General features: G+C 62.2%; 50 protein-coding genes and 1 riboswitch (2 of these 51 running past the window's edge). Of the genes, 35 read left to right on the forward strand and 15 right to left on the reverse strand.

The annotated features are described in order from the left end of the window. From ACIPQ1_RS18585 to hldE, 7 genes are all read left to right on the forward strand, one after another. A protein-coding gene (locus ACIPQ1_RS18585; protein WP_446534583.1) for a capsular polysaccharide export protein, LipB/KpsS family crosses the window boundary here: on the forward strand, positions 1-160 show its end. The gene continues 947 nt to the left of window position 1, outside the view; the window shows 160 of its 1,107 coding nt (coding positions 948-1,107); its start codon lies beyond the left edge, outside the window; its stop codon occupies positions 158-160. Continuing rightward, entirely contained in the window at positions 161-1,357 is a 1,197-nt protein-coding gene (locus tag ACIPQ1_RS18590; RefSeq protein ID WP_446534584.1) for an O-antigen ligase family protein, read from the forward strand. It abuts the gene before it with no gap. A 133-nt stretch (positions 1,358-1,490) separates the two neighbouring features. Further along, complete coding sequence (gene msbA, locus ACIPQ1_RS18595; RefSeq protein ID WP_411386322.1) at positions 1,491-3,281, forward strand: lipid A export permease/ATP-binding protein MsbA; 1,791 nt, start codon at positions 1,491-1,493, stop codon at positions 3,279-3,281. Continuing rightward, positions 3,281-4,177 (forward strand): GNAT family N-acetyltransferase, encoded by an 897-nt coding sequence (locus ACIPQ1_RS18600; protein ID WP_411387455.1) that lies wholly within the window; start codon positions 3,281-3,283, stop codon positions 4,175-4,177. The genes msbA and ACIPQ1_RS18600 overlap by 1 nt, the downstream gene beginning before the upstream one ends. Positions 4,178-4,214: 37 nt before the next feature. Further along, positions 4,215-5,648, forward strand: a complete 1,434-nt coding sequence (locus tag ACIPQ1_RS18605) for a PIG-L deacetylase family protein (protein WP_446534585.1) — start codon at positions 4,215-4,217, stop codon at positions 5,646-5,648. 80 nt (positions 5,649-5,728) lie between these two features. Then, positions 5,729-6,331, forward strand: coding sequence for an adenylyl-sulfate kinase (gene cysC / locus ACIPQ1_RS18610; RefSeq protein ID WP_446534599.1), 603 nt, complete (start codon positions 5,729-5,731; stop codon positions 6,329-6,331). Between the two features lie 94 nt (positions 6,332-6,425). Beyond that, positions 6,426-7,847, forward strand: a complete 1,422-nt coding sequence (hldE, locus tag ACIPQ1_RS18615; RefSeq protein WP_446534586.1) for a bifunctional D-glycero-beta-D-manno-heptose-7-phosphate kinase/D-glycero-beta-D-manno-heptose 1-phosphate adenylyltransferase HldE — start codon at positions 6,426-6,428, stop codon at positions 7,845-7,847. A 148-nt stretch (positions 7,848-7,995) separates the two neighbouring features. On the opposite strand, the gene ACIPQ1_RS18620 is transcribed toward hldE, so the two are convergent. The 4 genes from ACIPQ1_RS18620 to ACIPQ1_RS18635 form a co-directional block, all read right to left on the reverse strand. Then, positions 7,996-8,961 (reverse strand): hypothetical protein, encoded by a 966-nt coding sequence (locus tag ACIPQ1_RS18620; RefSeq protein WP_053117832.1) that lies wholly within the window; start codon positions 8,959-8,961, stop codon positions 7,996-7,998. 34 nt (positions 8,962-8,995) lie between these two features. After that, entirely contained in the window at positions 8,996-9,808 is an 813-nt protein-coding gene (locus ACIPQ1_RS18625; RefSeq protein WP_250962809.1) for an aldo/keto reductase, read from the reverse strand. Then, positions 9,805-10,980 carry an NAD(P)/FAD-dependent oxidoreductase gene (locus ACIPQ1_RS18630; protein WP_446534587.1) on the reverse strand — a complete coding sequence of 392 codons (1,176 nt, stop codon included), beginning with the start codon at positions 10,978-10,980 and terminating at the stop codon, positions 9,805-9,807. The genes ACIPQ1_RS18625 and ACIPQ1_RS18630 overlap by 4 nt, the downstream gene beginning before the upstream one ends. Before the next feature lie 241 nt (positions 10,981-11,221). After that, positions 11,222-11,554 (reverse strand): DMT family transporter, encoded by a 333-nt coding sequence (locus ACIPQ1_RS18635; RefSeq protein WP_003197153.1) that lies wholly within the window; start codon positions 11,552-11,554, stop codon positions 11,222-11,224. 103 nt (positions 11,555-11,657) lie between these two features. Between ACIPQ1_RS18635 and ACIPQ1_RS18640 the strand changes: the two genes are divergently transcribed. Both ACIPQ1_RS18640 and waaA read left to right on the forward strand, forming a co-directional pair. Then, positions 11,658-12,548, forward strand: coding sequence for a LysR family transcriptional regulator (locus ACIPQ1_RS18640; protein ID WP_186708041.1), 891 nt, complete (start codon positions 11,658-11,660; stop codon positions 12,546-12,548). Positions 12,549-12,570: 22 nt separating this feature from the next. Then, a complete protein-coding gene (waaA, locus tag ACIPQ1_RS18645; protein WP_446534588.1) occupies positions 12,571-13,845 on the forward strand; it encodes a lipid IV(A) 3-deoxy-D-manno-octulosonic acid transferase in 1,275 nt (424 codons plus the stop codon). 188 nt (positions 13,846-14,033) lie between these two features. Here waaA and ACIPQ1_RS18650 read toward each other — a convergent pair whose 3' ends face one another. After that, the gene (locus ACIPQ1_RS18650; protein WP_186708037.1) at positions 14,034-15,473 is read right to left on the reverse strand and encodes a TolC family outer membrane protein; all 1,440 of its coding nucleotides are present in this window, start codon (positions 15,471-15,473) and stop codon (positions 14,034-14,036) included. Between the two features lie 156 nt (positions 15,474-15,629). After that, a riboswitch (TPP riboswitch) is annotated at positions 15,630-15,735 on the forward strand. 161 nt (positions 15,736-15,896) lie between these two features. Here ACIPQ1_RS18650 and thiC point away from each other — a divergent pair. Both thiC and cytX read left to right on the forward strand, forming a co-directional pair. Further along, the gene (gene thiC, locus ACIPQ1_RS18655) at positions 15,897-17,786 is read left to right on the forward strand and encodes a phosphomethylpyrimidine synthase ThiC (RefSeq protein WP_446534589.1); all 1,890 of its coding nucleotides are present in this window, start codon (positions 15,897-15,899) and stop codon (positions 17,784-17,786) included. A 197-nt stretch (positions 17,787-17,983) separates the two neighbouring features. Beyond that, positions 17,984-19,276: a putative hydroxymethylpyrimidine transporter CytX gene (cytX, locus tag ACIPQ1_RS18660; protein ID WP_446534590.1), complete on the forward strand. Its 1,293-nt coding sequence runs from the start codon at positions 17,984-17,986 to the stop codon at positions 19,274-19,276. Here cytX and ACIPQ1_RS18665 read toward each other — a convergent pair. Further along, positions 19,245-19,991: a DUF3298 domain-containing protein gene (locus ACIPQ1_RS18665; RefSeq protein ID WP_446534591.1), complete on the reverse strand. Its 747-nt coding sequence runs from the start codon at positions 19,989-19,991 to the stop codon at positions 19,245-19,247. The genes cytX and ACIPQ1_RS18665 overlap by 32 nt on opposite strands. A 214-nt stretch (positions 19,992-20,205) precedes the next feature. On the opposite strand from ACIPQ1_RS18665, the gene ACIPQ1_RS18670 reads away from it, so the two are divergent. The 10 genes from ACIPQ1_RS18670 (at position 20,206) to ACIPQ1_RS18715 (ending at position 30,947) form a co-directional block, all read left to right on the forward strand. Next, positions 20,206-20,823, forward strand: a complete 618-nt coding sequence (locus ACIPQ1_RS18670) for an NUDIX domain-containing protein (protein WP_250962814.1) — start codon at positions 20,206-20,208, stop codon at positions 20,821-20,823. Then, a complete protein-coding gene (locus ACIPQ1_RS18675) occupies positions 20,814-21,266 on the forward strand; it encodes a DUF1249 domain-containing protein (RefSeq protein WP_092205313.1) in 453 nt (150 codons plus the stop codon). The genes ACIPQ1_RS18670 and ACIPQ1_RS18675 overlap by 10 nt, the downstream gene beginning before the upstream one ends. Before the next feature lie 99 nt (positions 21,267-21,365). Then, positions 21,366-22,181 (forward strand): 3',5'-cyclic-AMP phosphodiesterase, encoded by an 816-nt coding sequence (gene cpdA / locus ACIPQ1_RS18680; RefSeq protein ID WP_250962815.1) that lies wholly within the window; start codon positions 21,366-21,368, stop codon positions 22,179-22,181. 970 nt (positions 22,182-23,151) lie between these two features. After that, a complete protein-coding gene (locus ACIPQ1_RS18685; RefSeq protein ID WP_411386331.1) occupies positions 23,152-23,484 on the forward strand; it encodes a DUF6124 family protein in 333 nt (110 codons plus the stop codon). A gap of 242 nt (positions 23,485-23,726) precedes the next feature. After that, on the forward strand, positions 23,727-24,335 hold the full coding sequence (locus ACIPQ1_RS18690) for a YqiA/YcfP family alpha/beta fold hydrolase (protein ID WP_446534592.1): 609 nt from the start codon (positions 23,727-23,729) through the stop codon (positions 24,333-24,335). 41 nt (positions 24,336-24,376) lie between these two features. Continuing rightward, positions 24,377-26,281 carry a DNA topoisomerase IV subunit B gene (gene parE / locus ACIPQ1_RS18695; RefSeq protein ID WP_122567328.1) on the forward strand — a complete coding sequence of 635 codons (1,905 nt, stop codon included), beginning with the start codon at positions 24,377-24,379 and terminating at the stop codon, positions 26,279-26,281. Further along, on the forward strand, positions 26,281-27,267 hold the full coding sequence (locus tag ACIPQ1_RS18700; protein ID WP_250962819.1) for an esterase-like activity of phytase family protein: 987 nt from the start codon (positions 26,281-26,283) through the stop codon (positions 27,265-27,267). The genes parE and ACIPQ1_RS18700 overlap by 1 nt, the downstream gene beginning before the upstream one ends. Then, a complete protein-coding gene (locus ACIPQ1_RS18705) occupies positions 27,264-27,785 on the forward strand; it encodes a retropepsin-like aspartic protease family protein (RefSeq protein ID WP_446534593.1) in 522 nt (173 codons plus the stop codon). Before ACIPQ1_RS18700 ends, ACIPQ1_RS18705 begins: the two co-directional genes overlap by 4 nt. A 10-nt stretch (positions 27,786-27,795) precedes the next feature. Next, the gene (parC, locus tag ACIPQ1_RS18710; RefSeq protein ID WP_411386333.1) at positions 27,796-30,060 is read left to right on the forward strand and encodes a DNA topoisomerase IV subunit A; all 2,265 of its coding nucleotides are present in this window, start codon (positions 27,796-27,798) and stop codon (positions 30,058-30,060) included. 179 nt (positions 30,061-30,239) lie between these two features. After that, the gene (locus ACIPQ1_RS18715) at positions 30,240-30,947 is read left to right on the forward strand and encodes a PqiC family protein (protein WP_186708017.1); all 708 of its coding nucleotides are present in this window, start codon (positions 30,240-30,242) and stop codon (positions 30,945-30,947) included. Between the two features lie 404 nt (positions 30,948-31,351). On the opposite strand, the gene ACIPQ1_RS18720 is transcribed toward ACIPQ1_RS18715, so the two are convergent. After that, positions 31,352-32,869 (reverse strand): AhpA/YtjB family protein, encoded by a 1,518-nt coding sequence (locus tag ACIPQ1_RS18720; RefSeq protein WP_446534594.1) that lies wholly within the window; start codon positions 32,867-32,869, stop codon positions 31,352-31,354. 133 nt (positions 32,870-33,002) lie between these two features. Here ACIPQ1_RS18720 and serB point away from each other — a divergent pair, with 133 nt between their 5' ends. Beyond that, entirely contained in the window at positions 33,003-34,217 is a 1,215-nt protein-coding gene (gene serB / locus ACIPQ1_RS18725) for a phosphoserine phosphatase SerB (protein WP_053117868.1), read from the forward strand. Between the two features lie 170 nt (positions 34,218-34,387). On the opposite strand, the gene ACIPQ1_RS18730 is transcribed toward serB, so the two are convergent. The 6 genes from ACIPQ1_RS18730 to ACIPQ1_RS18755 form a co-directional block, all read right to left on the reverse strand. Continuing rightward, the gene (locus ACIPQ1_RS18730; RefSeq protein ID WP_446534595.1) at positions 34,388-36,148 is read right to left on the reverse strand and encodes a molecular chaperone; all 1,761 of its coding nucleotides are present in this window, start codon (positions 36,146-36,148) and stop codon (positions 34,388-34,390) included. Between the two features lie 93 nt (positions 36,149-36,241). Further along, positions 36,242-36,820: a serine acetyltransferase gene (locus ACIPQ1_RS18735; RefSeq protein WP_250962825.1), complete on the reverse strand. Its 579-nt coding sequence runs from the start codon at positions 36,818-36,820 to the stop codon at positions 36,242-36,244. Then, positions 36,810-38,030: an O-antigen ligase family protein gene (locus ACIPQ1_RS18740; protein ID WP_250962826.1), complete on the reverse strand. Its 1,221-nt coding sequence runs from the start codon at positions 38,028-38,030 to the stop codon at positions 36,810-36,812. The genes ACIPQ1_RS18735 and ACIPQ1_RS18740 overlap by 11 nt, the downstream gene beginning before the upstream one ends. A gap of 104 nt (positions 38,031-38,134) precedes the next feature. Beyond that, the gene (gene asd / locus ACIPQ1_RS18745; protein ID WP_250962827.1) at positions 38,135-38,998 is read right to left on the reverse strand and encodes an archaetidylserine decarboxylase; all 864 of its coding nucleotides are present in this window, start codon (positions 38,996-38,998) and stop codon (positions 38,135-38,137) included. Between the two features lie 19 nt (positions 38,999-39,017). Beyond that, positions 39,018-39,833, reverse strand: coding sequence for a rhodanese-like domain-containing protein (locus ACIPQ1_RS18750; RefSeq protein ID WP_411386337.1), 816 nt, complete (start codon positions 39,831-39,833; stop codon positions 39,018-39,020). A 42-nt stretch (positions 39,834-39,875) separates the two neighbouring features. Continuing rightward, the gene (locus ACIPQ1_RS18755; protein WP_411386338.1) at positions 39,876-41,414 is read right to left on the reverse strand and encodes an HDOD domain-containing protein; all 1,539 of its coding nucleotides are present in this window, start codon (positions 41,412-41,414) and stop codon (positions 39,876-39,878) included. Between the two features lie 166 nt (positions 41,415-41,580). Between ACIPQ1_RS18755 and motA the strand changes: the two genes are divergently transcribed. Then, on the forward strand, positions 41,581-42,432 hold the full coding sequence (gene motA / locus ACIPQ1_RS18760) for a flagellar motor stator protein MotA (protein ID WP_207965194.1): 852 nt from the start codon (positions 41,581-41,583) through the stop codon (positions 42,430-42,432). A gap of 164 nt (positions 42,433-42,596) precedes the next feature. Continuing rightward, a complete protein-coding gene (gene motB, locus ACIPQ1_RS18765) occupies positions 42,597-43,643 on the forward strand; it encodes a flagellar motor protein MotB (protein ID WP_411386339.1) in 1,047 nt (348 codons plus the stop codon). 221 nt (positions 43,644-43,864) lie between these two features. Here motB and rsgA read toward each other — a convergent pair whose 3' ends face one another. Continuing rightward, the gene (gene rsgA, locus ACIPQ1_RS18770) at positions 43,865-44,896 is read right to left on the reverse strand and encodes a small ribosomal subunit biogenesis GTPase RsgA (protein WP_072407102.1); all 1,032 of its coding nucleotides are present in this window, start codon (positions 44,894-44,896) and stop codon (positions 43,865-43,867) included. Between the two features lie 109 nt (positions 44,897-45,005). Between rsgA and orn the strand changes: the two genes are divergently transcribed. Both orn and ACIPQ1_RS18780 read left to right on the forward strand, forming a co-directional pair. Next, a complete protein-coding gene (gene orn / locus ACIPQ1_RS18775) occupies positions 45,006-45,548 on the forward strand; it encodes an oligoribonuclease (protein ID WP_122567314.1) in 543 nt (180 codons plus the stop codon). 280 nt (positions 45,549-45,828) lie between these two features. Further along, complete coding sequence (locus ACIPQ1_RS18780) at positions 45,829-46,440, forward strand: trimeric intracellular cation channel family protein (protein WP_030140169.1); 612 nt, start codon at positions 45,829-45,831, stop codon at positions 46,438-46,440. On the opposite strand, the gene queG is transcribed toward ACIPQ1_RS18780, so the two are convergent. Continuing rightward, entirely contained in the window at positions 46,422-47,501 is a 1,080-nt protein-coding gene (gene queG / locus ACIPQ1_RS18785; RefSeq protein ID WP_250962834.1) for a tRNA epoxyqueuosine(34) reductase QueG, read from the reverse strand. The two genes, ACIPQ1_RS18780 and queG, sit on opposite strands and share 19 nt — an antisense overlap. Positions 47,502-47,564: 63 nt before the next feature. On the opposite strand from queG, the gene ACIPQ1_RS18790 reads away from it, so the two are divergent. From ACIPQ1_RS18790 to hflC, 9 genes are all read left to right on the forward strand, one after another. Then, complete coding sequence (locus ACIPQ1_RS18790; RefSeq protein ID WP_446534596.1) at positions 47,565-49,064, forward strand: NAD(P)H-hydrate dehydratase; 1,500 nt, start codon at positions 47,565-47,567, stop codon at positions 49,062-49,064. Then, on the forward strand, positions 49,052-49,519 hold the full coding sequence (gene tsaE / locus ACIPQ1_RS18795) for a tRNA (adenosine(37)-N6)-threonylcarbamoyltransferase complex ATPase subunit type 1 TsaE (protein WP_186707990.1): 468 nt from the start codon (positions 49,052-49,054) through the stop codon (positions 49,517-49,519). Before ACIPQ1_RS18790 ends, tsaE begins: the two co-directional genes overlap by 13 nt. 3 nt (positions 49,520-49,522) lie before the next feature. Next, positions 49,523-50,953, forward strand: a complete 1,431-nt coding sequence (locus ACIPQ1_RS18800) for an N-acetylmuramoyl-L-alanine amidase (protein WP_186707988.1) — start codon at positions 49,523-49,525, stop codon at positions 50,951-50,953. Between the two features lie 11 nt (positions 50,954-50,964). Then, complete coding sequence (mutL, locus tag ACIPQ1_RS18805) at positions 50,965-52,863, forward strand: DNA mismatch repair endonuclease MutL (protein WP_250962847.1); 1,899 nt, start codon at positions 50,965-50,967, stop codon at positions 52,861-52,863. Then, positions 52,863-53,834, forward strand: coding sequence for a tRNA (adenosine(37)-N6)-dimethylallyltransferase MiaA (miaA, locus tag ACIPQ1_RS18810; protein WP_434704779.1), 972 nt, complete (start codon positions 52,863-52,865; stop codon positions 53,832-53,834). The genes mutL and miaA overlap by 1 nt, the downstream gene beginning before the upstream one ends. A gap of 91 nt (positions 53,835-53,925) precedes the next feature. Next, entirely contained in the window at positions 53,926-54,186 is a 261-nt protein-coding gene (gene hfq, locus ACIPQ1_RS18815) for an RNA chaperone Hfq (RefSeq protein WP_003186419.1), read from the forward strand. A 12-nt stretch (positions 54,187-54,198) separates the two neighbouring features. Next, positions 54,199-55,500 carry a ribosome rescue GTPase HflX gene (hflX, locus tag ACIPQ1_RS18820; protein WP_053117904.1) on the forward strand — a complete coding sequence of 434 codons (1,302 nt, stop codon included), beginning with the start codon at positions 54,199-54,201 and terminating at the stop codon, positions 55,498-55,500. An 85-nt stretch (positions 55,501-55,585) separates the two neighbouring features. Beyond that, a complete protein-coding gene (gene hflK, locus ACIPQ1_RS18825; protein WP_186707980.1) occupies positions 55,586-56,758 on the forward strand; it encodes an FtsH protease activity modulator HflK in 1,173 nt (390 codons plus the stop codon). Next, positions 56,758-57,396 carry the 5' portion of a protease modulator HflC gene (gene hflC, locus ACIPQ1_RS18830; RefSeq protein WP_053117908.1) on the forward strand. The gene runs 231 nt beyond the window's last position, so only the first 639 of its 870 coding nucleotides appear in the window; its start codon is at positions 56,758-56,760; its stop codon lies beyond the right edge, outside the window. Before hflK ends, hflC begins: the two co-directional genes overlap by 1 nt.

Here is a 57,396-nt window from a genome sequence, read left to right on the forward strand (position 1 = left end):
GGCGCTGGCCCGTGGATTCCCGCAATGGCCGCTCGATGAGCGCTTGAGGCGCAACTTCCTTCATTATCTTTCCGAGAGCTACTGCATCAAGGGCAGCTGGAAAAATGCCGATCAGGCTCAATTGCAACGGGTCGCCGATCGGATTCTGAGCAGAACCTGAATGTTGAACAATATAAAAAGACTTATCGACCAGGATGTCCTGGTGGCATGGGCATCCATTGGCTTTCTGGTTCTTCTATGTGGTGCTTGGGTACTGCCGGAAAACAAGCTTTATCACCAGTTGTTGATTTTCCTGCTGTGGCTGCCTGCCTTGCTGGCGTTGTTCCGTCGGGATTTCCGGTTGTTGTTCAAGCAGCCCGAGTGCGTGTTCTACGCATTGTTCATGGCCTGGACATTGCTGGTGCTTTGGATCGAGGGAGGAGAGAACGTCCTTGGCAAGGTCAAGGTCACGATCTATGTGACACTGACGCTGTCTGGCATATTGCTGGCGGCACAGAACCGTGCATGGCGGTTCGAGTCGATGTTGCTGTATGCATCAATCGTGGGCGGTGTTTTTGCGTTGGCCTCTTGGGTCTATTTCTACCCGTTCAGCGCCCGGCCTTTCAGCGCGCGAGTACTTGCGATCGGTTTGTGGGACACCGCCATCCCTGCCGCGCATGCGGTGGGAGCCCTTGCGATCATCGGCACATTCATGTTGCAGACCAAACGTTTCAGCCCTTGGGTGATGATGCTTCTGATCATTCCTGCCTTGGGGTACGCGGTATTTTTGGGCTTCAACCAAACCCGTGGTGTATGGATCGGCCTGCTGGCCGGTCTGTTGATGGCGGGCGTGGCGCGACCGTCGCGACTGGCCGCAGCATTGATCGCTCCGGTGATTGCCGGGATCGCATTGATCGCCGTATTCGCGCCGGAAATCTTTCTGCAGCGTGGTGTGTCCTATCGTCCAGAGCTATGGGGCGCTGGCATTCGATTGATGTTGGAGCATTGGGCAACAGGGCTGGGTTTCCATGAATATCTCATTCCTGTCGCCGAAATCCGGCGACCATTCAAGCATCCCCATAACCTTTTCCTGGATACCGGTGTACGTCTCGGTGTGCCTGGCCTGATGTTGTATGGCTTGCTATGGCTGGCTGCGGGCTGGCGTGGTTGGATTTCGCGTGCGCAACCGCTGGGTCAGGTGCTGCTGATACTGTGGGTCTTCTCCGGCGTGTCATTACTGACAGATGGCATTGGCCTATGGCTCAAGCCCAACGCGGACTGGCTGATTACTTGGCTGCCCATTGCGCTGAGCATAGTATTGGCGGCTCGGGGTAACCCCGACATCAAGGTTTCCAATGGGAGTGTTCCTGCCTCCTGACCATGCGGCCGTGCCGTGAGGAGCCCTCCTGACGGCACTCCCACTCCTTCATCCTGGCTGGGCCAATGTTGCAATTGGTTCGCTGTTACAATCTGCAGCTTGTCTGTCTTTTCAAACGTGCGAGGCGCACCGAATGGCCAATTCCGACCAGCAATCGAGCATGAAGATTTACGTGCGATTGCTAAAGTACGTACTCCCGTATTGGGGCGCTTTCGCCGTCAGTATCGTTGGCTTCGTGTTGTTCGCATCCAGCCAGCCGATGCTGGCGGACATGCTCAAGCATTTTCTCGACGCACTGCAAAAGCCCAATGACACCCAGTTCATGGGGGTATCGCTGGTACTGGGGGTGCCGCTGCTGATCGTGCTGATCGCGGTCTACCAGGGTATCGGTTCTTTCCTGGGCAACTACTACCTGGCCAAGGTCGCCCGGGGTGTGGTCCATGACTTGCGTTGCGCGTTGTTCGACAACCTGCTGACCTTGCCCAACCGCTACTTCGACAACCACAACTCCGGTCACCTGATTTCCCGCATTACCTACAACGTGACCATGGTCACCGGCGCCGCCACCGATGCCATCAAGGTCGTCATCCGGGAGGGGTTGACCGTGGTGTTCCTGTTTGGCTACCTGCTCTACAGCAACTGGAAAATGACCCTGGTGTTGCTGGCGATCCTGCCGGTCATTGCCCTGCTGGTGAGCAGCGCGAGCAAGAAATTCCGCAAGCAAAGCAAGAAAATCCAAGTGGCGATGGGCGATGTGACCCATGTGGCGTCGGAAACCATCCAGGGTTACCGCGTGGTGCGCAGCTTCGGCGGCGAAAGTTATGAGATCGAACGGTTCCACAAGGCCAGTGCCGATAACATGAACCGCAGCCTGGGCATGACGCGCACCCAGTCGATCTACACGCCGATGCTGCAACTGGTGATCTACATCGGCATGGCCGTGTTGATGTACCTGGTGCTTTACCTGCGTGGCGATGCCTCGGCAGGTGAGCTGGTGGCCTATATCACCGCCGCCGGCTTGCTACCCAAGCCTATCCGCCAGTTGTCGGAAGTCAGCGCCACGATCCAGAAAGGGCTTGCCGCGGCGGAGAGCATTTTCGAGCAACTCGACGAAGAGCCTGAAGTCGATACGGGGACCCAGGAGATGGCCCGGGTCAATGGTCGGCTGGAAGTGCGCAACCTGAGCTTCCAGTACCCGGGCACGGAAAAACTCGTGCTCGACGATATCTCCTTTACCGCCGAAGAGGGCCAGATGATCGCCCTGGTAGGGCGCTCGGGCAGCGGCAAGTCGACCCTTGCCAACCTCATCCCGCGTTTCTATCACCACGACAAGGGGCAGATACTGCTCGATGGCGTGGATGTCGAGCAATACCGGCTGAACAACCTGCGTCGACACATTGCCTTGGTGAACCAGCAGGTCACGCTGTTCAACGACAGCGTGACGAACAACATTGCCTATGGCGATCTCGCCGGTGCACCGTTCGAAGATGTCCGCAGGGCGGCCGAAGATGCCTACGCCGCCGAGTTCATCGAGCAAATGCCGCAGGGCTACGACACGCTGGTGGGCGAGAACGGCGTGCTGCTTTCCGGGGGCCAGCGCCAGCGCCTGGCGATTGCCAGGGCGTTGCTCAAGAACGCTCCGCTGTTGATCCTCGATGAGGCGACATCGGCCCTGGACACGGAGTCCGAGCGCCACATCCAGGCCGCCCTGGACCAGGTGATGAAAGGACGCACCACGCTCGTCATTGCCCACCGGTTGTCGACGATCGAAAAAGCCGACCTGATCCTGCTGATGGACAAGGGGCGTATCGTCGAGCGTGGCACCCACGCCGAGCTGTTGGCGCTGAATGGCTTCTATGCACGCCTGCACGAAAAGGATTTCGTCGAGGGCGCCGACGAGCCGGCGAAGGAGTCCTTCGTTTGATCCTGAGTTACTGGCGGGCCTGGCGAGAAAGCGGGTGGACCCCGATAGACGCAGCGACTTATGCCCAAGCCTGGCATCAGTTCGGCGGCAGCGTGGCGACACACCCCGATGTGGTCGAGCGCCTGGCCGGGCTGGTGGGTATTCCGGTGCGCTACCTGGGATGGCTCGTCGATGGCCAACTGCACGCCGCCATGCCCACCTGGGGGCGGCATGTGGCGCTAGCCAAGGATGTGCTCAAGCGTGAGGGCAAGCGTGGCATGCTCGACCTGGGCAATTCCGAGGTCATCCTGCCCGTCAGCCAAGGCGCCCAGGTTCGCCTGCGGCACCGTGTGCGGTATGTGTCCGAACTCAATGCCCCGCACGTCACTGGCCTCGTCGAGCAACCGGAAGGCCTGGCGCTGGCGCGTGAGCCAGAGGACTACAGCAAGAAGTTCCGCTACAACCAGCGCCGCGAACAGCGGCTGCTGGAAGACGCGGGGGGCAGTATCCGGCCCATGCTCGAACTGACCCCCGGCGAACAGGCCGCAGTGTATGCCGACCTGTTCCAGCGTCGCTGGAATTTCGAAGTCCCGGGCAAGACGCATCTGGCCGAGGTGTTCAGCCTGATGCGCGAATTCATGACCGGGTCGCTGATTTATCTGAATGACGAACCGGTGGCGATCCAGATTCTGTATCGGGTCGAGGCGCCCGGCTGGTTCAGCCTGGAATACATCAATGGCGGGGTTGATCCGCAGAGCCGCGACTTCAGTCCGGGCAGCGTGCTCAGCTTCGTCAACACCCAGGCCGAGTGGGAACTCGCCCGGGCAGCGGGCAAGCCGCTGCGCTACTCGTTCGGCCGCGCCGATCGCGAATACAAGGATCGCTGGTGCAACCGGGTTCCGGTCTATCAGGTTTGAGGGAGCACACGCAGCCCATGAGAGAGAGAAGAGAACCGTGAGCGCACGCAAGCAGCAACTGCTCAAACGCCATCGTCAACGCAAGCGCCTGGTACTCGCTGGCGTGCTGCTGGCGGCGCTGGTGCTCGGCTTTACGGTTTCGTGGTGGTCGTTGCCGGTATTTCTCCTGCTGGTCTGGGTTGCCCACGAAGCCTGGTTCTCCGACCATCTGTTCTATGCCCCGGGGGACGATTATCGCTATGACTTCCCGCCAGATACGCCTCGGTTTCCCGTCAGTTTGATGGGGGGGAAGCTGCAACTCACGGGTGAATTCGATGCCGGGCAGACGCTGATCTTGCAGGTACGGGTAAAAAGCCATTGGCTGGGACGCTTCCTCGACCCCCAAGTCTGGATTGGAGATGATCGCCAGGATCTCGAACGGGGCGTTTTCGGCGAGCGTTTTCTCAACCTGTCCGGACAAGGTTCGGCACTCGCGGATGGCACCCTGGCATTGCGCGGACGTTTTTGCAGCGTTGCCCCGCAGGCTACGTTGCATGTGCTGAGCAATCCGGATTTCGGCCAGCAGCGCCTGCTCATCGTCGCGCCCCATGCCGATGACGCCGAACTGGCTGCATTCGGGCTGTACAGCCGTGCCAGCGATGTGGCTATCGTGACGCTGACCCAAGGGGAAATCGAAGCCGAGCGCTATCGCGACATGGGCCTGGACCCCGCCGAGGCCGCTCGTCTCAAGGGGCGCTTGCGCAGTTGGGACAGCCTGGCCGTGCCGTTATGGGGGGGCGTGGCGCAACAGCAATGCGTGCAGCTGGGTTATTACTGCCTGCAGTTGGAAGCCATGGCGAAGGCACCCGACCAAGGCTTCGGCTCGCGGGAGTCAGGCGAGAGCGATATCCGCCAGGTCCGCAGGTTCAATGCCTTGAGCCTGCCGGGTGACAGTGATGGCTTGCCGACGTGGCGCAACCTGGTGGCCGACCTGGCACGTCTGCTCGAACATCACCGGCCCGAGGTGTTGTTGACGCCGCATCCCGAGCTGGACCCGCACAGCGATCATGTCGCCAGCACCCGAGCGCTGATGGAGGCGATCGAGCTCAGTGCCTGGCGGCCGCGGACCTTGCTGCTCTATGCCAATCATCTGCACGACAACGACCGCTGGCCGATGGGGCCGGCAGGCCATGGCATTGCGCTGCCGCCGGCCATAGAACCCTTGCCGGCCGATGGGTTGTGGAGTCCGTCACTGGACGCTTCCACCCTTATGGACAAGGCCATGGCCCTGGGCATGCAACATGACTTGCAGGGGCGTCCTCCGTTCAAGCGGCGTTTGCGCCGCGCCATCCAGCGCCTGCTGGCCGGGCGCCGCTGGCCGCGCACCGGAGAAGACGAGTTCTTCCGCAAGGCGGTCCGGCGGCATGAGCTTTTCTGGGTTCGGCACTTGGACACCTCGTTGCAGGATGATCGCCAGGCCAGCCGCTCCTGATTCGTTGACGTGCCCGAGCCCGCCTGTGCTTTACTTTTGAGCAGCCGGTAGAGTTGGGAGATGCTTGATTCATGGAAAAGATGTCAAAGGTATCGACACATCAACAGAATTCGCCTCACGCCTCGACGGTTTCCCCCGAGGCCAGGGCCGCGATCAAACGTCAACAACCGCTATGCGTCTGGCTGACCGGGCTTTCCGGGGCGGGGAAGTCGACACTGGCCAATGCGCTGGAAGTGCGGCTGCACGAGCAGGGGCTTCACACCTGCCTGCTTGACGGTGACAACCTGCGCCGGGGTTTGTGCAGCGACCTGGGCATGACGCCTGAAGCGCGCAATGAGAATATCCGACGCATCGCCGAGGTGGCGCGGTTGATGGTCGACGCAGGGCTGATTGTCATCGTTGCGGCCATCTCACCCTTTCGATCCGACCGTGAGGCGGCGCGCCAGTTGTTTCCCGAGGGTAGCTTCCTGGAAATCTATGTCAGCACGTCCTTTGAGGTCTGTGCCCAGCGGGATCCAAAGGGGCTTTATCGGGAAGCGCGTGCCGGCCGCTTGAAGAATTTCACTGGCCTCGACAGCCCGTATGAAGCTCCCCTGGCCCCCGAGGGCAATATCGACACGGACGGCCTGGCGCTGAGCGAGGCCTGCGAGCGCTTGTGGGCATTGGTACGGCGTTGCCCCTGAAAGCGGCTATTGCATCCGGTTGCAGCCGTGCAAGAGCCTTCCTCAACCCTGTGCTAATATCGCGCCCCTGTTCATTTTGTATGTGGGATGCTCCATGAAGTTGTCCATGCCGCGATTCGATCAAGCCCCTGTATTGGTGGTCGGCGATGTCATGCTCGACCGCTACTGGCATGGCGGTACCTCACGGATTTCCCCTGAGGCGCCGGTACCGGTGGTCAAGGTCGAACACATCGAGGACCGCCCCGGTGGTGCCGCCAACGTGGCCTTGAACATCGCTGCCCTCGGCGCGCCGGCGTCCCTGGTGGGCGTGACCGGTGACGACGAGGCCGCCGACAGCCTGACCAACAGTCTCAAGGGGGCGGGCGTACGCGCGATATTCCAGCGCGTCGCGCACCAGCCGACCATCGTCAAGCTGCGGGTCATGAGCCGTCACCAGCAACTGCTGCGCATCGATTTCGAAGAACCGTTCGCCACCGATCCGTTGGCCCTCGGTGCCGAGGTCGACAAGCTGCTCGAAGGCGTCAAGGTCCTGGTGTTGTCGGACTACGGCAAAGGCGCGTTGAAAAACCACCAGTCGCTGATCCAGGCCGCCCGTGCCCGTGGCATCCCGGTCCTGGCCGATCCCAAGGGCAAGGATTTTTCCATCTACCGGGGCGCCAGCCTGATCACGCCGAACCTCAGCGAGTTCGAAACCATCGTTGGCGGTTGCGTCGATGAGCATGAGTTGGTGAGCAAAGGCGCGCAGTTGATGCAAGACCTCGACCTCGGTGCCTTGCTGGTGACCCGTGGCGAGCACGGCATGACCTTGCTGCGCCCCGATCACCCGGCGTTGCACCTGCCGGCCCGTGCCCGTGAAGTGTTCGACGTGACGGGCGCCGGCGACACGGTGATTTCCACCCTGGCCGCGGCGATCGCTGCCGGTGAGGAATTGCCCCACGCGGTGGCCTTGGCGAACCTGGCGGCAGGCATTGTCGTCGGCAAGCTTGGCACGGCCGCCATCAGCGCCCCCGAGCTGCGTCGCGCCATCCAGCGCGAGGAAGGCTCCGAGCGCGGCGTGCTGGGCCTGGAGCAGTTGCTGCTGGCGGTGGACGACGCCCGCGCCCATAACGAACGCATTGTCTTCACCAACGGTTGCTTCGACATCCTGCACGCCGGCCACGTGACCTACCTCGAGCAGGCCCGGGCCCAGGGCGATCGCCTGATCGTCGCGGTCAATGACGATGCCTCCGTCAGCCGTCTCAAAGGCCCCGGGCGTCCGATCAACAGCGTCGACCGGCGCATGGCGGTCCTGGCTGGCCTGGGCGCGGTGGACTGGGTGATCAGTTTCAGCGAGGGCACGCCGGAGAACCTGCTGCGCCAGGTCAAGCCGGATGTGCTGGTCAAGGGCGGTGACTACGGGATCGATCAGGTCGTGGGCGCGGACATCGTCACGGCCTACGGCGGTACCGTGAAAGTGTTGGGGCTGGTGGAAAACAGCTCGACGACGGCGATTGTGGAGAAGATCCGCAATAACTGATGTGTCAGGCAAGGCGCAGAACCTGTGGGAGCGAGCTTGCTCGCGATAGCGGTGTGTCAGCCAAATAGAGGCTGACTGATTGACCGCCATCGCGAGCAAGCTCGCTCCCACAAGGGCTCATCATCCAGCCAGGAAATGGCGATCAGGCCTAACGAGCCACCTTGCGCGGCACGATCTTCTTGAGCAACTGCCGGGCCTTGCCCTTGAGTCGGGTCAGGCCCGACTCCTTGCCCGGTGGCGTCAGCCCTTGCTGGCGCAGCCAATCCTTCCAGCGAATCCGCTCGTCGCGCACCAGCCAGCCGTCCTGCCGGGCGAAGCTTTCCGCCAGGTACAGGCCACGGGTGCTGGCCGGGTGCAGTTGATCCTTTTTCAAGGTGTACAGCTCGGGCAAGGGCTGCCCGTCCTGCAGGGGCATCAGGTACAGGTCCGGGCGCTTGCGGTCCAGGCGGGCCACCAGTTGGTCACCTTCCAAGCGTTCATCGACGTGAAACAGGCTCAGGGACTTGGCTTCCTTGGGCACATCCAGGCGCAAGTCATAAATCAATTGCAGCGATGCCGTCGGCAGGTGCACGTAGGCCCGTGGCCGCTCGATCAGTTGCAGGTTGGCGCTGCGCACCGGGCGGGCCGAGCCCGACAGCGGCGTCAGGCGAAACGGCAAGGCTTCGCGGTAATGCAGGGCCGTGGCGTAGGGGGCCGGCAGCCAGGTGTCGTTGAAGCGTCCACCCAGCCAGCCTTCAGGGGTTTCCAGCAGGCACTCTTCGGCAATTTCGCTGATGGCGGTGAGCAGCGGCAGGTTCAGTTCGTGGGCCGGGACATAGCCGGAAATCAGCTTGAGCACCACGTCGCCGCGATCCTGCCGACGCTGGCGCACCAGCACCCAATAATCGCGGTTCTGCCAATGCAGCGTCAGGCGTACCGAGACGCCCAGATTGGCCAGCTCCAGGGAAAAACGCTCGGCATCGGCCACCGCGACAGGGCGGCGGCGCTGCAAGGTCTGGGCGAAATTCAGCGGCATCCCGACACTCTGGTAAGTCAGGCCTTCGGGGGTCGCTTCGACGAACAGGGGCAGGGTCTTGAAGTTGCTTGGGTTCTTTCTGATGAGCGTACGCGGCATGTCGGCTCCTTCCTTCAGGCCGCGTAGGGCGGCGTCAGTGTTTACGCAGGACCGTGGCGACGGTCGCGACGTTGTGGGCGAGGTGCAGCGGATTGATGGTGCCGACAATAGCACTGGCGACCCCAGGATGCTCAAACAACAGTTCGAAACTGGCGCGAACCGGGTCTACCCCGGGGCTCAGGCAGACGTGGCCGCTGGCCAGGGCTTTTTTCACCAGGATCGCTTTGCCGTGTTTGCTGGCGTAGTCAATGACAGCCTTTTCGTTTCGTTCGTTCAGATTGTAGGTGACCATCGCGCAATCGCCTTGCTCCAAGGCTCTGAGGCCGCCGTCGACGGTCTTGCCGGAAAAACCGAAGCCGCCGATCTTGCCCTCGCGCTTGAGCGCCGCCAGCGTCGGGTAGACCTCGCTGTCGTTGAGGATCGCCAGGTCGTTGCCGTCGGAATGCACCAGGATCAGGTCGATATAGTCGGTTTCCAGGCGCTTGAGGCTGCGCTCCACCGAGAGTCGGGTATGGGCGGCGCTGAAGTCGTGGCGCGACTGGCCGTCACTGAATTCTTCGCCGACCTTGCTCACAATCACCCAGTCCTGGCGTTGGCCACGCAGCAGCGGGCCAAGGCGTTCTTCGCTGCGGCCGTAAGCCGGCGCGGTGTCGATCAGGTTGATGCCCAGGTCACGCGCCAGTTTGAGCAACATGCGCGCTTCGTTGTCATCGGGAATCTGAAACCCGTTGGGGTATTTGACGCCCTGGTCGCGGCCCAGCTTGACGGTGCCCAGGCCCAGGGGGGAAACCCGCGGGCCGTTATGGCCGAGGGGGCGGTAGAGGTCATGCAGGGTCGCTTGGATCATGGCAGCAGTTGCTCCCAGGCAGGCACGCCCATGGGCGGCTTCGGCAGGTCCGGCAGCGGGGCCGGGTGACTGGGTTGGATGCCATCGCGTTGCAGCGCGTTGAACACCCGATCGGCGAAGTCCGGGGCCAGGGCCAGTTTGGTCGGCCAGCCCACCAGCAGGCGTTCCTGCTCGGCGAGGAAGGCGTTATCCGGGCGGGTCAGGCCTGATTGCAGCGGTTCGGCGCGGTCAACCCGCAGCGTGGCCCATTGCGCGGTGCTGAGGTCGACCCAGGGCAACAGTTGGCCGAGTTCTTTCTGAGCTGCGGCGATCTGTGCCGCGGGCTCGCGGGCGACGGCATCACCTTCGGCAAGGTCGCCCCCCAGGTACCAGACCCATTGGCCATCGGCGGCGGGATGGGTAGTCACGGTGACGCGTGGCTTCGGTCCGCCGCCCAGGCAATGGGCGTAAAGCGGCTTGAGGCTCGGTCCCTTGACCAGGACCATGTGCAACGGCCGCGTCTGCATGGCCGGTTTGTTCAGGCCCAGGGCCTTGAGCAGGTCGGCGGTGCCCGCGCCCGCGCTGAGGATAATGCGTTGGGCACGGATCTCGCGGTCGTCGACCTTCAGCCCGACCAGCTCACCGGCTTCGCGCAGTGGCTCGATGCGCTGCCCGGCCAACAGGCTGTCGCCGGCCAGTTCCGCCAGGCGCGCGATCAGGCTGGGCACGTCGACCACCAGTTCGGCCAGGCGATAGACCTTGCCCTTGAAGCGCTTGTCTTGCAGGGCCGGCGGCAGTTGATCGCCCTTGACTTGGTCGACCCGTCCGCGCACGGCCTTGCTGGCGAAGAAACTGGTGAGGTTGCCGGCCAGGGTGCCCGGGGACCAGAGGTAATGGGCGTCGGACAGCATGCGTACGCCGGACAGGTCCAGTTCGCCTTCACCTTTCAGGGCTTCGCGCCAGCGGCGCGGCATGTCGGCGATGGCTTCCGAGGCCCCGGTCAAGGCGCCATGCAACGCGTACTTGGCGCCGCCATGGATGATGCCCTGGGATTTGACACTCTGCCCGCCGCCGAGGCTGGCGCTTTCCACCAGCACAGTCGAGAACCCCTGGCGACGCAGGCGGGCGTTCAGCCAGAGGCCGGCGACGCCTGCGCCGACAATCAGAATGTCGGTGGAAATAACGGATGGCATGAGCGACCTCAGTGTTCAAGACGAGGGCGCAGTATACAGACTCGCTGCGCAAGGCATTTGTTGGCGATCAACGTCGGCCACATGGGAGCAAAGCTTTTGTGGCGAGGGAGCTTGCTCCCGCTGGATCGCGCAGCGGTCCCAAGCTTTTTGGGGCTGCTGCGCAGCCCAGCGGGAGCAAGCTCCCGCGCCCCAAGTGCGTTCCAGCTCAATATCGGTGTGTTCCAACTCAATGGCAGTGTTTTCAGTGCCCAGCAGTCTTGGAAAAGAGTTGGATCACGACAACCCCAAGAACAATCAACGCCATCCCCAGCATCGCTGGCACGTCCAGCTTCTGCCCGTAGATGAACAGCGCCGCCACGCTGACCATGACGATTCCCAGTCCGGCCCAGACTGCATAAGCCACGCCCACCGGTACGGTGCGCACCACCAGCGTCAGCATCCAGAACGCAGTGCCGTAGCCAACGATGACCAGCAGCAAGGGCAGGGGTGTGCTCAGGCCCTTGATCGCTTTCATCGAAACGGTGGCGATCACTTCGGCGCAGATGGCAATGGCCAGGTAGTAGTAGGCGTTCATGGGCGATTCCTCTTTGACGGTTGCATCTTTCGATGGGGCCATTCTAGAGATCGTCCAGATGCGGTAAAGTCATTACCTATCTGTATTGGAGATAGGTTGAGCCATGAACGTGCAGTGGAACCTGGAGCAATTGCGGTTGTTTGCCGAAGTCGCCGAGAAGCGTTCGTTTTCCGCCGTGGCCCGGGACCAGCGCAAGGCGCAATCGGCCATCAGCAGCGCGATTGCCTTGTTGGAAGACGACTTGGGGGTGAGCCTGTTCGACCGCAGCAGCGGTCGCCAGCCTAAACTCACCGATGCGGGCGTGGCGCTGCTTGAGGAGGCCAGGGAAGTGCTGCGCCAGTGCGAGCGCCTCAATGGTCGCGCCCTGGCCTTGATGCGCGGGCAGGAAGCATCGCTGCGCCTGGCCCAGGACGAGGCCATGCCTTATCAGCCGGTCATCGACAGCCTGGCGGCCCTGGCCGAGCAATTCCCCACCCTCGAAGTGCAACTGGCCAGCGCCGCCCAGGGCGATGTGGCGCGCAAACTGGTGGAGCGGCGCGCCGACCTCGGCTTGCTGTTCTATCACGATCAGATCCCCGAAGCGCTGGAGCGCCGGGTGCTGGGCAGCGTCGAGATGGTCACGGTGTGTAGCCGGGGCCATCCTTTGGCGAACCACGCGTATGTGAGCTGCCGGGACATGGCCCGGCACCGCCAGTTACTGATGGCGACCCAATCGAGCGTCTATCCCGGTAGCGAGCAGGCCAGCCCGCAGGTGTGGCGGGCCGACAGTTTCTATGTGTTGGCCGAATGGCTGAGGAGTGGCCTGGGCTGGGCGTGGCTGCCACGGCATGTGGTGCAATACCCGGCGTACCTGGGCGATATGATCGAGCTCAACAGCGAATGGACCCCGCCGGCCCTGGTGGTGGAACTGGTCTGGCGCCGCGATGAACCCCTGGGCCCGGCCGCTCGTTGGCTGGCGGAACGTTTTGCCGTGCAGTTGCAGGCGATCGGCTGAAAAACCGATAAACTCCGCCGCCATGAACAGAACTCTCTATAGCGCATTGTTTTATCTGGGGCTGCCACTGGTAGCGATTCGGCTGTGGCTGCGGGCCCGCAAGGCGCCGGCTTATGCCCGGCGCATTGGCGAGCGGTTCTCCTGGGGGCTGCCGGCCATGGCCCCGGGGGGCATCTGGGTGCACGCGGTGTCGGTGGGCGAGAGCATTGCCGCCGCGCCGATGATCCGCGCCTTGCTGCAACGTTATCCACAGCTGCCAATCACCGTTACCTGCATGACGCCCACCGGATCGGAGCGAATCCGGGCGCTGTTCGCCAACGAGCCGCGTATCCAGCATTGCTATTTGCCTTACGACTTGCCGTGCGCCGCCAAGCGTTTTCTTGACCAGGTTCGGCCGAAACTGGCGGTGATAATGGAAACCGAGCTGTGGCCCAATCACATTCACCAATGCGCCCGGCGCGGCATTCCCGTGGCCCTGGCCAACGCGCGGCTGTCGGAGCGTTCGGCGCGGGGTTATGCCCGCTTTCCCAAGCTCACCCGGCCGATGCTCGCCGAGATGAGCCTGTTCGCCGTACAGACGGAAGCCGAAGCCGAGCGTTTTCGCCAATTGGGGGCTCGGGCGGAAACCGTCGAGGTCACCGGCTCGATCAAGTTCGACCTGACCATCGATCCGCAGTTGCTCGAAAGTGCCAGTGCCTTGCGCCGTGAGTGGCAGGCGGTGGACCGCCCGGTGTGGATCGCCGCCAGCACCCATGAGGGTGAGGACGAAGTAGTGCTGGCCGCCCATCGTCGGCTGCTCGACAGTTATCCCGATGCGTTGCTGATCCTGGTGCCCCGTCACCCCGAGCGCTTCGATTCAGTGCATCAACTGTGTGTAAGCGAGGGGCTGGTCACGGTGCGGCGCTCCGGTGGGCAACCGGTTACCGCCCAGGCTTCGGTGTTGCTTGGCGACACCATGGGCGAACTGCTGTTTCTCTATGCGTTGGCCGACAGCGCGTTTGTCGGTGGCAGCCTGGTGCCCAATGGCGGGCACAACCTGCTCGAACCGGCGGCCCTGGCGAAACCGGTGCTCAGTGGGCCGCACCTGTTCAACTTCCTCGAAATCGCCGCGCAACTGCGTGCCGCCGGTGCGCTGGCCGAAGTGGAGGATGCCGAGAGCCTGGCCCTGGCGGTCCAGCGCCTGTTCGAACTGCCCCGGGACGCCCAGCGCATGGCCGAGGCGGGGCTTGCGGTGATGCGCCGCAATCAGGGCGCGTTGCAGCGGTTGCTGGAGGGGTTAGGGCGGTTGCTCGGCTGAGCTGTTGTGGCGAGGGAGCTTGCTCCCGCTCGGCTGCGAAGCAGCCGCTAACCGGTCATCACGATTCTGACTGACAGAGCGCGGTGACTGGTTTTGGGCCTGCTTCGCAGGCCAGCGGGAGCAAGCTCCCTCGCCACAGGTAGGTCGCCCCACCACAGGAAGCCCTCGTTGCCAGTGAGGACGGTAGGTTATTGCGCTGGTCGCGAGCGCAACTGCTGTGCCGCCGCCTGTGCCAAGTCCGGCGGCAGGAAGTCCTTGTCCGGGTTGTAGTCGGGCTTGAGGTAGCGGGACAGGGCTTGCAGGTCCTCCGGACTCAACGTCCCGGCGGCCTGCTTGAGGCGCAGGTTGTCGAGGATGTAGTCATACCGGGCGTTGTTGTAGTCGCGCACCGAGGTGTACAGCTGGCGCTGGGCGTCCAGCACATCGACGATATTCCGAGTGCCCACCTGGTAGCCGATTTCCGTGGCGTCCACCGCGCTCTGGTTGGAGATGATCGATTGGCGCCGGGCCTGGACCTGTTCCACATCGGTGTTCACCGCGCGATGCAGGTTGCGGGTGTTTTCCACCACCTGGCGGCGCAGGGCTTCGCGTTGCTGCTCGGTCTGGGTGAGTTGCGAATAGGACTCGCGAACCTGGGAGCTGGTCAGCCCGCCGCTGTAGATCGGAATACTCAATTGCAGGCCGATGGTGCGTTGCTCCGCGTCGCCACCGTAGCGCTGGCCGGTGGGGCTCGGGTTGGTAAAGCCGAGGCCGTCGTTGTCACCTTTGCGGTACTGGGCGATTGCATCGAGGGTCGGCGCGTGGCCGGCCTTGCGCTGGCGCAAGGTGTCTTCGGCGGCGTCGACGGCGTAATTGCTGGCCAGCAGGTTGAGGTTCTGCTTGGCGGCAGTGTCTACCCAGGCCTTGGCGTCGTTGGGCGCCGGCGGCAGGATCGGCAGGGTGTGGACGACGCCCTGGATCGAGTTGTACTGGCGGTTGGTCAGGGTGATCAGCGCTTCGAAGGCATCTTCGACCTGGCGTTGCGCAATGATCCGGTTGGCCCGCGCGGTATCGTAGCTGGCCTGGGATTGCAGCACGTCGGTCTTGTCCGACAGGCCCACGTCGAAACGTTCGTTGGACTGGTCGAGCTGGCGCTTGAACGCGGCTTCCTCGGCCTTGGTCGAGGCCAGGTTGTCCTGGCTGCGCAGCACGTTGAAATAGGCTTCGGCACTTTGCAGGATCAGGTTCTGCTCGGTGGCAGATAGCTGCAGCGATGCCTGCTCATTGACCGATTTGGCCGCTTGCAGTTGGAACCAGCGGTCGGCGCGGAAAATCGGCTGGGACAGCGTGGCCTGGTAGACCGTGGAGCTGCGGGTGGCGGTCATCGCCGGTTGGTCGAGCTCGGTACGGGTGTTGTTCAAGTCGGCACCGGCCGAAAGGTTGGGCAGCAACCCGGCGCGGGCCTGGGGCACCACTTCCTTCTGGGCGCCATACTGGGCGCGGGCGGCGGCCAGGTCGGCGTTGTTGTCCACCGCTTCCTGGTACACGCTGACCAGGTCGGTCAGGGTGGATAAAGGCGCTTCGGCGGCCCAGGCCATTCCATTGGACGCACAAGACACGGCGAGGGCCAGTGAGAGTTTGCGCAGCATGAGGCGATCCCTACGTTCAAATTGAATGCGCATAACAGGCGCGCGGCGTAGCGAGTGTAGTTGCGCCTGGGCACGGCAACAATCCTGTATATGCGCCATTCATCACGCCTTTTGCCCTGGCGATGGCGTTCTGTCGTGGTTGTGTCTAGACTGGCCGGGTTCTTGTCGGGGTGCCTTGCTATGAGGCTGAGATCGAATAATTTCGGATCCCGTTGAACCTGATCAGGTTAGCGCCTGCGTAGGGAACAAGATTTCTCGTCACCCGGCGAGTCCTCTTGTGCTTCGTCCGGGATGTCGTTCGACCCTTGAACGCACTCGAGCAGCAAGCACAGCGTCCGCACTTCCGTGCAGGGACGCGTCCATTCGTTACAGGTTCGCTCCGACAAAAATCCACTGCCTGGATGTGTGTCTGGAGAGCCCGTGATGACGACAAAATCAAAAAACGCGACCAACCTCAGTGAATCGGCCCAGGTCGATCAGCAATCGGTTCAGCCCTTTACCCGCTCGCAAAAAATCTACGTCCAGGGCTGCCGCCCGGATATCCGCGTGCCCATGCGCGAAATCAGCCTCGACGTGACCCCCACCGACTTCGGCGGCGAAATCAACGCGCCGGTGGTGGTCTACGACACCTCGGGTCCGTACACCGACCCGAACGTGATCATCGACGTGCGCAAAGGCCTGGCCGACGTGCGCTCGCCGTGGATCGAAGCCCGTGGCGACACCGAGCGCCTGGCGGGCCTGAGCTCCAACTTCGGCCAGGAGCGCTTGGCCGACCCCGAGCTGACCAAGCTGCGCTTCGCCCACGTGAACAATCCGCGTCGCGCCAAGCCGGGTGCCAACGTCAGCCAGATGCACTACGCGCGCAAAGGCATCATCACCGCCGAGATGGAATACGTCGCCATCCGCGAAAACATGAAGCTTGAAGTCGCCCGCGCCGCTGGCCTGCTGGACCAGCAACACGCCGGCCACAGCTTCGGCGCCAGCGTGCCGAAAGTCATCACCGCGGAATTCGTGCGTGACGAAATCGCCCGGGGCCGCGCGATCATCCCGGCCAACATCAACCACACCGAACTGGAACCGATGATCATCGGCCGTAACTTCCTGGTGAAGATCAACGGCAACATCGGCAACAGCGCGCTGGGTTCGTCCATCGAAGAAGAAGTGGCGAAGCTGACCTGGGGTATCCGTTGGGGGTCGGACACGGTCATGGACCTGTCCACTGGCAAGCACATTCATGAAACCCGCGAGTGGATCATCCGTAACTCGCCCGTGCCGATCGGCACCGTGCCGATCTACCAGGCCCTGGAAAAAGTCGGCGGCGTGGCCGAAGACCTGACCTGGGAATTGTTCCGCGACACGCTGATCGAGCAGGCCGAGCAGGGCGTCGACTACTTCACCATCCACGCCGGCGTGTTGCTGCGTTATGTGCCGATGACCGCCAAGCGCGTCACCGGTATCGTCAGCCGTGGTGGTTCGATCATGGCCAAGTGGTGCCTGGCGCACCACAAGGAAAACTTCCTCTACACCCATTTCGAAGACATCTGCGAAATCATGAAGGCCTACGACGTCAGCTTCTCGCTGGGCGATGGCCTGCGTCCGGGTTCGATCGCCGACGCCAACGACGAAGCGCAGTTCGGCGAGCTGGAAACCCTCGGCGAGCTGACCAAGATCGCCTGGAAGCACGACGTGCAATGCATGATCGAAGGCCCGGGCCACGTGCCGATGCAGTTGATCAAAGAGAACATGGACAAGCAGCTCGAGTGCTGCGACGAGGCGCCGTTCTACACCCTCGGCCCGCTGACCACCGACATCGCGCCGGGCTACGACCACATCACCTCCGGCATCGGTGCGGCGATGATCGGCTGGTTCGGTTGCGCCATGCTTTGCTACGTCACGCCGAAGGAACACCTCGGCTTGCCGAACAAGGACGACGTCAAGACCGGGATCATCACCTACAAGATCGCCGCCCACGCCGCCGACCTTGCCAAGGGTCACCCGGGCGCGCAGATCCGCGACAATGCCTTGAGCAAGGCGCGTTTCGAGTTCCGTTGGGAAGACCAGTTCAACCTCGGCCTCGACCCGGACACCGCCCGCTCGTATCACGACGAAACCCTGCCGAAGGACTCGGCCAAGGTGGCGCATTTCTGCTCGATGTGCGGGCCGAAATTCTGCTCGATGAAAATCACCCAGGAAGTGCGCGAGTACGCGGCGAACCAGCGCATTGAAGCGGTGGATGTCGATGTCGCCCAGGGCTTGGCGGAGCAGGCCGAGCGGTTCAAGAAGGAAGGTAGTCAGCTTTACAAGAAAGTCTGACCTGGGCGGCACTCACCTGTGGCGAGGGAGCTTGCTCCCGCTGGCCTGCGAAGCGGGCCCAAAACCAGTCACCGCGTTCTGGCAATCAGAATTGTGGTGGCCGGTTTGGCGGCTGCTTCGCAGCCGAGCGGGAGCAAGCTCCCTCGCCACAAGGATGATCCGCGCCCCAAAACAATAATCTGCCCTGAGATATCTCTGTGAACATCCAACCCAGCCCCTACTCCCCCGACACCGCCGTGCCCCTGGACAAACGCGTCTTCGGCGCCCGCGATCTGTTTTCCCTGTGGTTCTCCCTCGGCATCGGCCTGATGGTCTTGCAGGTCGGTGCCTTGCTCGCGCCGGGCCTGGGCCTGAGCGGTTCGTTGCTGGCGATTTTCCTCGGCACGCTGGTGGGCGTCCTGCTGCTGGCGGCGGTCGGGGTGATCGGCAGCGACACTGGCCTGTCGGCCATGGCCGCGCTGAAGCTCAGCCTCGGCAGCAAGGGCGCGAGCGTGCCGGCGGTATTGAACCTGCTGCAGCTGATCGGCTGGGGCTCGTTCGAAATCATCGTCATGCGTGACGCCGCCAGCCTGCTCGGTGCCCGGGCTTTCAGCGAAGGCAGCCTGGGTTCGAACCCACTGCTGTGGACGCTGTTCTTCGGCGCCCTGGCCACTTTGCTCGCCGTGAGCGGGCCGCTGACCTTTGTGCGCAAGGTTCTGCGCAAGTGGGGCATCTGGTTGCTGCTGGCGGCTTGCATCTGGTTGACCTGGAACCTGTTCGCCAAGGCTGACCTGGCCGCGCTGTGGGTCCAGGCGGGCGATGGTTCGATGCCGTTGGCGGTGGGGTTCGATATCGCCATCGCGATGCCGCTGTCGTGGTTGCCGCTGATCGCCGACTACTCGCGTTTCGGCAAGCGCGCCAAAAACGTCTTCGGCGGTACGGCGGTGGGCTTCTTCATCGGCAATTTCTGGCTGATGAGCCTGGGCGTGGCCTACACCCTGGCGTTCGCGCCGAGCGGTGAAGTCAACGCGTTGCTGCTGGCCCTGGCGGGTGCTGGATTGGGTATTCCGCTGTTGCTGATTCTGCTGGACGAGTCGGAAAATGCCTTCGCCGACATCCACTCGGCGGCGGTATCGACAGGCATGTTGTCGGGGTTGAAGGTCGAGCACCTGGCCTTGGCGATTGGTGTCATCTGCACCTTGATCGCCTGCTTTGCACCGTTGGCGCAGTACCAGAACTTCCTGTTGCTGATCGGCTCGGTGTTCGCGCCGCTGTTCGGCGTGGTGTTGGTGGACCACTTCATCCTGCGCAAACGCAGCAGCCAAGTGGTGTCAGCCGCGTTGCGCTGGCCGGCCCTGTTGGCCTGGTTGGGTGGGGTGAGCACCTATCACCTGCTGGCCAATTTCTATCCGGACATCGGCGCAACCCTGCCGTCGCTGATCCTGGCAGGGTTGCTGCAACTGTTGCTGGGCCGGGCCTTCAGCTACGGCCGGGAAACAGCTCGGGCTTGAGGATGCCATTGAGGCGTGGATAGGCGATCTTCAATTCGATGTGGCCCAGGGCGTACGGCGCGATGGTGCTCACTTCGTACTTGAGGATCACCCCGCCGTAGGTCAGCGCGATGTGTGGGGTTTTCTGGAAGGACCACTGTTTCAGGAACTCGGGTTCCTGATCCAGCTTGGTGCTGATCAGCCAGCTGTTGTGAGCCACTTGCGCGGCTTTCCAGAAGGCTTCTTCCTGGCCCGGCAGCAGCATGTCCGACAGTGTCAGCACCTTGTGCTGCTGGCGCGAATAGTTGATGAAACCGCGCCCCGGCGTGCCGTGGGCACCGCCGGTGTCCAGGTAGCTGGACAGTTCGATGATCACCAGGCCGTCATGTTGCTCACGTACCTTGGCCTGCAAATAGCTGCTGTTGCCTGGCGCGGCGTTGCGCAGGAACTGCTCGCGATAGGCCGCCAGCGTCGGTGCCGCCGGGGTGTCCGGGGTGGTGCGGGTCATTTGCAGCAGGCGTTTTTCGATGATGCCGTCCAGGGCGGGTTCGGCCGGAAAGTGCAGGGTATCGATGTTCACCAACGGGCAGTCGGCACTGGCGCAACCTGGTTGCAGTTGTTCCGAAGCGTCGCGAGTGGTCTCCAGCGGCGCGCGATAGTTGGGTTGGAACAGGCTTTGGCAAGCGCCCAGGGTCAGGGCAATGGCGGCCACGGAGGCAGTTTTGAAAAGCGACATGGGCGTCCTTCATGAAACACGGAAAGGCAAAAAGTTACCCGCTTCGACTGTCAGCAAGGCAATCAGTTCGCCACTAAGCTCATTAGAGTGATTTTAAGCGCAGCCGTCCATCCCGATCACTGGCAGGGGGCTGCCCCAAAGGGTTCGAGCGCGTTAGGATGGCGCGAAGCCGAGGTTGGAACCTCGTATTGATCGACTGCACACGAGGATTGTCATGACCGATTTCGCCAACGCCACACCGAACGCCGTGGACATCGTCAAGCGGGAGACCTGCTTCAAGGGTTTCTATAAGCTCGACCGCCTCGTCTTGCGCCACGAGTTGTTTGCCGGTGGCATGAGCCGTGAGATCAACCGTGAATTGTTCGTGCGTCATGATGCGGTGTGTGTGCTGCCCTACGACCCGCAGCGCGATGAAGTGGTGTTGATCGAGCAGTTTCGCGTGGGGGCCATTGGCAAGACCACCAACCCCTGGCTGGTAGAGTTGGTGGCCGGGCTGATCGACAAGGATGAGCAACCGGAAGAGGTTGCTCATCGTGAAGCGCAGGAGGAAGCTGGGCTTGTCTTCGCTGCGCTCTGGCCGATGACCCAATACTTTCCATCGCCGGGCGGCAGCAATGAATTCGTACATTTGTACCTGGGGCGTTGCGACAGCACGGGGGCAGGCGGCCTGCATGGCCTTCTGGAGGAAGCCGAGGACATCCGGGTGAAGGTCTGGGCCTACGAAGATGCCTTGCAAGCCGTGCGCGACGGACGTATCTGCAACGCGGCCAGCATCATTGCCTTGCAATGGCTGGCCTTGAATCGCGATGAAGTGAGGGGGCTATGGTCCTGAACAAGCTGCGCGACCGCTATCGCGTCGATCTGGTGGGGTTGCAGGCCGCCTGCGAGGCCAACTACGCCCGCCTGATGCGCTTGTTGCCAGACATGCGCAACGACCCGCTGCCACGCCGCATCGCCGTCACTCATGGCGACCAGATGCTCGGCGTGCTGGCCCTGGAAGTGCTGCAGGCCTGCCCCTACACCACCACCTTGCAGGTGCGTCAGGAGCACAGCCTGCCCTGGCTGCCGGTGCCGCAACTGGAAGTGCAGGTCTATCACGACGCGCGCATGGCCGAAGTCGTCAGTGCCGAACATGCACGACGCTTTCGTGGCATCTATCCTTACCCCAATGCGTCAATGCACCAGCCGGATGAAAAAGCCCAGTTGAACCTGTTCCTGGGCGAGTGGCTGAGTCATTGCCTGGCGCTGGGCCACGAGTTCGAAGTCGTTCGGTAGTTGTGAACCGGTTCCGGTTCGCGGGTTTCCCCTTTCGATCGTCCCCCAGCATAATTGCCGCTTCATGCAACGGCGTGATTGCGCCTGGGAGAAAGCGATTTGCCGAGCGTATCCAGCTTGACCACGGCCGATGTGGCGTTGTTGGTCCAACTGTCTGACAGCCATTTGTTCGCCGAGGCCGAGGCCTCGTTGCTGGGCATGAATACCCGTGACAGCTTGCGGGCAGTCATTGATTTGGTGCTCAAGCAGCAGCCGAACATTGACCTGATGCTCGCCACCGGGGATTTGTCCCAGGACGGCACGCTGCAATCCTATGAGGCGTTTCGGCAACTGACTGCACGAATCGACGCGCCGGCGCGGTGGATTCCCGGCAACCATGATGAGCCGCAGGTGATGCTTGAGGCGGCGGTCAAGAGTACGTTGCTCGATCCGGTGGTGGACATTGGCAATTGGCGGGTGACGATGCTCGATTCGGCCGTGCCAGGTTCGGTGCCGGGTTTTTTGGCCGAGGAGCAGTTGATTCTGTTGGCCAATGCCTTGAGCGAGGCGCCGGAGCGGCATCATCTGGTGTGTCTGCATCATCACCCTGTTTCGATCGGGTGTGTGTGGATGGAGCCGATCGGGTTGCGTAATCCGGAGGCGCTGTTTGCGGTGTTGGATCGGTTTCCCCAGGTTAGGGCGGTGTTGTGGGGGCATGTGCATCAGGAGATAGACCGGGTGCGCGAGGGGGTTCGTTTGTTGGCTTCGCCTTCGACCTGTATTCAGTTTGAGCCGGGGAGTGAGGATTTTGCGGTGGGCTCGCAGGCGCCGGGGTATCGGTGGTTGCGGCTTTTGCCGGATGGGCGGTTGGAGACGGGGGTTGAGCGGGTGGTTGGATTTGCGTTTACCCCGGACTATGGCTCCAACGGTTACTGAGTTCGATCCTGTTTATTGTGGGAGCGAGCCTGCTCGCGAAGGCGGCCTGACAGTCGGCCTTGTTGACCGGGTACATATCCATTTCTGCGGTAACGGCAGCTGGCGGTTCCGCCCTTACGGCGGCTCACTTTTTTTCAAACGCCAAAAAAAGTAAGCAAAAAAGGCTTGCCCCACCACTCGGTGCCTCGCTAGGGCTCGGCATGCCCTCACTCCGGCATTGCTCCGTGGGCCGCCGCGAAGGGCCATCCATGGCCCAGCGCGGCTATCCCGGCATCCATGCCGGGATGCCCACTGCGCAATGCCTGCGTTCGGCCATCGTGGTTAACGGGGCCCCAAGATCAAAAGCCAAGCCGAGGCGGCCTTAAAGCCGACCTGGCTCTCTCGCTCGTACACCCGTCAGATCTGTGGGATCGGCAGTGGTCGCAAATTCATAGGTCACATTGACCCCATGTGGGAGCGAGCCTGCTCGCGAAGGCGGCGGCACATACAACCTGGATGCAAGCAGACCCACCGCTATCGCGAGCAAGCTCGGCTCCCACAGGGATCGGCGGTGGAGACTGATCTTATAAACGACCCAAAACCTGTGTGGGAGCGAGCTTGCTCGCGATGGCTGCCTGACAGCCGACCTGGATTGTGGGAATGGTCGGACAACCCTCCGGGCTGCAGCAGATTTTTCCGACGAGCCCTGGCGGTTGCCGGGTGGGAAGGGCTGTCGCTAGTCTTTTCCCGTCGCTGCAAATTCAGCGGTCGGGCCTGGAAACCCGATAAGTAAGGGTGCAACAGCGCGCCACATGAGATACTGCATCGCTTTTTTGCGTGTGCAGTTTTGCGTTATGGCGGCTGTGCGCGGGAGACTTTCGAGTCTGCCGGGTTTTGCTCCTTTACTCCGGTTTTCCAGCCCGCGCATAGCTGCCACCCTCTCGCCTGGAAACGGGAGATGGCGGTTCCACTACGTTAGAGGAGCTGCATCATGTTCAAAGCCACACCCAATCCCCCCGAAACCGATCCCCAAAAACTCGATGAAGCCGCCAAGCGCGCCATCGATCATTATCTCGACCCCAAGCCCGACCCCAAGAAGAAACAACCTTCAGGCCCATTGTTCTCTGTCTCGGAGAGCGCAGACACCGAAACCCTTCTAGCCAACCTCAGCGAAACCCTGGCCTCCGCCAACGCCATGCTCGGCGACCTAACCTTCGACCTGGAAGGCTCGCGTCGGCATTTTGCCCTGGGAGTCCAGCAGATGATCGAGATCAGTGAGTTGTTGGCGAACCGGGCGTTGGACATTGTTGCGCCGAGACAATGATGATTTTACGGCTGACAACGTAACCCGTGGCGAGGGAGCTTGCTCCCGCTGGCCTGCGAAGCAGGCCCTAGACCAGGCTCCGCGTTCTGTCAGTCAGATGGGGCATTGCAGGTTTGGGGCTACTGCGTAGCCCAGCGGGAGCAAGCTCCCTCGCCACAAAGCGGAGTGTCATTCAAAACACCCCAAACCACCTCGAACTCCCTGTAAACTCCGGCCTTTGCCCAACACCCAGGGAGTCGGCAATGTCGGGTTCGATCCTTTATATCCATGGCTTCAACAGCGCCCCAGCATCGACCAAAGCCTGCCAACTGGTCGAAGTGATGGCACGCCTTGGCCTCAGCGACCAGCTACAGGTGCCGGCCCTGCATCACCACCCCCGCCAGGCCATCGGTCAGCTGGAACAGGCGATTACAGAACTGGGGCGGCCGCTGCTGGTCGGCAGCTCGCTCGGCGGCTACTATGCGACTCACTTGGCCGAGCGCCACGGGCTCAAGGCCCTGTTGGTCAATCCTGCCGTGAGCCCGCATCGGATGTTCGACGGGTACCTGGGGACGCAGAAGAATTTATACACCGACGAAACCTGGGAATTGACCCACGACCACGTGACGGCCCTGGCCGAGCTGGAAGTGCCGGCGCCCCGGGATCCGCAGCGGTATCAAGTATGGTTGCAAACCGGTGACGAAACCCTGGATTATCGCCACGCCCAGCAGTATTACCGCGCCTGTGCCTTGCGCATCCAGGCCGGCGGCGACCACAGTTTCCAAGGGTTTGCCCAACAGTTACCGGCATTGTTGAGTTTTGCCGGCATTGGCGCCGATTTGTACCAGGCGATCGACTTCACGTCGCTGTGAACCATCGCCCCTTTTTCATTGAACACTGACGACGAGACCCCATGGCCACTCCCAGCGCTAGCTCTTATAACGCAGACGCCATCGAAGTCCTCTCGGGCCTCGACCCGGTGCGCAAGCGCCCCGGCATGTACACCGACACCAGTCGGCCGAACCACCTCGCCCAGGAAGTCATCGACAACAGTGTCGACGAAGCCTTGGCCGGGCATGCGAAATCGGTGCAGGTCATCCTGCACGCCGATCACTCGCTGGAAGTCAGCGATGACGGCCGCGGCATGCCGGTGGACATTCACCCTGAAGAAGGTGTGTCGGGCGTCGAGCTGATCCTCACCAAACTCCACGCCGGCGGCAAGTTTTCCAACAAGAACTACCAGTTCTCCGGCGGTCTGCACGGCGTGGGTATTTCCGTGGTCAACGCCTTGTCGACCCAGGTGCGGGTGCGGGTCAAGCGTGACGGCAATGAATACCAGATGACGTTCGCCGACGGCTACAAGGCCACCGAGCTGGAAGTGGTCGGCACCGTCGGCAAGCGCAACACCGGGACCAGCGTGTATTTCGCCCCGGATCCGAAGTATTTCGATTCGCCGAAGTTTTCCGTCAGCCGTCTCAAGCACGTGCTCAAGGCCAAGGCCGTGTTGTGCCCGGGGCTGCTGGTCAGTTTCGAGGACAAGGCCACCGGCGAAAAAGTCGAATGGCATTACGAAGACGGCCTGCGCTCTTATCTGGTGGATGCGGTCAGCGGTTTCGAGCGCCTGCCCGACGAGCCGTTCTGCGGCAGCCTGGCCGGTAACAAGGAAGCCGTGGACTGGGCGCTGTTGTGGCTGCCCGAAGGCGGCGAAAGCGTCCAGGAAAGCTACGTCAACCTGATCCCCACGGCCCAGGGCGGTACCCACGTCAACGGCTTGCGCCAGGGACTGCTCGACGCCATGCGCGAGTTCTGCGAGTTCCGCAACCTGCTGCCCCGTGGCGTGAAGCTGGCGCCGGAAGACGTCTGGGAGCGCATTGCCTTCGTCCTGTCGATGAAGATGCAGGAACCGCAATTCTCCGGCCAGACCAAAGAGCGCCTGTCGTCTCGCGAGGCGGCGGCGTTTGTTTCCGGCGTGGTCAAGGACGCGTTCAGCCTGTGGCTCAACGCCAACCCGGAAACCGGCCTGGCCCTGGCGGAGCTGGCGATCAACAATGCCGGTCGTCGTCTGAAAGCGAGCAAGAAAGTCGAGCGCAAGCGCATCACCCAGGGGCCGGCATTGCCGGGCAAGCTTGCCGATTGCGCCGGGCAGGACCCGATGCGTTCCGAGCTGTTCCTGGTGGAAGGTGACTCCGCCGGCGGCTCGGCCAAGCAGGCGCGGGATAAAGAGTTCCAGGCAATCCTGCCGCTGCGGGGCAAGATCCTCAATACCTGGGAAGTGGACGGCAGTGAAGTGCTGGCCAGCCAGGAAGTGCATAACATCGCCGTGGCCATTGGCGTCGATCCGGGCGCCGCGGACATGAGCCAGCTGCGCTACGGCAAGATCTGCATCCTCGCCGACGCCGACTCCGACGGCCTGCACATTGCCACGCTGCTTTGTGCCTTGTTCGTCCAGCATTTCCGCCCACTGGTGGACGCCGGCCACGTCTACGTGGCGATGCCGCCGCTGTACCGCATCGACCTGGGCAAGGAAATCTACTACGCCCTGGACGAAGCCGAGCGCGACGGCATCCTTGACCGCCTGGTGGCCGAGAAGAAACGAGGCAAGCCGCAGGTCACCCGATTCAAGGGCCTGGGTGAGATGAACCCGCCGCAGTTGCGCGAAACCACCATGGATCCAAATACCCGCCGCCTGGTGCAGTTGACCTTGGATGATTTTGAAGCGACGTCGGAAATGATGGACATGTTGCTGGCCAAGAAACGCGCCGGCGACCGCAAGTCCTGGCTTGAATCCAAAGGGGACCTGGCCGAGGTACTGGCCTGATGCGCAACGGTTTCGCCCTGGCGTTGTGGCTGTGGGCGGGGATGGTGGTCGCAGGGCCAGCGCCGGAATTGAAGCTGCTGTCCGAGCACGCCGTCGACGGCATGCGCGGTGGCAACCTGTCCGGGCTGGCGCTGTGCGGCGGCGAGATGTGGACCGTGTCCGATCGCGACGATGACCGGATCTATCGCCTCATGCCCTCCGAGGCGCCGGTCTGGCAGGCCGAGGCGGTTGGAATCGAGGTGCCGAAGGTGCCTGACAGCGGTTTGCCCTGGGGCTTGAGATCGCGAACCTGGGCGGCGTCGTTCCTGCGCGGTGGCGAGCTGGATTTCGAAGGCATCAGCTGTGACAGCGCCGGCAATCGTTATGTGGTCAGTGAATCCCATGCCGCCGTGCTGTACATACCGCCGACGGGGGCCGCATCCTGGCTGAAAATTGCCCCGACGATGATCCGCCAGGCCCGCGCCAGTGGCATGTTGCTGCATTTCAATGCGTTGTTCGAAGGCCTTGCGGTCAGCCCGGCCGGCGACCAGTTGTGGTTGGCGGCCGAGCGTGAGCGTCGCGGCCTGGTGCTGATCAAACGCCAGCAAACGGTGTGGGACTGCGACGGCAATTGTGTCTTGCTCAGCGAAGCGGGCCAGGAAATGCAGCCGGCGCAGTTCCCCAAGGCCAAGGCGGTTTCCCGGGATTTCGCCGACCTGTCATTGTTCAATGGCAAGCTGTTTACCTTGGAGCGCAACGCCTATCAGATCTGCCGGCGTGACCCGCAGACCGTCCAGGTGGAACGTTGCTGGTCGTTCGCCGCCGAGGCGTTGCAGGATAACCGTCGTTATCCCCAGCCTTATGGGCTGGCCGAAGCGCTGGTGGTGGACGCCGACGGAGCCTGGATCGGCCAGGACAACAACGACGGTACGCGGGCCGATGGCGAACAGCGGCCGATTGTCTGGCGCTTCGCCGCGCCTGACGGTGGCTGGAGTGCCTCGCCGTGAGCCAGCAACCACCGGGCAAGCGCGCCGGCCGGGTGCTGATGATCCTGGCCTGGTGCGCGGCGCTGTTTCTGGCGACACGGTTTTTTGCCCAGTGGGAGCAGCGGGAACTCAACCCCAATGCCCAGGTGCAGTCGCAAAAAGGCGAAGGTTTTATCGAGGTGAAGCTAGTCGGCAACCGGCAGGGGCATTTCGTCGCCAGCGGCCAGATCAACGGCCAGCCGGTGGACTTCATGCTCGACACCGGTGCCACCGACGTGGCGATTGCGTTGGAATTGGCCGAACGCCTCAAGCTGGAAAAAGGTTTCGGCGTGACCTTGAGCACCGCCAATGGTGTGAGCGAGGGCTACCGCACGCGCATCGACCGGCTGCAGTTGGGTGACATCGTGCTGCGCGATGTCCGTGCCCTGGTGGCGCCTGGCCTGGGTGGCACGCAGGTGCTGCTGGGCATGAGCGCCCTGAACAAACTTGAATTTACCCAGCGCGACGGCACCATGCTGTTGCGCCAGACAACGAACTGATGAGGCCCGCATGAGCGACATTCTTGCAGACAGCTTAGACGGCGTAGAACGCCGATCGCTGGCTGACTTCACCGAAAATGCCTACCTCAATTACTCCATGTACGTGATCATGGACCGCGCCTTGCCGCACATCGGCGACGGCTTGAAGCCGGTCCAGCGGCGGATCATCTATGCCATGAGTGAACTGGGGCTGGATGCGGATTCCAAGCACAAGAAATCGGCGCGTACCGTCGGTGACGTGCTCGGTAAGTTCCACCCCCACGGCGACTCGGCCTGCTACGAAGCCATGGTGCTGATGGCCCAGCCGTTTAGCTATCGCTACACGCTGGTGGACGGCCAGGGTAACTGGGGTGCGCCGGATGATCCCAAATCCTTCGCGGCCATGCGTTACACCGAGGCGCGGCTGTCGCGTTATTCCGAGGTGCTGCTCAGCGAACTGGGCCAGGGCACCGCGGACTGGGGGCCGAACTTCGACGGCACCCTCGACGAACCCCTGGTGTTGCCAGCACGTTTGCCGAATATCCTTCTCAATGGCACCACCGGCATCGCCGTGGGCATGGCCACCGACGTGCCGCCCCATAACCTGCGGGAGGTGGCCACGGCGTGCGTGCGTCTGCTGGACGAACCGAAAGCCACGGTGGAGCAGCTCTGCGAGCACATCCAGGGCCCGGACTATCCGACCGAAGCCGAAATCATCACCCCGCGCGCAGACCTGCTGAAAATCTACGAGACCGGTCGCGGTTCGGTGCGCATGCGCGCCGTGTACCACATCGAAGATGGCGACATCATTGTCACGGCGCTGCCGCATCAGGTGTCCGGGGCCAAGGTCTTGGAACAGATTGCCGCGATGATGCAGGCAAAACCGTCGAAAGCGCCGCAAGTGGCCGACTTGCGCGACGAATCCGACCACGAAAACCCGTGCCGCATCGTGATCATCCCGGTCAACAGCCGGGTCGACCACGACGCGCTGATGCAGCACCTGTTCGCCAGCACCGACTTGGAGTCCAGCTACCGGGTCAACATCAACATCATCGGCCTGGACGGCAAGCCGCAACTGAAGAACTTGCGGGCCTTGCTGGTGGAGTGGCTGGAGTTCCGGGTCAAGACCGTGCGCCGGCGCCTGCAATTTCGCCTGGACAAGGTCGAGCGCCGCCTGCACCTGTTGGACGGCTTGCTGATCGCCTACCTCAACCTGGATGAAGTGATCCACATCATCCGTACCGAGGAGCACCCCAAGGCCAGCCTGATCGAGCGTTTCGCCCTGAGCGAAATCCAGGCCGACTACATCCTCGACACCCGCCTGCGGCAGTTGGCGCGGTTGGAAGAGATGAAGCTGCGGGCCGAGCAGGATGAGTTGCTCAAGGAACAGGCCAAGCTGCAAGCCTTGCTGGGCAGCGAAGCCAAGCTCAAGAAGCTGGTGCGCACCGAACTGCTCAAGGACGCCGAGACCTACGGCGATGACCGTCGTTCGCCGATCGTCGAGCGCGCCGAAGCCAAGGCGCTGAGCGAACACGATCTGCTGCCGAACGAGAAAGTCACCGTCGTGCTGTCGGAAAAAGGCTGGGTGCGTTCGGCCAAGGGTCATGATATTGACGCGACGGGGCTTTCCTATAAGGCCGGGGACGGCTTCAAGGCCTTGGCGGCCGGGCGCTCCAACCAGTTTGCCGTGTTTGTCGACTCCACCGGACGCAGTTATTCGGTGCCGGCCCATACCCTGCCATCGGCTCGCGGCCAGGGCGAACCGCTGACCGGTCGTTTAACGCCGCCACCGGGTGCAACTTTTGAATGCGTGCTGATGCCTGATGATGATGGGCTCTACGTAATCGCATCGGACGCGGGTTACGGGTTCGTGGTCAAGGGAGAGGACCTGCAAGCCAAGAACAAGGCGGGCAAGGCGTTGTTGAGCCTGCCGAACAACGCCAAGGTGATTGCGCCGCGTCCGGTTGCCGATCGGGAGAGCAACTGGCTGGCGTCGGTCACCACCGAAGGCCGGTTGCTGGTGTTCAAGATCAGTGACCTGCCACAGCTGGGTAAAGGCAAGGGCAACAAGATTATTGGTATTTCCGGCGAACGGGTCGCCAGTCGTGAAGAGTTTGTCACGGATATTGCAGTGTTACCGGAGGGTGCGACGCTTGTGCTGCAGGCAGGCAAGCGCACGCTTTCGTTGAAAGCAGACGATCTTGAGCATTACAAGGGTGAACGTGGTCGTCGGGGCAATAAGCTTCCGAGAGGGTTTCAGCGGGTCGATGCGCTGCTCGTCGAAAACCTCAGTTAGGCGTACTAGAGGGCCCGGTCTGCGATTAAATGCCGCAGATCGTTGCTTTCGCGCTGGAGTCGGCGCGCATATTCACGGATGATAGGCCCTTTCAAGCGCCGGCGTGGCCGAGCGTTCTTCATAATGACCGAGTATTTTTTCACTGTGGCAAGCCTTGTGGCTGCCACCTGGACGGAACGATGACTGCTCTGCGCCTCCCTATTTTGTGGCTCGCCGGCCTGCTTGGCCTGGCGGGCTGCAGCATGAACCAGCCGGTGTCGCTGTACCAACTGGACAGCGGAACCCCGTCCCAGCCTGCGCAAAGCACAGGCATGGCCGTATTGCTCGGCCCGGTTCTGATCGCTGACTACCTGCAGCGTGAAACCTTGTTGCAACGTCAACCGGACGGCAGCCTGCAGGCCGCCACTGACGGTCGTTGGGCCGGCAGCCTTTCCTCTGACATCGATCAATTGCTGCTGCGCCAAGTCGCCGGGCATCTGGACAGCCAGCGCGTGGTGCTGGCACCTGCGACCCAGGGCTTCACCCCGGATGTACAAGTGCTGCTGTCGATTACTCGCCTGGACTCGGGCAAGGATCAGCCGGCAGTGCTCGATGCCCAATGGCGATTGATCGACCGTCGTGGCAAGGTGCGTGAGAACCGCATCGTACATCTGCAAGAGGTCCATGCCGGCACCACCGCGGCACAGGTCCAGGCCCAGGGCGTGCTTCTGCAACGCCTGGCCGAACAGCTGTCGGTGTCGCTCAAGCCCCTGGCCAACCAGCCGCCTGTCGCTGAAGCAGTGCCCCGTAAGTCCGCGCCTGCCCCGGCCAAACCGGTGGAAAAGGAAAAGGACAAGATCCCCATGGCCTTGCCAATTCGTACGGACATGGAAGTGTTCAGGTTCTGATGCCTGGACCGGATATACGACGAAGCCCGCAGTGATGCGGGCTTTGTTGTTTCTGTCGGATGGAATTCTCCAGTGGTTGTGCTGGCCTCATCGCGAGCAAGCTCGCTCCCACAGGGGTTCCTGCGAGCCACAGATCCCTTGTGGGAGCGAGCTTGCTCGCGATGGCGGCATTGAAAGCACAAAAAAGCCCGCAGGCAATCATTCGCCTGGGGCCCGGTGTGATTGGTCTTGGGGCTGCTGCGCAGCCCAGCGGGAGCAAGCTCCCTCGCCACGGGTTCAGTGCGGATCTGTAGCTTGCATAGACCCCTGTGGGAGCGAGCCTGCTCGCGATGGCGGCATTGAAGGCACAAAAAAGCCCGCAGACAATCCTCATCTGCGGGCTTCGTTATTTCAGGCAATCAGGCTCAGACCTGGCGCTCATGCATCCGCGCCAGCTGCCGCTCCAGCATCGACGGGTAAGGCTCCATCAAGCGCTCCACGCAGCACGCGCCTTCGGGGCTGGCGATGGGGCGGATGCGGGCGCGTTGGCGGATCAGGGCGTCGTCGTTGATCTTGCGCTCCACCAGCAGCAGGTTGCGGCTGTGTTGCGACAGTGCCAGGGCGTCCTGGGCGGTTTCGGTCAGCAGCAGGTCGATCTGGCTCAGGCCGAACAAGCCATCACCCAAAGTCAGGCCCAATTGCAGTTGCAGGGTAATGCCGCTGTCGGCGACTTCGATCTGCAATTGGTGACCCAAGGCACGCAGCAACTCACCGCAGCAAATGGCGTTGGTCAGGTAATCGTCGCCGCTGTCTTCGGTGTGGAACAGCATCAGCGTGCTGCCGTCGTTCAGGGTGTGCAATTCGCCCTGGTAGAGCGATGCGGCCTGGTCGAGGCAGTCGCGGTAGCGCTCGAGCAATTCCTTCAGGCGCGCCTGGGGCAGGCGGCGCAGTTGATCCTGGGCGCCCAACTGCACGGCCAATACGGCGCTGTGCTGGGGCCGGTCCGAGGCAACAGGCCTGGCGACCGGTCGAGGTGCTCCGTCGACGGATTCGTCACGCAGGTCGGCGAAGGCGTCATCGTCTTCCTCGTCTTCTACCGTGCGCACCACATGACGTGGCGCCGGTTTGGAGGCGGGCATCGGCTGGCTTTCGTCGAAGCCCGGATCGCGCAGGTTACGCACTTCGAAACCCGGCTCGGCCTCGTCGTCGTCCACGTAGTCAATGTCTTCAGGTTCCGGCACCGGCTCAGGTTCCGGCGCGAAGCTGGCGTGCAGTTGCCGGGCCAGGTCGCCGATTTCGTCCTGGCGCTGGGTGGCGGGCGTGTGTTCATCGATGTCCCGCAGCCAGACGCGCAGTTGCAACAGCGGCGTGGAGATGTGCCGCCCCAGGCGCAGGCTCAAGGCCAATGCCAGTGCCAGCAGGATCGCGCTGAGGATGCCCATGCTTTGCAGGCTGATGGTCATCGGTTGCTGGAACTGGTCCATGTCCAGGCTGATGCGCAGTTGCCCGGCGGTCACGTCCTGGAAGGTGATCTTGCTCTGGTACATGCCGCCGGACTCGCCCAGCAGGCCAGGCTTGGGCCGCTGCCCGGCCTCGGCGAGGATGCGGTTGTCCACGCTGTAGATGGCGGCGTGGGCCACCAGCTTGTTCTTGGTCAGGTTGTTGAGCAGCACGTTGAGGCTGAGGATGTCATTGGACACCAGCAGCTCGGTGGCGGACGTGGCGGTCTGGGTGGTCAGGCTTTCACCCAGGGCATCGGCCTGCTCGTGCATCGCCTGCTTGAATTGCAAACCCATCACGCAGGCATAGATGACCAGGGCCAGGGCGACCAGGATTACGTTATGGCTGGCAATGCGCAATGCAATCGGCACACGACGGTGACGCAGTGCACGGAAGATCAGCAGGAAGAAGTTGTCGGTTTTGACTGGCGTGGGCCGGTTCACTGAGCTCGGCTCTTTGTCCGTGAAATTGACGCGCAGTATAGCGACAGCCCCATGACCGGCAAAGCACTGGCGGTGCCCGATGGTCACTGAATGTGGGTAGAATGCGGTTTTTTTCCACCTGCGGGGGTGCGCCTTGCGCGAAATCGTCCTGATAAACATCACTGGCAGCGACCGTCCGGGTCTGACTGCGGCCATTACCGGCGTTCTGGCCCAGGGTGGTGTGAACATTCTCGACATCGGTCAGGCGGTGATCCATGACACGCTGTCGTTCGGCATCCTGGTGGAAATCCCGGACGCCGAACAAAGCAAGTCCGTGCTCAAGGACATCCTGTTCACCGCCTACAAGCTCGACCAGCAGGTGCGCTTCACCCCGGTGTCCGAGGACGATTACCAGCAGTGGGTGGCCGGCCAGGGCAAGAAGCGCCACATCGTGACCCTGTTGACCCGCAAGGTGACCGCCGAGCAATTGCAGCGTGTCAGCTCGATCACCGCCCAATATGGCCTGAACATCGACCACATCGACCGCCTGTCCGGGCGCATGCCCCTGGACACGCCGGCCGACAAGGGCAAGGGCTGCATCGAGTTTTCGGTGCGCGGCGAGCCCGCCGACCCCCAGGCGTTGCGTGCCGAGTTCCTCAGCGTGGCCCAGGAACTGAACGTCGACATCGCCTTCCAGGAAGACTCGCTGTTCCGCCGTAACCGCCGCCTGGCAGTGTTCGACATGGACTCGACGCTGATCGAAGCTGAAGTCATCGACGAACTGGCCAAGGCGGCCGGTGTAGGCGACAAGGTCTCGGCCATCACTGAGCGAGCCATGGCCGGCGAGCTGGATTTCCGCGCCAGCTTCAAGGAGCGCCTGGCCCTGCTGCAAGGCCTGGACGTCAGCGTGCTCGACTCCATCGGCGCTTCCCTGCGCCTGACCGAAGGCGCCGAGACCCTGTTCGCCGAACTCAAGCGCCTGGGCTACAAGACCGCCATCCTGTCCGGCGGCTTCACCTACTTTGCCAAGCAACTGCAGGCCAAGCTCGGCATCGACTACGTGTTTGCCAACGAATTGGAAGTGGTGGACGGCAAGGTGACCGGCGTGGCCGTCGAGCCGATCGTCGATGCCCAGCGCAAGGCGGACCTGCTGCGCGAACTGGCTGAAAAAGAAGGCCTGCGCCTGGAGCAGACCATCGCCGTGGGTGACGGCGCCAACGACTTGCCGATGCTGGCGATCGCGGGCCTGGGCGTGGCGTTCCGTGCCAAGCCGCTGGTCAAGCAGTCGGCCCGGCAAGCGATTTCCACCCTGGGGCTGGATGGGGTGTTGTACCTGCTGGGTTTCCGGGATCGGGACGGGCAGCTCTGACTTACACGCCGGTTTGGAGTGCATGCTTTTGTGGCGAGGGAGCTCGCTCCCGCTGGCCCGTGTAGGAGCTGCCGAAGGCTGCGATCTTTTGATCTTGATCTTGATCTTGATCTTCGCTTGAGACTCAATGGGTCTTGGAAAGATCGCAGCCTCGCTTCGCTCGGCAGCTCCTACAGCGACTTCCACAACGAATCGAAATTCCCTTCCTGATCGCCGCCATCCCCGGTTTCGGCCGAGTCTTCCGGGTGGTAGGAAAACTGATTGAAACTGTGCGTGCTGGTCACCCGTCGGTCCAGGCCGGCGCGGCGTTCCTGGCCATTGGTGTTGATCAATACCCGCTGGCCCTCCTGAAACGGCAGGCGTGGGGCGATCATGGTCGGGGGCAGGTCAATCGCACTGATCTCGGGAAGCAACAGCCCGCGCAGATAATGGCCGTGATCATTTTCGTCCCGCACCAGTTGCAGTCCGCACGGCTGGGCATGGGGGGCGACCAGTTCGATACCCATTTGCATGGCGCCGTTGCGCACCTGGCGGATCCAGCGCACCACGGCGACACTCCAGGCCTGGTCGCTGGCATCGCGGATGCCGATCATTTCCCCTGCTTGCAGTTGTTCCGGCACTTCCTTGGGCCAGCCTAGGCAGTAGCCGCCAGGGCTGTGGTTGATGATCGGCAGGTCGTAGGTGGGGAAGTGATGCTGGTTGTCGGAGTGACTGCCGTCGTCATCGCTCGGGTTGACCGGGTATTCGATTTCTTCGTAGGGCAGCAGGTCGTTTTCGCCTGTCGGGGCGGCGTCGAAAGCCTGGCTCCAGGTGTCGTTGGTCTTGCTTGGCGTGGCTTCGAAGCGGGCTTTGCGAGCAGTCGGGCTTTTCAGTATTTCGTTGAACGAGCGCTCACCGCCGAGGTAGTAGTGCAACGCACTCATGCCCACGCACAGCGTCAGCGTGCCATTGCCCTCGGTGCGCTGGAAGCTGCGCTCAGCCGCTTCGCCCCAGGCGGCCTGCAGATGATGCAATGTATCGGCACTCATGCCGCCAGGGACTGGCAGGGTGTTATCGGCAGGCTGTTCCAAATGAGTGGCGATCGCCCGCACCAGTGGCTGTGGATCGAAGCCCTGCAAGGTCGGCTGCTGTTCGGCGCGGAACTTGGAGCGATAGCGTGGCCCGACATCCAGCTCCGGAGCGACCGCGAACAGGCTGGTAGCGCTGGTGGCAGGGTCCAGCTTGACCCACTGGCTCCAAGATTCGAGCGTTTCGGTCAGTCGCCCGATCTGGCTCTGGCGCAGCTGATTGCTGCGTGATGCGCCCAGCAACAGCGCGACGACATAGGTTTGCTCGGCGTTCAATTGATGAACCTGGCTGGCCAGTTCGTCACTCACGCTCAGGTGCTGTAGCCGGTGCTGGCAGGCGATCCGGTACAACTGATGCAGATCGAGCCAAAGTCCCTCGGGCACAGGGCTGTAAAGTTGGCTGGCACGCAGCAGCGGGCCGTTGAGGGCATGCAGCGCCCGTTGCAACGCGGTGCTCAGCAGGCGGGCCCGATCCTTGGTGTATTTGGACGCGATACGCGCCACGATCTGTTTGTAGCCCATCGCCAGTTGGGTTTGCAGGGCCTGGCACAGGTTGACGATCTTGCGCGAGCGATCGTCCAGCACGATGGCCTGTTGCAGGAAGTGCCGCTCCAGGTGCTTGCAGACGTAGTACACCTCGGGCCGCAGCAGTTCGAGCAGTTGCAGGCGATTGTCGCTGGGGGTGAGCAGTTGGTTGAGTTCGCCAAGGGCCTGGTACAGCAGGCGGGCGGTCTCGCCGATGTTGGCCTTGGGCAGGTTGGCGATCCAGCGCTTGAGGTCCTTTGGCGTAGCATCGCAGAACGACAGGCGTGATTGTGTCGGGGTCAGGACGCGCAATAGCTGGAGAGGGCTGGTCTCATTCATGCCGTGGACAGGCTCCGGCGGGAAACGAAAAGGATGTATCCAACTCTAGCAGGTGTAGCCGAAAGATCATGCTACCGCGACCCCTGGTGTGACCTAGTCCTGCAGGCGGCCCATTGAAGCGGGATCGTATTCCTTCATTTCACCGACGCTCTTGGTGATGTACAGGTGGTTGGCCGGGACGCTCTTGTTGACGAAGGCGCCTGCGCCAATGATCACATTGTCACCCAGCTCCAAATGGTCAGCGATGATGCAGGCATGAGCATGTATCCGGACGCCGTCGCCAATGCGCAATACTGCGGTATCGCTTTGCCCCTTGATACCCAGCGTGCAGTTCTGCCAGATCTTGAAATTTTTTCCAATGATGGCGTGCGATGTGATGACGATTCCATTCGGATGGGCAATCCATAGGCCTTCCCCGACGGTGGCGCCCAGCATGATCTCTACATTGAACTGGCGGCTGATGCGTTCGTTGAGCAGCTTGCCACGCCGTCTCCAGAATTTGCTGTCCTGCTGGTGCATGGCGTATGCCAGGCGGAACCAGAAAAGGTAGCGGTACCTGTTGATGCGCTGACATTTTTGGTAAAGCCGTTTCCACCTGAACGGTTTATCGAGACCGCCGAGGATTTCGATATGCCAGTAGTGTTTGGCTGATCGGAAGATATCAAGAAGCATCGACGACCTCTTTGCCGCGAGGCGTGCCTGGTACGAACCTCTGGGACAGAATCATTCCTATAGGCAGCCAGAAAACGATCCAATAGACGCCAGGCCTGTTGAACACCGTGTGGTAGTCGAATAGAGCCGTTACAACCCCGAAGATAAGCAGGGGCAAGCCTACCGAACCGACGGGATGGTGCCACGTCTTCGTGTCGATCGCGCGCTTGAAAACATAAGCGATGGTCACCAACAACAGTACTGCACCTGTCACGCCGAATTCGTAAAAATACTGCAGGAAGAGATTATGGACTTGGTTGTAGCAACGCACTTCGGATATGCAGATATCAAAATTACTGCCCGCCCCGGCACCAAACAGCCAGAACTCGTCAATGCGGTCCAACCAGCCTGTCCAGATCACGTCGCGAAGGCTGAAGCCACGACTTTGCTGTGTGACAATGACGGGCCATAGCCATACCGACACGGCAAGGAATATTACGCCGGCCAGGCACAACCATTTCCTCGACCTCAAACTATGGTGAAGAAGAATGCTCGTAGCGATTGCCAAGCCATATCCAAGCCAGACGGCTCTTGAAAGCGTGCAGAACAGGTACAGCGAAAGGCCTAGCACACAGGCCATGAACAACGTTCTGACCCACGGCCCGAAGGTTTTGGTCATTAACAAGTGGAACCCGTAAATGCCGAAAAAGCCGTAATACAGCGCCGCAATGATGGGGTTCTTGAAGTTGGCATAGTTGCCATAGCCCAAGTTGTACAAACGTTTGCCGGAGAAAAAAATGTTCTGGTCCTGCTGGGTGAAGTGGATGATCAAACCGGCAATTGCAAATAAACCCGCGATCACAAAGGCAAGCGTCAGGCTTTTTTCAAGCAGTTCTTCTCGGGCCAGTATATGAATCGCGCTCAGGTACAACATTACGTACAACACGGTTTTGAATTGTCCGTAGGCGGAGGCTTCGGACCCGGGATTCAGCAGCGCTACCAGCAGCGAAAAGACCAGTACCAGCAGTACCGGCCAGTAGGGCTTTTGGACAATGTTTTGACGTAGGCGCGCATCGAGCACACATAAGAGCAACGCGGGTATAAAAAGACCCGCGTTGGATATCGTGGTGTAGGTGCTGCCGTCGGTAATGAACAGCAGTCCCGTCAGGTGCGCAATGAAGCCGATCATCAAGACAAGCAAGGTGAATCTGGAAAAAGCCGAACGTGTCATACCTATTCCAAGGGTAGTGAAAGGGGCCAGGACAAAACTCCAAGGCGTAAGTGTGGCAGCGTCGGCGAGGGTAGCGACTCATGTTGATTGCGCCGCAGGCTATCTCATCGAGCGTTGGGTAGTGCCAGTCCTTGACCCATCTGCACCGGCGAACCGGCCACCAGGTCTTCGGCCCATTTCACCTGGTCCGGACCGAACAGCACGATGGCGGTCGAACCCAGCTTGAAGCGCCCCAGTTCGGCACCTTTTTCCAGATGAATCGGCGCACGTGCGGCTTCGTCGTAACGGAAGGTTTTCAGCTCGCGCTTGGGCGGCGTCACCAGCCCGGCCCAGACGGTTTCGATGGAGGCCACGATCATCGCGCCCACCAGTACCACCGCCATCGGCCCACGTTCGGTGTCGAAAATGCACGCGACGCGCTCGTTACGGGCGAACAGCTCCGGCACGTTTTCGGCCGTGGTCTGGTTGACCGAGAAAATCCGCCCGGGGATGTAGACCATTTCCCGCAGGGTGCCCGCCAGTGGCATGTGCACGCGGTGGTAGTCCTTGGGGGACAGGTAGATGGTGGCGAAATCGCCACCCATGAACGGCGCTGCGTTGGCCGCGTCACCGCCCAGCAGTTCCAGCACGCTGAAGCTGTGGCCCTTGGCCTGGAATACCCGGCCGTGTTCGATCGGGCCGAGCTGGCTGACGGCACCGTCGGCGGGGCTGAGAATCGCGCCCGGGGTTTCGTCCAGCGGGCGGGCGCCGTCCTTCAGGGCACGGGTAAAGAAGGCGTTGAAGTGCTCGTAGGCCGTCAGGTCTTCCACCAAGGCCTGGGACATGTCCACTTGGTAGCGCTTGGCAAACCACGTGGTGAAGGCGTTCTTGAACCAGCGCACGCGGCATTCGGCAATGCAGCCGGCCAGCCGCGACAGCAGGTGGTGGGGCAGCAGGTATTGGGTGAGGATGAATAAACGGTTTTTCATTAACTGTCCTTAAGAACCTTCAAAGCTCGATGGGTGTATCGGGGTGGTTGCCCCATTCGCCCCAGGAACCGGCATAGCCTTTGACCCGTGGATAACCGAGCGCCTTGGCCACCAGGTAGGTGAAGCCAGAGCGGTGGTGAGTCTGGCAGTGGGTGATGATTTCTTTATCAGGGGTGATGCCCAATCGTTCGAGGATTTGCGGCATGTCTTTGCGGATGCGCAAGTTGCGCGCCTTGTCCATGCCGGCGGTCCATTCGAAATTGACCGCGCCGGGAATGTGTCCGCCCCGGGCCGCGACGACTTTCTCGCCGGAGTATTCCAGCGGGCCGCGAGCGTCCCAGATGGCCAGGTCGGCAGCGCCGAGACGGCTTTGCAGGTATTCACGGGTGGCGGTGGGAGCGTCGTGCAGCGTCAGGCTGATCGGACCTGCAACGGGTGCAGGAACGTCGATGGACACCGGCAGGCCTTCATCCAGCCACGACACCAAGCCGCCGTCGAGGTAGTGGTAGTTCCCGTGGCCGATCACGTCCAGCAGCCAGATAAACCGCCCGGCCCAGCCGCCGCCTTCATCGTCATAGACCACGTAGACCGCATCCGGGTGGTGCCCGAGTTCGCCGAACAGGGCTTCGAGGTCGGCTTTGGCCGGCAGCAGGCCCGGCGCTGGCGGTTGGCCGAGCTGGGTACGCTTGGGGTCGACGAAGCGTGCGCCAGGGACATGCCCGGTGCTGTAGCGGGCGGCGCTGGTCAGGTCCACCAGAATCAGTTCGCGGGCGTCGAGGCGCGGCAGCAGTTCGCTCGGCTCGATCACCAGCGGCAAGCCAGAGAAGTCAGGCATGTGAGGTCTCCAGGGGCGCAAAGGGAAAGGATTGTATCAAGTTCAGCGGCCGCGGTTGGTAAAGGTATGCAGGGCCCTTTCGATGCATTGCACGGTTTTGCCGAAAGCTTGCACCGTGACGTCCGAGAACGGTCCGCCGCCCTGGTCCACCGCCACCAGCATGATCACCCGGCCATTGCACGTCAGTGAGCGCAACAACAGGTGCTCGCCGCGGAACAGGCTGCGCATGCCCGGCGGTAATAGCGCCGAAAACTGCGCGTTGTTGTCCGGGTTCAGGCGAACCTGGGCCTGCTGGGCCAGCAATCGTTGCAAGATTTTGCTCTGGCTGATGGTAAAGCTCGTGGCCGCAGCTTCCTTGGGCAAACCGGCGGTCTGGTGAACGCGCACGCTGGTCTGGCTGCGGTCGGCCATCAGGATCATCACCCGGCGCATGCCGCAGGCCACCAGGGCGTCCCGTGCCGACGTGGTCAGGTGCATGGCGTTGAGGAAGGGGCTCGGCTCCACCAGCATGGCGGAACATTGCTTGCGCCACTGGCTCAGGTCCTGGGCGCTGGGCGGCGCGGCGGGCAGCAAGCCGGGGTGGATACGGCGGCTGCCCCAAGGCCAGATCAGCGCCACGGCCGGGTGCCAGAGGTCCGGCATGGCGTGATGACGTGCGCTGTTGGCGGCTTGTTGGTGCAACTGCTGCTGGATTTCATCCATCGACATTTGCAGATACAAACTGGCGAGGTATTGCCAGCGAGTGTTGTGAGGGCTGTCCCAGGCCTGCTGCGCCGCGAGGGCCAGGCCGTTGGCCAGCAACACGGTGTTGGCCGGCTGGTTGAGCCAGCGCCGCAGGGTTGGGTCGTCGTCCAGGCGATTCTGCTGGCGCAGCGGATGTTCGCTGTCCCGGGCGATGCGCAGGACTTTCACCAGTTCGCGGCGTTCGTTGAGCAACAGGCGATAACCTTGCGCCACCCAGATCGGCAAACGCCAGGTCTCCACCAGCGCCAGGCAGATCTCCAGCAGGCGGACGCCGAACAGTTCGCGCTCGACCTTGCGTGCGGACTCGCCTTTATGGACGACTCGCAATTCCCATTCCCCGAGCAACCGTGGGTGAGTCAGGGCCAACGGCCAGAGCGGCGACAGGAACAACAGGCTGCCCCAGTGGATGTCTTGCCACAGCCGCGCCAGGCGGCTGGCGAAAAAACCATTGGCCTGTTGCGTGGCGTGCTGGCTGATCAATTGCAGCTGGCGCAAGGCAACAGGGATTTCGTGCCCCGGCAATGAGGGCAGGCGGGCGAGCAACTCCTCGGTACGCTTGAGACCGAGGCGGTTGATGGCCACTTCGAGATTTTCCGCAGGCTCAGCGAGGCTGCCATGGGTGTGATGGTTGGCCTCGCGGATGACGCTCAGGGCCAGCGCGGGGCTGTCCTGCATCAGGTCGGCGATGTCGCGCAATGAGCGACGGCTGTCGGCGAGGGCCTTGCAGACCAGGTCGTGGCTGGCCTGGGGCACCGGCAGATGCACGCCGTTGAGCAGCTTCACCCAGCCGTCGAGGGTGGTCGGCCGGGGCGTTGGAACCTTGGTTTCGTTAGTCATGGCTGGACGTGATCATCGTATGAATTCTCTACGCCCGGAACGGGGCTAATTGGCTTTTCGCCAGAACAGCCTATAGTCTGGCGCAGTTTTGCCGATAAGTAGAAGAAGAGATTTTTCAGCTTCCGAATATGACCTTGAACCCGACTTAAGTAAGTACTTTCTATCTATGGCTAAAATTATCGGCATCATTGTCGTGTTCGCGAGCGTGCTCGGCGGATACGTGCTCTCCCACGGCAAGATCGCCGCCCTGATCCAACCCTTCGAGGTGTTGATCATCGGTGGTGCTGCCCTCGGCGCATTCTTGCAGGCCAACCCTGGCTATATGACGATGCACGTGCTCAAGAAATCCTTGAGCATGTTCGGCTCGCGTTTCAGCCACACCTTCTATCTGGAGGTGCTGGGGCTGATCTACGAAATCCTCAATAAAAGCCGCCGCGAAGGCATGATGGCGATTGAAGGCGACATCGAAGATGCCGCCGCCAGCCCGATTTTCGCCAAGTATCCGTCGGTGCTGAAGGATGAGCGCATGACGGCGTTCATCTGCGATTACCTGCGCATCATGTCGTCCGGCAACATGGCGCCCCATGAGCTCGAAGGCCTGTTCGACATGGAGCTGTACAGCCTCAAGGAAGACCTGGAGCACCCGTCCCACGCGGTCAACGGCATCGCCGACGGCATGCCGGGCTTCGGTATCGTCGCGGCGGTATTGGGGATCGTGGTGACCATGGCCTCCCTGGGCGAAGGCGACCAGGCGTCCATCGGCCTGCACGTGGGTGCGGCGCTGGTAGGTACCTTCTTCGGTATCTTGGCCGCCTATGGCTTCTTCGGCCCGCTGGCCCATTCCCTGGCCCATGATGCCAAGGAAGAACTCAACGTCTACGAAGCCATCAAGGCTTCCCTGGTGGCCTCGGCCTCGGGCATGCCGCCATCGCTGGCGGTGGAGTTCGGTCGCAAGGTCCTGTACCCAGCGCACCGTCCAAGCTTCGCCGAGCTGGAACAAGCGGTTCGCGGTCGCTAGTGCTTTGCTTTACAAATACGTTCCTTTTTTGGCGAGTGACTGTTGCTGCCAGACAAGGCGCCGCGACGAGTCATAGCCCGCTATGGCGAGGAGCGGCAACGCAGTATGGCAGCAGCAGGCACCGTCAAAATGGAACAGTATTTGTGAAGCAGAGCACTTAGGTCATGGAAAATAATCAACCGATTATTGTAAAGCGCATCAAGCGCATTGCCGGGGGGCATCACGGGGGCGCCTGGAAAATCGCCTTCGCCGACTTCGCCACGGCGATGATGGCGTTCTTCCTGGTGCTGTGGCTGCTGTCCACGGCAACCCCGGAACAGAAGATCGCCATCGCCGGTTACTTCAAGGACCCGGTCGGCTTTTCCGAAAGCGGTACGCCCTACATCATCGACCTGGGCGGCTCGCCGACCCTGGCGCCGGACACGACCCTCAATCCCGAGGTCAAGTCCCAGCCCCAGCCCGACAAGGTCACGGTGGATTCCGAGCAGGTCGAGGGCATGGCCGAGCAGGTCGAGCGCGAGCGTTTGGAGTTGCTGCTGCAGGAATTGCAGAACAAGGTCGAAGAGAACCCGGAACTGCAGAAGTTCAAGGACCAGATCCTGTTCGAAATCACCCCGAACGGCTTGCGCATCCAGATCATGGACGCCGAGAACCGGCCGATGTTCGATTCTGGCAGCGCACGTCTGAAACCTTATTTCGAAGATATCCTGCTGGCCATGGCCGACACCATCAAGGCGGTGCCGAACAAAATCAGCATCAGTGGCCATACCGATGCCAAGCCTTACATCGGTAAGGGTGACTACGGAAACTGGGAACTGTCCGCCAACCGCGCCAACGCGGCCCGTCGCGCCCTGGTGGCCGGCAGCTATCCGGACGAGCAGGTGGCACGGGTGGTCGGTTATGCCTCTTCGGCGCTGTTCGACCGCAAGGACCCGTTCAACCCGGTCAACCGGCGCATCGACATCGTGGTGTTGACCAAGAAGGCGCAGAAAGCCATCGAGGGCTCACAAACCGACGATCCGGCGCCCGATCCGGTTCCGGGCGAGGGTGCCCCGGGTGAAGTGCCAGCGCCACAGGCTACGCCAGGTGCAGCGGTCGATCCGAATGCGCTGCCGGCGGACCAGCAACCCATACCGGCCCATGAGCTGCGCGAGCGGCTGAACCTGTTCGATGACACCGTACCGAAACCGGCGGAGCCGCCGGCGCAGTGACCCACAAAAAAAGCCGACCTCGATGTCGGCTTTTTTGTGGGGCCACTGTTTACTTGAGGATTGCTTGCCTTTGTGGCGAGGGAGCTTGCTCCCGCTCGGCTGCGCAGCAGTCGCAAGACCGGACAACTCGGTCTGGCTGGAGACTGTTGGGGCCTGCTTCGCAGTCCAGCGGGAGCAAGCTCCCTCGCCACAAGAGTGATCGGCTTGATACGGCGTGCAGGTCAGTAGCTGCTTTCCGGCAGGCTGGCGATGATCGAGCGGTAGCTGTTCATCCGTTGCTGATGCACGCGACCTTCTTCCAGGGCCTTGAGCAGGGCGCAGCCGGGTTCGCGGTCGTGCTTGCAGTCGCGGAAGCGGCAGGTACCGATCAGCTCGTTGAACTCGATGAACCCGGCTTCGACATCGGCCCGGCTGACGTGGCCCAGGCCGAATTCGCGGATACCCGGCGAGTCGATCAGTTCACCGCCACCAGGGAAGTGGAACAGCCGCGCCGTGGTCGTGGTGTGGGTGCCTTGGCCGGACAGCTCGGACAACGGCCCGACGCGGGTCTCGACTTCTGGCAGTAGGCTGTTGACCAGCGAAGACTTGCCGACGCCGGACTGGCCGACGAACACACTGATGCGTCCGTCCAACTGCTGTTGCAATTGCTCCATGCCGTTACCGTGGTGGGCCGAGACTTCCAGCACCGGATAACCCAAGTCCCGGTAGACCGACAGCAGGGCGTTCAGCGCCGGGGCGTTGTGTTCGTCGATCAGGTCGAACTTGTTGAGCAGCAGCAACGGGCGGATGCCGGCGTGCTCGGCGGCCACCAGGTAACGGTCGATCAGGTTGGCGTGGGGCTCGGGCAATGGCGCGAACACGATAACGATCATGTCGACGTTGGCGGCCACGGGCTTGAGCTGGCCCCGGCTGTCCGGGCGGCACAGCTCGGTGTGGCGCGGCAGTTGCGCGACAATCACGCCGATGCCCTGGTTGCCGGCACGCCAGACCACCTGGTCGCCCGTCACCAGCGCCGGCAGGTTGGCGCGCAAGTGGCAGCGGAACACCTGGCCGGCCAGTTCGCCTTCCTGGGCCTCGACCTCGACCTGCACGCCGAAGTGGGCGATCACCAGGCCGGTCTGTTCAGGGCCCAGGTCGCCACCCTCCAGGGCTTCGACAGCACTGGATTCGCGTTTGGCGGCGCGGGCGGCGCGCTCACCCTGGATCTTTTCGATGCGCCAGTTTTGACGACGATTGAGTTGGCGTTTGGCCATGGGTGTTCCGTATGAAGAAATACAGCGAATAGGGTAAAACGGCGGCGAGTTTAGCACGCCCAAGGGGCTGCCTAGGCTAAACTGCGTGGCTACGCCGAGGAGCCTCCCTATGCAAAACCCGCAGAACCTGATCTGGATCGACCTGGAAATGACCGGTCTGAACCCTGACACTGACGTCATCATCGAAATGGCCACCATCGTCACCGACAGCGACCTCAACACCCTGGCCGAGGGCCCGGTGATCGCGATCCACCACAGCGACGAGATCCTGGCCGGCATGGACGAGTGGAACACCCGCCAGCACGGCGGCTCGGGCCTGACCCAGCGAGTGCGCGAGAGCAAGATCAGCATGGCCGAAGCCGAAGCCCAGACCCTCGCGTTCCTGGAACAGTGGGTGCCCAAGGGCAAGTCGCCGATCTGTGGCAACAGCATCTGCCAGGATCGTCGCTTCCTTTATACCCACATGAAGTCCCTGGAAAGCTACTTCCACTACCGCAACCTGGACGTTTCCACCCTCAAGGAACTGGCCGCCCGCTGGGCGCCAGAAGTGCGCGACAGCTTCCAGAAAGGCAGCACCCACCTGGCCCTGGATGACATCCGCGAGTCCATTGCCGAGTTGCAGCATTACCGCAAGCACTTCATCAAGTTCTAACCGGCACGCCAGCGGCTGGCGAGATTGCTTTTGTGGCGAGGGAGCTTGCTCCCGCTGGCCTGCGAAGCAGGCCCCAACAGTTCTCCAGGAAGATTCGATTGTCTGGTTTGCGACTGCTGCGCCCGAAGCGTCGGACCGGCCGAGCGGGAGCAAGCTCCCTCGCCACAGAGGGCAGTTTGGACTTGGGGGCATGGTGTTCAGGCAGAAGACGGGGGCGCGCCCTCTTTTGGTGCCAGCCCAAACTGGCTAGACTGCGCGCCTTCCCGTATGGACCGCCACCATGTTGCTGATGCTTTATCTGATCGCCATCACCGCTGAAGCCATGACCGGTGCCTTGTCTGCCGGACGGCGGGGCATGGACTGGTTTGGCGTGGTGCTGATCGCCTGTGTCACGGCGCTGGGTGGCGGCTCGGTGCGCGACGTGCTGCTCGGTCATTACCCGCTTACGTGGGTCAAGCATCCGGAATACCTGGTGCTGACCACCGCGGCGGCGATGTTGACGGTGTTTCTGGCGCGCTGGATGCGCCATCTGCGCTCATTGTTCCTGGTGCTCGACGCCGTGGGCCTGGTGGCGTTCACGCTGATCGGTTGCATGACGGCCCTGGAAATGGGCCATGGCATGCTGGTGGCGTCGGTCAGCGGAGTGATCACCGGGGTGTTCGGTGGCATTCTGCGGGACATTTTCTGCAACGATATTCCGCTGATCTTCCGCCGCGAACTCTACGCCAGCGTCTCGTTTGCCGCGGCGTGGTGTTATCTGCTGTGTGTCTTCCTGCAATTGCCGAACGAGCAGGCGATCCTCATCACCTTGTTTGGCGGTTTCCTGCTGCGGCTCCTGGCAATTCGCTTTCACTGGGAAATGCCGAAGTTCGTCTACAACGACGAAGTCTGACGCGCGGCATGTTGGCGTAACGCCCATTCCACATGCTCGCGCACCAGCTCCGACGGATAGTCACGCCGCGCCTCCAGCGCTTGCAGCACGGGAATCGTCGACGGCGCGTTGCCCAGGCCCACCGCCAGATTGCGCAGCCAGCGCTCGTAACCGGCACGGCGCAGCGGTGAACCTTCGGTGCTGCTGAGAAATGTGTCTTCGTCCCACAGGAACAACTCGGCCAGCCCGGCATTGTCCAGGTTGTGCCGCGGCTTGAAATCGCTTTCTCCCGACGGACGGGCGAAGCGGTTCCACGGGCAGACAATCTGGCAATCGTCGCAGCCGAACACCCGGTTGCCGATCAGTGGCCGCAGCTCTTCGGGAATGGCGCTTTTCAGCTCGATGGTCAGGTAGGAAATGCAGCGGCGGGCATCGAGCACGTAGGGCCCGACGAAGGCATTTGTCGGACAGATGTCCAGGCACGCGGTGCATTTTCCGCAGTGTTCGGTGCCGTGGGGCGGGTCGATGGGCAGCGGCAAGTCGACGAACAGCTCGCTCAGGAAGAAATAACTGCCGGCCTTGCGGTTCAATACCAGGGTGTTTTTACCGATCCAGCCCAGGCCGGCCTGTTCGGCGATGGCTTTTTCCAGCACCGGTGCGCTGTCGACGAAGGCGCGATAGCCAAAGGGGCCGATGACCGCCTGGATTTTTTCCGCCAATTGCTGCACGCGTTTACGGATCAATTTGTGGTAATCGCGGCCCAACGCATAACGCGAGACGTAGGCTTTTTCCGGTTGGCCGAGCATCTGCGCCATCTGGGTGTCGCCCGGCAGGTAGTCCATGCGCAGGGACACCACGCGCAATGTGCCCGGCACCAATTCCTCGGGGTGCGAGCGTTTGCTGCCATGGGCGCCCATGTAGTCCATTTCGCCGTGGTAGCCGGCCTCGAGCCAGCGTTGCAGGTGTTGCTCATGCTCGGCCAGGTCCAGGCCGCTGATGCCGACCTGCTGGAAACCCAGCTCGCGGCCCCATTCCTTGATGGATTGGGCGAGGGCGGGGAGGTCTGTGGGAATGGCAGGCATGAGGCGAGAGAAACCAGAGCTGAGATGCGTATAATTCTGCCAGACATCGGAGCCCGAAGACGCATGCCGCACACTAAAGATGATTTTCCCGACGCGCTGTACAGCGCCGCGCAGGTCCGGGCCCTCGACGCACAACTGATCGCCGCGGGTACTGCTGGCTTCGAATTGATGCAGCGCGCTGCCCGTGCCACCTGGCGCGCGATCGTCCGACGCTGGCCCGACGCCCATGAGCTGACCGTGCTGGCCGGCCATGGCAACAATGCCGGCGATGGTTACCTGGTCGCGACCCTGGCCCGGCGTGCCGGCTGGTCGGTGCGGGTGCTGACGGTGGGCGAGCCCCGGCGATTGCAGGGGGACGCTGCCAATGCCCACGCCGAGGCGGTGGCGGTGGGCGTGCCGATGGAACCGTGGTCGGATGAAGCCGAGTTGCGTGGCGTGCTGCTGGACGCGTTGCTTGGCACGGGCCTGAGTGGCGATGTACGTGAGCCGTATGTGCAGGCCATCGATACGATCAACGTCAGCGGCCTGCCGGTCGCGGCGGTGGATATCCCCTCGGGATTGTGTGCCGACACCGGCCGGGTGTTGGGTACGGCAGTGGCGGCCGACCTGACCGTGACCTTCATTGGCTTGAAGCTGGGGTTGTTCACGGGCGAAGCGGCGGACCGGGTGGGTGAGCTGGTATTCAATGACCTGCACGCCGATCCGGATATCATTGAAGCTGCACCGGCCAATGCCCGACTGTTCCTACCTCGGAATCTGCCGCATCTGACACCTCGCGCCGCCACGTCCCACAAAGGCAAGTTCGGTCACGTGCTGTTGATCGGCGGCGACCGGGGCTTTGGTGGCGCCATCCAGATGAGCGCCGAAAGCGCGCTGCGCTGCGGGGCGGGCATGATTTCGATGGCGACCCGCAGCGAGCATGTGTCCGCCGCGCTGACGCGTTTGCCGGAAGTCATGGTGCAGGGCACCCATTCGGCGAACCAATTGGTGGGCTTGCTCCAGCAGGCCAGCGTGGTGGTGGTCGGACCGGGCCTTGGCCAGGCCGCCTGGGGACGCAGCCTGCTGTCGGCGGCGGCCAATGCGCCACTGCCGCAAGTGTGGGATGCCGATGCGCTGAACCTGCTGAGCGCCGGCGATGTCCGTCTGCCTGAACATTGCGTGATCACCCCGCATCCGGGCGAGGCGGCGCGGCTGCTGGAGATGTCCACCGCCCAGGTGCAGGCCGATCGTCCGGCGGCGGCCCATGCCTTGAGCCAGAAATACACCGCCACGGTGATTCTCAAGGGAGCCGGCAGCCTGGTCGCCAGCCCGGATGGTCGCCTGGCAGTCTGCAGCCAGGGCCATCCGGCCATGGCCACCGCCGGCCTGGGGGATGTGCTGGCTGGCGTGGTCGGGGCCTTGCTGGCCCAGGGCATGGAAAGCTTCGAGGCCGCGTGCCTGGCGGTCTGGCTGCATGCCAACGCCGGTGCCAAGGTCGGTCGCTCGGGCCGGGGATTGGCGGCGACCGATCTGATCCCGGCCATTCGTCAGTTGTTGGAGGAGCATTCACCGTGTCTGAAGTAACCCTGTACGTGGCGGACGAACAAGCCATGACACAATTTGGCGCCCGCATCGCGCAGATCACTGCCGGCCACGGCCTGATTTTTCTCGAAGGCGACCTTGGCGCGGGGAAAACCACCTTGTCCCGTGGCATCATCCGTGGCCTCGGGCACGTCGGCTCGGTCAAGAGCCCCACGTTCACCCTGGTCGAGCCCTATGAGATCGGCGACATTCGCGCCTTCCATTTCGACCTGTATCGACTGGTGGATCCTGAGGAGCTGGAATTCCTTGGCATTCGCGATTATTTCGAAGATGACGCCTTGTGTCTGATCGAATGGCCCCAGAAGGGTGCAGGCTTTTTGCCAAAGCCCGACCTGACCATTACCATTGGCGCGCAGAACGGCGGGCGTTCGCTGAAACTGACGCCGCAAGGCGCCCGTGGTGAGTCGTGGTGTGCCGCTTTGGCATTGGAAAACTAATTGATGATGGGGTTTGGTATGCGCTTTCGCGCGGTGGTTGCTGTCGTAGGACTGTTGCTTACGGCACTGGCCGTCGATGCTGTGGCCGAGACAAAGGTCAACAGCGTTCGCCTCTGGCGGGCGCCGGACAACACACGGCTGGTGTTCGACCTGACGGGGCCGGTGCAGCACAGCGTATTCACCCTGACCGCCCCGGATCGCCTGGTGATCGACATCAACGGTGCCTCCCTGGGCGCGCCATTGAACGTCGCTACCGCCAATACGCCGATTACCGCGATGCGCTCGGCCCAGCGTACGCCCACCGACCTGCGGGTGGTCATCGACCTGAAAAAAGCCGTGACCCCGAAAAGCTTCACCCTGGCCCCCAATGCCCAGTACGGCAACCGGCTGGTGGTGGACCTGTTCGACAACCCGGCCGATGCCGACCCACCGCCACCGCCGCCGACCAAGGTTGCCACGGTGCCCGCGGTGCCGGTGACCCCGACGGAGCCTGCGCTCAAGCTGCCACCGGCCCCGGCCGGCAAGCGTGACATCATCGTGGTGATCGATGCCGGTCACGGCGGCGAGGACCCGGGGGCCTCGGGCTCGCGCGGGCAACGTGAAAAAGACGTGGTGCTGGCCATCGCCCGTGAATTGCAGCGCCAGGTCAACGGCATGAAAGGCTTCCGCGCCGAACTGACCCGCACCGGCGACTATTTCATTCCTTTGCGCGGTCGTACCGAGATCGCCCGCAAGAAGGGCGCCGACCTGTTCGTCTCCATTCACGCCGACGCCGCGCCTTCGAAAGCCGCGTTCGGGGCCTCGGTGTTTGCCCTGTCCGACCGTGGTGCCACGTCCGAGACCGCCCGTTGGCTGGCCGACAGCGAAAACCGTTCCGACCTGATCGGCGGTGCCGGCAACGTCAGCCTCGACGACAAGGACCGGATGCTTGCCGGTGTCTTGCTCGATTTGTCGATGACGGCCTCGTTGACCTCCAGCCTGAACGTCGGCCAGAAAGTCCTGAGCAACATCGGTCGTGTCACGCCGCTGCACAAGCAGCGCGTCGAACAGGCCGGGTTCATGGTGCTCAAGTCGCCGGACATCCCGTCGATCCTGGTGGAGACCGGCTTTATCTCCAATTCAAACGAGGCGTCCAAGTTGTCGTCCTCCAGCCACCAGCAGGCCCTGGCCCGATCCATCAGCAGCGGCGTGCGGCAGTTCTTCCAGCAGAACCCACCGCCGGGCACCTACATCGCCTGGCTGCGAGACTCCGGCAAGATCGCCCAGGGGCCACGGGACCACCGCGTCAACCCTGGCGAAACCCTGGCGATGATTGCCGTGCGCTACCAGGTGTCGCCCGCCACCTTGCGCAGCGCCAACAATCTCAAGAGCGATGAGCTCAAGATTGGCCAGACCCTGACCATTCCGGGCAACGAAGTGGCGGTCAAGCAATGAGTGACGAAGTGATCGGCAGCGCCGCCCGCATCGAACTGCTCAGCCCTCGGCTGGCGAACCAGATCGCCGCCGGGGAAGTGGTCGAGCGTCCGGCGTCGGTCATCAAGGAGTTGCTGGAAAACAGCCTCGACTCCGGGGCCAAGCGCATCGATGTGGATGTCGAGCAGGGTGGCGTCAAGCTGCTGCGGGTGCGCGATGACGGTGGGGGTATTTCCTCCGACGACCTGCCGCTGGCCCTGGCGCGTCACGCCACCAGCAAGATCCGTGACCTGGAAGACCTTGAGCGGGTCATGAGCCTGGGTTTCCGGGGTGAAGCGCTGGCGTCCATCAGTTCGGTGTCGCGCCTGACCCTCACCTCACGCACCCGCGACGCCGAGCAGGCCTGGCAGGTCGAGACCGAAGGCCGCGACATGGCCTCTCGCGTCCAGCCCGCGGCCCATCCGGTGGGTACCTCGGTGGAAGTGCGCGATTTGTTCTTCAACACCCCGGCACGGCGCAAGTTTCTCAAGGCCGAGAAAACTGAGTTCGATCACCTTCAAGAAGTCATCAAGCGCCTGGCCCTGGCGCGTTTTGACGTGGCGTTCCATTTGCGCCACAACGGCAAGACCATCCTCAGCCTGCACGAGGCCCGCGACGATGCCGCCCGAGCCCGGCGCGTGGGCGCGGTGTGCGGAGCGGGTTTCCTGGAACAGGCCTTGCCCATCGAGGTGGAGCGCAATGGCCTGCACCTGTGGGGTTGGGTCGGTTTGCCAACGTTCTCCCGCAGCCAGGCGGACTTGCAGTATTTCTACGTGAACGGCCGGGCGGTGCGCGACAAACTGGTGGCTCACGCGGTGCGCCAGGCCTATCGCGACGTGCTGTTCAATGGCCGGCATCCGACCTTCGTGCTGTTTTTTGAAGTCGATCCGGCGGTGGTGGACGTCAACGTGCACCCGACCAAGCATGAGGTGCGTTTCCGTGATGGGCGCATGGTCCACGATTTCCTCTACGGCACCTTGCACCGCGCCTTGGGCGACGTACGTCCGGAAGATCAACTGGCGGCGCCAGCTGCAGTGGCGGGCATGGTCCGGCCAACGGGGCTGGAGGCGGGCGAATTCGGGCCCCAGGGCGAAATGCGCCTGGCGGCCAACGCATTGCTGGAGCAACCCCAGCCTCAGCCGAGCTACAACACGGCCGGCAGCGGCGCTGGCAGCGGCTATCAGTATCAATACACCCCGCGCCCACAATCCAATGTGCCCGCAGCCGAGGCCCAGGCGGCCTATCGCGAGTTCTTCAAGCCCTTGCCGGAAGCCGGCGCGGCGGCGATGCCCGATGGCCAGGGCGATATTCCGCCGCTGGGCTACGCCCTGGCGCAACTCAAGGGCATCTATATCCTCTCGGAAAATGCCCAGGGCCTGGTCCTGGTGGACATGCACGCCGCCCATGAGCGGATCATGTACGAGCGCCTGAAAATTGCCATGGCCAGCGAAGGCCTGAGCGGCCAGCCGCTGTTGGTGCCCGAATCCCTGGCCGTCAGCCAGCGCGAAGCCGATTGCGCCGAAGAACATGTGGCCTGGTTCCAGCGCCTGGGCTTCGAATTGCAGCGCCTGGGCCCGGAAACCCTGGCGATCCGCCAGATCCCGGCGTTGTTGAAGCAGGCCGAGGCCAATCGCCTGGTCAGCGACGTACTGGCGGACTTGATGGAATACGGCACCAGCGACCGGATCCAGGCGCACCTGAACGAACTGCTCGGCACCATGGCCTGCCACGGCGCGATCCGCGCTAACCGGCGCCTGGCCCTGCCGGAAATGAACGGCCTGCTGCGGGACATGGAAAACACCGAACGCAGTGGTCAATGCAACCATGGCCGGCCGACCTGGACCCAATTGGGCCTGGACGACCTGGACAAACTGTTCCTGCGCGGTCGTTGATGAACCCGTTGCCACCCGCGATTTTCCTGATGGGCCCGACCGCTGCCGGCAAGACCGACCTGGCCATCGAGTTGACCAAGGTCCTGCCCTGCGAATTGATCAGCGTCGATTCGGCCTTGGTCTACCGGGGCATGGACATCGGCACCGCCAAGCCGTCGAAAGAACTGCTGGCCGAATTCCCCCACCGCCTGATCGACATCCTCGATCCGGCCGAGGCTTATTCGGCGGCCGATTTCCGCCGTGACGCGCTCCAGGCCATGGCCGAAATCACCGCGCGGGGCAAGATCCCCCTGCTGGTGGGCGGCACGATGCTGTATTACAAGGCCTTGGTCGAGGGGCTGGCGGACATGCCCGCCGCCGATCCCGAGGTGCGCGCGCAGATCGAAGAGGAAGCCGCGCGCCTGGGCTGGCAAGCCTTGCATGAGCAATTGGCGGTCATCGACCCGGAATCGGCAGCGCGTATTCACCCCAATGACCCGCAGCGACTGAGTCGAGCCTTGGAGGTTTATCGGGTCAGCGGCCAGAGCATGACAGCCCTGCGCCAGCGACAAACTGCGCAAAGTACTGAAGCAGCCGCTTCGGGACTGCAACAATTGCCCTATACTGTCGCGAATCTGGCCATCGCTCCGGCGAACCGGCAAGTGCTGCATCGGCGAATTGAACAAAGATTCACATTAATGTTGGAACAGGGGTTCATAGACGAGGTCGTAGCCCTGCGTGAGCGAAGTGACCTGCATGCCGGGTTGCCGTCTATACGTGCGGTAGGTTATCGACAAGTCTGGGATTACCTGGACGGCAAGCTGACGTCAGCCGAGATGCAGGAGCGTGGGATCATTGCCACGCGCCAATTGGCGAAACGCCAGTTCACCTGGCTGCGCAGCTGGACTGACCTGCATTGGCTCGACAGTCTCGATTGCGACAATCTGCCACGCGCCTTGAAATACCTCGGGACCATCTCCATATTGAGCTGAGTCCTTGCAATTGCCGTCTATCCTTGGGGGTGTGACGGCCCAAGCCATCTGATTCCGATTTTTATTATTGATCCTTAAAGGAGTGCGGCACATGTCAAAAGGGCATTCGCTACAAGACCCTTACTTGAACACTTTACGTAAAGAGAAAGTTGGGGTGTCCATCTATCTGGTCAACGGGATCAAACTGCAAGGCACGATCGAGTCTTTCGACCAGTTCGTCATCCTTCTGAAAAACACCGTCAGCCAGATGGTCTACAAGCACGCGATCTCGACAGTGGTGCCCGTTCGTCCAATTCGTCTGCCTAGCGCAACCGAATCCGAAGGCGGTGACGCTGAACCGGGTAACGCCTGATAGGAGCCTCCTTTGTTCTTTGAGCGCCACGGTGGTGGTGAACGAGCCATTCTCGTTCACTTGGATGGACAGGACCCTGAGGCGCGCGAAGATCCGCAGGAGTTTCAGGAATTGGCACTTTCGGCCGGCGCCGAGACCGTCGCGTTTTTCAACGTGCCGCGTCATCGGCCAACCGCCAAGTTCCTGATCGGCAGTGGCAAGGTCGAGGAGTTGCGCGACCTGGTCAAGGCCGAGCAGGTCGATCTGGTGATTTTCAATCACATCCTCACGCCCAGTCAGGAACGTAACCTCGAACGTGTCTTCGAGTGTCGCGTGATCGACCGCACGGGGTTGATCCTCGATATCTTCGCCCAGCGCGCCCGAACCCATGAAGGCAAGCTCCAGGTCGAACTGGCCCAGCTTGAGCACATGAGTACGCGGCTGGTTCGCGGCTGGACTCACCTTGAGCGGCAGAAAGGCGGTATCGGCCTGCGCGGCCCGGGTGAAACCCAGCTGGAAACCGACCGACGCCTGTTGCGGGTTCGCCTGCGCCAGATCAAGGGGCGGCTGGAAAAGGTCCGCAGCCAGCGCGAGCAGTCGCGCCGCGGTCGCAAGCGCGCGGATATCCCGACGGTTTCACTGGTGGGTTATACCAACGCCGGCAAATCGACCCTGTTCAACAATGTCACCCAATCCGACGTCTACGCCGCCGACCAGTTGTTCGCCACGCTCGACCCGACCCTGCGCCGGCTCGACCTAGACGACCTCGGGCCGATCGTGCTGGCCGACACCGTGGGCTTCATCCGTCACCTGCCGCACAAGCTGGTCGAGGCTTTCCGAGCTACGCTCGAAGAGTCGAGCAACTCCGACCTGCTGTTGCACGTGATCGATGCCGCCGAGCCGGACCGGATGCTGCAGATCGAGCAGGTGATGGTGGTGCTGGGCGAGATCGGAGCCCAGGACTTGCCGATCCTCGAGGTATACAACAAACTCGATTTGCTCGAAGGCGTGGAGCCGCAGATCCAGCGCGATGCCGATGGCAAGCCGCAACGGGTCTGGCTGTCGGCCCGTGATGGCACCGGCCTGGACCTGCTCAAGCAGGCCGTGGCCGAGCTGTTGGGCAACGATCTGTTTGTCGGCACCCTGAAGTTGCCGCAACGTTTCGCCCGGCTTCGTGCGCAGTTTTTCGAGCTGGGGGCCGTGCAAAAAGAAGAACACGACGAAGAAGGTGTCTGCCTGCTGGCTGTTCGCCTGCCTCGGTCGGAGCTCAACCGGCTGGTCAGTCGCGAAGGGCTGCAACCGATGGAATTCATCGAGCAACACACTTTGCAATAAAAGCCTGAGAAAGCGGTGTCAGGCATTCTGTAGCATTGGTCGGCGCGCCGTGGGTGCGTCTTTGCTTTATCAGATGGAGAGCGCTATGGCTTGGAATGAGCCGGGTGGCAACTCGAATAATCAGGATCCTTGGGGTGGCAAGCGTCGTAACAACGGCGACCGCAAGGGGCCGCCGGATCTCGACGAGGCCTTCCGAAAGCTGCAGGAAAGCCTGAACGGTTTGTTCGGTGGTGGTAAAAAACGCGGTGATGAGGGCGGTGGTCGCTCGGGCAAGGGCGGCGGTTTCGGCCTGCTCGGCATCGGCCTCGTCGTGCTGGCGGCTGTCTGGCTGTACAGCGCGGTCTATGTCGTGGACGAACAGGAGCAAGCCGTGGTGCTGCGCTTCGGCAAGTACTACGAGACGGTTGGCCCGGGCCTGAACATCTATTTCCCGCCGATCGACCAGAAGTACATGGAGAACGTCACGCGTGAGCGGGCGTACACCAAGCAGGGCCAGATGCTCACGGAAGACGAGAACATCGTCGAAGTGCCGCTGACCGTGCAATACAAGATCACCAACCTGCAGGACTTCGTGCTGAACGTCGACCAGCCGGAGATCAGCTTGCAGCACGCGACCGAAAGTGCCTTGCGCCATGTGGTGGGTTCCACCGCCATGGACCAGGTGCTGACCGAAGGTCGTGAGCTGATGGCGAGCGAAATCAAGGAGCGTCTGCAACGTTTCCTCGATACCTATCGCACCGGTATCACCGTCACCCAGGTCAACGTCCAGAGCGCAGCGGCACCGCGTGAGGTCCAGGAAGCCTTCGATGACGTGATCCGTGCCCGTGAAGACGAGCAACGTTCGCGCAACCAGGCCGAAACCTATGCCAACGGCGTCGTACCGGAAGCCCGTGGCCAGGCCCAGCGCATCATCGAGGATGCCAACGGTTACCGCGATGAAGTGGTCTCCCGTGCCAAGGGTGAGGCCGATCGCTTCACCAAGCTGGTGGCCGAATATCGCAAGGCCCCTGAAGTGACCCGCCAGCGTCTGTACCTGGACACCATGCAGGAAGTCTTCAGCAACACCAGCAAGGTCCTCGTGACCGGCAACAAGAACGGCCAGAGCAATCTGCTGTACCTGCCGCTGGACAAGATGGTCGAGAGCGGTCGAAACACCAGTACGCCACCGGCCAGTTCGACGGCGGCCAGCAATGAGGCCAGCACCCGTGCGGCGGCGGACCTGCAACAACAGCAAGCACGTACCAGGGAGAGTCGCTGATGAGCAATAAATCGCTGATCGCCCTTATTGTCGGTGTCGTCGTGGCGATCGCTGCCTGGAACTGCTTCTACATCGTGGCTCAGACCGAGCGCGCGGTGTTGCTGCAATTCGGTCGCGTGGTCCAGGCTGATGTCCAGCCGGGGCTGCATGTGAAGGTGCCGTACGTCAACAAGGTGCGCAAGTTCGACGCTCGCCTGATGACGCTGGATGCGCCGACGCAACGCTTCCTGACACTGGAAAAGAAAGCCGTGATGGTGGACGCCTACGCCAAGTGGCGTGTGAAGGATGCCGAGCGCTTCTACACCGCGACCTCGGGCCTCAAGCAGATCGCCGATGAGCGTCTGTCCCGTCGCCTGGAATCGGGCCTGCGTGACCAGTTCGGTAAGCGCACGTTGCATGAAGTGGTGTCCGGCGAGCGTGATGCGCTCATGGCCGATATCACTCGTTCGCTGAATGCGATGGCGGAAAAAGAGCTGGGTATCGAAGTGGTCGATGTCCGGGTCAAGGCTATCGACCTGCCGAAGGAAGTGAACCGCAGCGTGTTCGAGCGGATGAGCACCGAGCGTGAGCGTGAAGCTCGCGAGCACCGTGCCAAAGGTAACGAGCTGGCCGAAGGCATCCGTGCCGACGCCGATCGC

The sequence above is a fragment of the Pseudomonas sp. LARHCG127 genome (assembly GCF_052871455.1).

What these genes read in the sequence shown, in the direction of transcription:
- ACIPQ1_RS18590 (WP_446534584.1), top strand. Translation starts at nt 161, where the DNA reads ATGTTGAACAATATAAAAAGACTTATCGACCAGGATGTCCTGGTGGCA.
- msbA (WP_411386322.1), top strand. Translation starts at nt 1,491, where the DNA reads ATGGCCAATTCCGACCAGCAATCGAGCATGAAGATTTACGTGCGATTG.
- cysC (WP_446534599.1), top strand. Translation starts at nt 5,729, where the DNA reads ATGTCAAAGGTATCGACACATCAACAGAATTCGCCTCACGCCTCGACG.
- hldE (WP_446534586.1), top strand. Translation starts at nt 6,426, where the DNA reads ATGAAGTTGTCCATGCCGCGATTCGATCAAGCCCCTGTATTGGTGGTC.
- ACIPQ1_RS18620 (WP_053117832.1), bottom strand. Translation starts at nt 8,961, where the DNA reads ATGCCGCGTACGCTCATCAGAAAGAACCCAAGCAACTTCAAGACCCTG.
- ACIPQ1_RS18625 (WP_250962809.1), bottom strand. Translation starts at nt 9,808, where the DNA reads ATGATCCAAGCGACCCTGCATGACCTCTACCGCCCCCTCGGCCATAAC.
- ACIPQ1_RS18630 (WP_446534587.1), bottom strand. Translation starts at nt 10,980, where the DNA reads ATGCCATCCGTTATTTCCACCGACATTCTGATTGTCGGCGCAGGCGTC.
- ACIPQ1_RS18635 (WP_003197153.1), bottom strand. Translation starts at nt 11,554, where the DNA reads ATGAACGCCTACTACTACCTGGCCATTGCCATCTGCGCCGAAGTGATC.
- ACIPQ1_RS18640 (WP_186708041.1), top strand. Translation starts at nt 11,658, where the DNA reads ATGAACGTGCAGTGGAACCTGGAGCAATTGCGGTTGTTTGCCGAAGTC.
- waaA (WP_446534588.1), top strand. Translation starts at nt 12,571, where the DNA reads ATGAACAGAACTCTCTATAGCGCATTGTTTTATCTGGGGCTGCCACTG.
- ACIPQ1_RS18650 (WP_186708037.1), bottom strand. Translation starts at nt 15,473, where the DNA reads ATGCTGCGCAAACTCTCACTGGCCCTCGCCGTGTCTTGTGCGTCCAAT.
- thiC (WP_446534589.1), top strand. Translation starts at nt 15,897, where the DNA reads ATGACGACAAAATCAAAAAACGCGACCAACCTCAGTGAATCGGCCCAG.
- ACIPQ1_RS18665 (WP_446534591.1), bottom strand. Translation starts at nt 19,991, where the DNA reads ATGTCGCTTTTCAAAACTGCCTCCGTGGCCGCCATTGCCCTGACCCTG.
- ACIPQ1_RS18670 (WP_250962814.1), top strand. Translation starts at nt 20,206, where the DNA reads ATGACCGATTTCGCCAACGCCACACCGAACGCCGTGGACATCGTCAAG.
- ACIPQ1_RS18675 (WP_092205313.1), top strand. Translation starts at nt 20,814, where the DNA reads ATGGTCCTGAACAAGCTGCGCGACCGCTATCGCGTCGATCTGGTGGGG.
- ACIPQ1_RS18685 (WP_411386331.1), top strand. Translation starts at nt 23,152, where the DNA reads ATGTTCAAAGCCACACCCAATCCCCCCGAAACCGATCCCCAAAAACTC.
- ACIPQ1_RS18690 (WP_446534592.1), top strand. Translation starts at nt 23,727, where the DNA reads ATGTCGGGTTCGATCCTTTATATCCATGGCTTCAACAGCGCCCCAGCA.
- parE (WP_122567328.1), top strand. Translation starts at nt 24,377, where the DNA reads ATGGCCACTCCCAGCGCTAGCTCTTATAACGCAGACGCCATCGAAGTC.
- ACIPQ1_RS18700 (WP_250962819.1), top strand. Translation starts at nt 26,281, where the DNA reads ATGCGCAACGGTTTCGCCCTGGCGTTGTGGCTGTGGGCGGGGATGGTG.
- parC (WP_411386333.1), top strand. Translation starts at nt 27,796, where the DNA reads ATGAGCGACATTCTTGCAGACAGCTTAGACGGCGTAGAACGCCGATCG.
- ACIPQ1_RS18715 (WP_186708017.1), top strand. Translation starts at nt 30,240, where the DNA reads ATGACTGCTCTGCGCCTCCCTATTTTGTGGCTCGCCGGCCTGCTTGGC.
- ACIPQ1_RS18730 (WP_446534595.1), bottom strand. Translation starts at nt 36,148, where the DNA reads ATGAATGAGACCAGCCCTCTCCAGCTATTGCGCGTCCTGACCCCGACA.
- ACIPQ1_RS18735 (WP_250962825.1), bottom strand. Translation starts at nt 36,820, where the DNA reads ATGCTTCTTGATATCTTCCGATCAGCCAAACACTACTGGCATATCGAA.
- ACIPQ1_RS18740 (WP_250962826.1), bottom strand. Translation starts at nt 38,030, where the DNA reads ATGACACGTTCGGCTTTTTCCAGATTCACCTTGCTTGTCTTGATGATC.
- asd (WP_250962827.1), bottom strand. Translation starts at nt 38,998, where the DNA reads ATGAAAAACCGTTTATTCATCCTCACCCAATACCTGCTGCCCCACCAC.
- ACIPQ1_RS18750 (WP_411386337.1), bottom strand. Translation starts at nt 39,833, where the DNA reads ATGCCTGACTTCTCTGGCTTGCCGCTGGTGATCGAGCCGAGCGAACTG.
- ACIPQ1_RS18755 (WP_411386338.1), bottom strand. Translation starts at nt 41,414, where the DNA reads ATGACTAACGAAACCAAGGTTCCAACGCCCCGGCCGACCACCCTCGAC.
- motA (WP_207965194.1), top strand. Translation starts at nt 41,581, where the DNA reads ATGGCTAAAATTATCGGCATCATTGTCGTGTTCGCGAGCGTGCTCGGC.
- motB (WP_411386339.1), top strand. Translation starts at nt 42,597, where the DNA reads ATGGAAAATAATCAACCGATTATTGTAAAGCGCATCAAGCGCATTGCC.
- rsgA (WP_072407102.1), bottom strand. Translation starts at nt 44,896, where the DNA reads ATGGCCAAACGCCAACTCAATCGTCGTCAAAACTGGCGCATCGAAAAG.
- orn (WP_122567314.1), top strand. Translation starts at nt 45,006, where the DNA reads ATGCAAAACCCGCAGAACCTGATCTGGATCGACCTGGAAATGACCGGT.
- ACIPQ1_RS18780 (WP_030140169.1), top strand. Translation starts at nt 45,829, where the DNA reads ATGTTGCTGATGCTTTATCTGATCGCCATCACCGCTGAAGCCATGACC.
- queG (WP_250962834.1), bottom strand. Translation starts at nt 47,501, where the DNA reads ATGCCTGCCATTCCCACAGACCTCCCCGCCCTCGCCCAATCCATCAAG.
- ACIPQ1_RS18790 (WP_446534596.1), top strand. Translation starts at nt 47,565, where the DNA reads ATGCCGCACACTAAAGATGATTTTCCCGACGCGCTGTACAGCGCCGCG.
- ACIPQ1_RS18800 (WP_186707988.1), top strand. Translation starts at nt 49,523, where the DNA reads ATGATGGGGTTTGGTATGCGCTTTCGCGCGGTGGTTGCTGTCGTAGGA.
- miaA (WP_434704779.1), top strand. Translation starts at nt 52,863, where the DNA reads ATGAACCCGTTGCCACCCGCGATTTTCCTGATGGGCCCGACCGCTGCC.
- hfq (WP_003186419.1), top strand. Translation starts at nt 53,926, where the DNA reads ATGTCAAAAGGGCATTCGCTACAAGACCCTTACTTGAACACTTTACGT.
- hflK (WP_186707980.1), top strand. Translation starts at nt 55,586, where the DNA reads ATGGCTTGGAATGAGCCGGGTGGCAACTCGAATAATCAGGATCCTTGG.